Source organism: Streptomyces sp. NPDC104106 (assembly GCF_055584345.1).
In genome coordinates this window covers 57,672-115,342 of the sequence record NZ_JBVJMF010000008.1, presented here as the reverse complement: position 1 = coordinate 115,342, position 57,671 = coordinate 57,672, and the positions used below count along the sequence as shown (strand labels likewise).

Here is a 57,671-nt window from a genome sequence, read left to right as displayed (position 1 = left end):
GACCGGCACGTCCGCCACCGTCACGGGCCTGACGGCCGCGACGGCGTACAGCTTCCAGGTCAGCGCGGGCAACGACGCGGGGGAGTCCGCGAGGTCTGCGGCGGTGACCGCGACGACCACCGCGGCCGGCGGCGGTGGCGGCGGCTCGTCCGGCCTGCCGCCGCACGCCCTCGTCGGCTACCTCCACGCCGGCTTCGCCAACGGCTCCGGCTACACCCGCCTCGCCGACGTCCCCGACAGCTGGGACGTCATCGACCTGGCCTTCGGCGAGCCCACCTCGCCCACCTCCGGCGACATCCGCTTCCACCGCTGCCCGGTCACCGACTGCCCGAACGCCGAGTCCGACGCCGACTTCAAGGCGGCCGTCAAGGCCAAGCGGGCGGCCGGGAAGAAGGTGCTGATCTCGATCGGCGGCCAGAACGGCCAGGTCCGGCTGGCCACCACCGCGGCCCGCGACGCCTTCGTCTCCTCCGTCTCGGACATCATCGACACCTGGGGCCTGGACGGCCTGGACATCGACTTCGAGGGCCACTCGCTGTCCCTGGACACGAACGACACGGACTTCAAGAACCCCACGACCCCCGTGATCGTCAACCTGATCTCGGCCCTGAAGACCCTCAAGGCCAGGTACGGATCCCGGTTCGTCCTCACCATGGCGCCCGAGACATTCTTCGTGCAGAACGGCTACCAGTACTACGGCACCGGCAAGTGGGGCGGCCAGGACCCGCGCTGCGGGGCGTACCTGCCGGTCATCCACGCCCTGCGCGACGACCTCACCCTGCTGCACGTCCAGGACTACAACTCGGGCCCGATCATGGGCCTGGACAACCAGTACCACTCCATGGGCGGCGCCGACTTCCACATCGCCATGACCGACATGCTGCTCACCGGCTTCCCGGTGGCGGGCGACCCGGCCAACGTCTTCCCGCCGCTGCGCCCCGACCAGGTGGCGATCGGCATGCCGGCCTCGACGAACGCGGGCAACGGCTACGTACCGCCGTCCGAGGTCACGAAGACCCTGGACTGCCTGACGAAGAGGACGAACTGCGGCTCGTACCAGACCCACGGGACCTGGCCGGGGCTGCGGGGTCTGATGACGTGGTCGGTGAACTGGGACCGCTACGCGAACTGGGAGTTCCAGAAGAACTTCGACGCGTATTTCGGCTGAGGGCCGCGCCCCGGCCGGCACCGGGCACGAGGGACAGGGCCGTCAGCAGCACGGCGCACAGGCACCAGCTGGCCACCACGTCCAGCGGCCAGTGGTAGCCGTGGCGGACGAGGCCGTACGACACGCCGAGCACCAGGGCCGCGCAGACGGCGACCAGGGTGCGGCGGGCGGCCGCCGAGCGCAGCCAGGGCAGCAGGAGCAGGGTCGCGGAGCCGTACGCGACGGCGGCCGTCGCCGTGTGGCCGGACGGGAAGTAGCCGGTGCCCGGGGGCACCACGGGGGTCCCCGGCCGGGCGGTCCACTCCTTCAGGGGGACGACGATCGCCGGGACCAGCGCCATCAGCGCTGCGGCGGCGACGGGCGGCAGCCACCAGCGCTCCGGACCGGCGCGACGGCCCCGCCACAGGACGAGGACCAGGGCGAACACGAGGACCGGCACGGCGACCTGGACGTTGCCGAGGTCCGAGAGGACCTCGGCGAAGCCGTCCGGACGCACGAGCGCCCGGCTGACGCGGGCGTCCAGGCGCAACAGCGGACCGTGCGCCATGACCTGCCAGGTGAGCAGGACGAAGAGCACGGCCGGGAGGATCAGCAGCGGGGCACGGCGGCGGACGGTCGACACGGCGCCCAGCTTGACAGAGTCGGCACGCGGCGCGGAGAAGGAGGTCGGCCGCCCCGGAACAGGGGGGGTGGTTCCGAGGCGGCCGTCCGGATCGGAACGTCGCGCGCCCCGGGGGGTTTGGGGCGGCGACCGTCCGATCGGTGAGGAGATCCCGGAGCCGTCAGGCGCCGGTTGTGTGCGCGAGGGCACGGCCAGGCCGTAGCTGGGGAGGCCCCGGCCTGAGATCGCCCACAGTCCCCTGTGGGCGGGGTGTATCTCTCATCTGCGTAGAACCTACGGCAGGCGGACGTGCTTGGGCAGCCGGAACGGCGTCCCGCCATCCACCTCGCACACCTTCTTCACACGGCCTGCCGTACGTCCCGTCAGCGGGGAGCGACCCGTGGTTCAGATGCGCGCGAAGGCCTGCTCGATGATGTCGAGACCCTCGTTCAGCAGCTCCTCGCCGATGACCAGCGGGGGCAGGAAGCGCAGCACGTTGCCGTAGGTGCCGCAGGTCAGGACCAGCAGGCCCTCCGCGTGGCAGGCCTTGGCGAGCGCGGCCGTGGCCTGCGGGTCCGGCTCCTTGGTCGCCCGGTCCTTGACCAGCTCGATGGCGATCATGGCGCCGCGGCCGCGCACGTCACCGATGACGTCGAACTTCTCGGCCATGGCGGTGAGGCGGCCCTTCATGACCTCCTCGATGCGCCTGGCCTTGCCGCACAGGTCCTGCTCCTTCATGGTCTCGATGGCACCGAGCGCGGCGGCGCAGGCGACCGGGTTGCCGCCGTAGGTGCCACCGAGGCCGCCGGCGTGCGCGGCGTCCATGATCTCGGCGCGGCCGGTCACGGCGGCGAGCGGCAGACCGCCGGCGATGCCCTTGGCGGTCGTGATCAGGTCCGGGACGATCCCCTCGTCCTCGCACGCGAACCACTGACCGGTCCGGCAGAACCCGCTCTGGATCTCGTCGGCGACGAAGACGATCCCGTTGTCGGCGGCGAACTGGCGGATGGCCGGCAGGAAGCCCTTGGCCGGCTCGATGAAGCCGCCCTCGCCGAGGACCGGCTCGATGATGATCGCGGCGACGTTGTCCGCGCCGACCTGCTTGGCGATCTGGTCGATGGCCTGCTTGGCGGCCTCGGGACCGCAGTTCTCCGCCCCGGTCGGCCAGCGGTACGCGTAGGCCACCGGCACCCGGTACACCTCGGGCGCGAACGGGCCGAAGCCGTGCTTGTACGGCATGTTCTTGGCGGTCAGCGCCATGGTGAGGTTGGTGCGCCCGTGGTACCCGTGGTCGAAGACGACCACGGCCTGCCGCTTGGTGTACGCACGCGCGATCTTGACGGCGTTCTCGACGGCCTCGGCGCCGGAGTTGAACAGCGCGGACTTCTTGGCGTGGTCGCCGGGCGTCAGCTCGGCCAGCGCCTCCGCCACGGCCACGTACCCCTCGTACGGGGTCACCATGAAACAGGTGTGGGTGAAGTCCGCGAGCTGGGCGGAGGCCCGGCGTACGACGGCCTCGGCGGACGCGCCGACGCTGGTCACGGCGATGCCGGAGCCGAAGTCGATGAGGCTGTTGCCGTCCACGTCCTCGATGACGCCGCCGCCGGCGCGGGTGACGAAGACCGGCAGCGTGGAGCCCACGCCCTGCGCGACCGCGGCGGTACGGCGGGCCTGCAACTCCTGCGACTTCGGGCCGGGGATGGCGGTGACGACGCGGCGCTCCTGGGGCAGTGCGGTCATGAGGGGGCTCCTGACGATCTTGCGTACGGGCGGTCCGTCCGGCGTGTACCGGAGGCTTCCGGGGGGTCCCGGGCGGTGCGTTTTCGGCCGCTTACGTGTCTTTCTTCGCAGGCTAGGGCCGGGGGAAGGGGGTGGGCATGCTCCATGTGGGCGTTGTCGGCGCGGCCGGTTGTCCGCGGTGGACATAGCCGCCCGCCCGAACTCCACCCGCTCGCCCGGCGCCGTCGGCCCCGTAATCGCTGAACTCCCCGGGCGAGGGCGTTAGATTGGCTCGCTGACGGTGGACGGAACGGCTGGTCAGGGGGCAAGGGCGATGGACAGCGACGGCACACGGGACGCACGCGGCACACACGCCCACCCAGTCCCGCGCCCGGCTCCGCCATTGGAGGGAGGGGGGGTGCCGCCGCGGCCGTCCCGCGCGCCGGACGTGCCACCGCACCCGCCCGCGCACGCCCCCCACGGCGCGCCGTCCCGCTCGCCCGTCGCCGAGTGGCTCGACCAGCCCCGCCCGGCCGTCCGGCCCGGCATCTGGCGCTACGGCTACCGCCCGCCCAAGGACGCACGCCCGGCGCAGCGCCTCGCTCCCGTCACCATCGTCGGCTTCGTCGTCCCCCTGGCGGCGGGGCTGCTGCTGTGGTCACTGTGGCGGCACGGCAGCCTTCCCTACCAGTGGACCGTCCTCAAACTGCTCACGCCGGACGACTGGTGGTGGGGCGGTACGACGACACCCAAGAGCTTCAAGGGGGCCGAGGCCCTCACCGTCGCCGACGGCGTGGTCTTCGCGGTCCTCCTGTACGCCATGGCACGCCTGGGCAGCTGGGGCGACATCATCCGGCACCTCGTCAGCCGCAGGGAGCAGCCCGCCCGCGCCCTGGTCGCCGCCGTGGGAGCGCTGATCGCGCTGGCCTTCGTCTTCCCGAGCGCGTTCGGCCTCGGCTGGAACGCCCTGCCCGTCCAGGATCCGCTGTTCTCGCTGATCGTGCTGATCACCGGCGACTACAGCGTGTTCGCGTCGCAGTGGCTCACCGACGGGCTGTACGCGCTCGTCACCGCGCTGGTGCTGTGGCCGTTCGCCCGGATCGGTGGCTGGCGGCCCCTCGCGCAGGAGGCCCTCGCCGCACGCGGGCGGGCGAAGGCGGGGCAGAGCGCACAGCCGGCCGTGGACCGGCGGCCGTCGCAGTGGCCCGACCTCAGGGAGGCCGGTCAGCACCAGGCCGCGGACCTGCTCAGTGCCGAGGTGGACGCCGGCCGGATGAACGACGTGGACTGCGCGCGGGTCGGCCACATGTGGACGAGGGCCCGCGCCCTGGCCCGGGTCTCCTCCTTCTCCGACACGGTCCTGCGTGAGGGCGGAGCCGCCTGGACCCATCCGTCCGGCCACCGTGACCTGCCCGGCCGGACCGCGCGGCACGATCTGCTCGCCGGGCAGGTGCGTATCGGGCAGTGGGTGGCGGCAGAGCGCACCGCATCCGGATACGGCGGCGCGGGAGCCGCCCTCGCACCGGAGACCCTCGGCACCTCGCTGCTGGCCGTGGGACCGTCCGGCTCCGGCAAGACACGCCATCTGATCCAGCCCGTCGTGGAGTCGCTCGGTCTGCAGGCGCTGACCGGGCAGTGTGCCGTCGTCGCCGTCTGCGCGGCCGGCACCCCGCTCGGCCCGGACTCGGCCCACGACGTCGTCGTGCGCCTCGGCGACCCAGCCTCCGTCCACGACCTCGACCCCTACGCCGAGTCCGAGGACCCCGACGAGGCGGCCGCCTTCCTGGCCGAAGGGCTCGTCGGTGATCTGGACACGGTGAGCGGACAGCGGGCGGTCACCGCGCTCGCCCAGCTCCTCGGTCCCTACCGGGCGGCGCACGGACGCTTTCCGACCCTGCCCGCCCTGCGTGAACTTCTGGAAGGGGAGCCGTCGGCCCTGGCGGAGCTGCGCGCGGCCCTCGCGGGCGACGAGCACGGCTCGATGCGCCGCGAGCTGGAGGCGCGCGCCCGGCAGTCGGGCAGCGCGGGCGATCCCGGACCGGTGCTGGCCGACCGGCTCGCCGTGCTGGACCGCCCGGCGTTCGCCGGGTTCTTCGGCGCGGACGGCGCGGGGGCCCGGCCGTTCTCGCTGCGCGCCGTCGCCCACCATCCGCTGCGGGTCCGTATCGACCTGCCCGAGCGCGGACACGAGGAGGCGGCACGGATCGTCACCCGGCTGGTGCTGGCCCAGTTCGGGTCGGTCGCGACGGCGGGCGACCGTGACCACTTCCTCTGCCTCGTCCTGGACGACGCCACCGGCGCGGTGACGAGCGAGTCCCTGCGCCGCATCCCGCGGCTGCGCTCGCGCAACGCGGGGGTCGTACTCGCCCTGCGCACGGTCGGTGACGTCCCCGAGGCGCTGCACGGCCCGCTCTACGCCGCCGTCGGCTGCCGCATGGCGTTCTCCGGCGTCGCCACCTGGGACGGGGGCAGGTTCGCGGATGCCTGGGGCACCGAGTGGGTGGAGACCCGGGACGTGGCCCGGCACACCGTCTTCGCGAACCAGCCGATGACGCGCGCGATCCACGCCCTGCGCAAGCTGATCACCGGCAAGGCCGTGACGACGGAGGCCGTCACCGTCCGCCAAGTCGAACGTGAGCGGTGGTCCGCGTCCGAGTTGGCGCACGGGGTGCCCGCCGGGCACGCGGTGTTGTCGTTGACCACTGTGCGAGGGGAGCACGCGCCGCCGTCGCTCGTGGATCTGCGGGGCTGAAGGGGGCGGCGTGGGATCGTACGGTGAGGCAGAATCGGGATAGGCCGTTCATACGCGGCGGCCAAAAGATCACCATGATCAGCCGTCGGCGTGCGTGCGTGATCGGCGGATTCCCCTCATCGTGAAGGTCCCATGCCCCCCACCCTCGCCTCGCTCGTCCACCACTCCGCGCTCAAGCTGACCGTGCGCGCGGGCGAGGACCGGCTCGACGTGCCCGTCCGCTGGGCCCACGTCAGCGAGCTGGCCGACCCCGTGCCGTACATGGAGGGCGGCGAGCTGCTGCTGATCACCGCCCTCAAGCTGGACGCGGAGGACCGTGAGGCCATGCGGCGGTATGTGAAACGGCTGGTCGGGGCCGGTGTCGTAGGGCTCGGCTTCGCCGTCGGGGTCAATTACGAGGAGATCCCCGAGGCGCTGGTCGACGCCGCCCGGGAAGAGGGCCTGCCGCTGCTGGAGGTGCCGCGCCGCACCCCCTTCCTCGCCATCAGCAAGGCCGTCTCCGCCGCCATCGCCGCCGACCAGTACCGGGCCGTCACAGCGGGTTTCGCCGCCCAGCGGGAGCTGACCAAGCAGGCGCTGAACGCCGGCCCCGAGGGACTGCTCGGGGCGCTCGCCGCGCAGCTCGACGGCTGGGCCGCGCTGTACGACGCCTCGGGCGCCGTCGTCGCCGCCGCGCCCGAGTGGGCCGGCCGCCGCGCCGCCCGCCTCACCGCCGAGGTGGAACGGCTGCGGGAGCGGCCCGCGCCCGCCTCCTGCGTCGTCGGCGGGCCCGAGCACGAGGACCGGGTGGAGCTGCACTCCCTCGGCACGGGCCGCCGGCCGCGCGCCGCGCTCGCCGTCGGCACGGCCGCCGCCCTCGGCACCGCCGAGCGCTACGCCGTGCACTCCGCCATCGCCCTGCTCACCCTCACCACCGAACGCTCCCGCTCCCTGCACGCGGCGGAACAGCGCGTCGGCGCGGCGGTGCTGCGCATGCTCCTCGCCGGGGAGCCCGACCACGCCCGGGCCGTCGCCGGGGACCTGTACGGCGGGCTCCTGGACGCCCCGTTCCGGATGATCGTCGCCGAGTCCGTGCGGGGATCCGCCGCTCGCGCGCCGTCCGGGGGCGCCGTCCCGTCCGTCCCCGACGCCGGGGGCGACAGCCTGGGCGGGCTCGTCGAGAGCGTGGAGTCCGCCGCCGCCCGTTCCGGCGAGGCCGTCCTGGTCGTGCCCGAGGGGGAGCGGCTGGTGGTGCTGGCCGCCGACGGGGGAGCCGCCGTGGCCGCCTGCACCCGCTACGCGGCGGCGCTGGAGACGGCGCGGGCCGGGTCAGGGCCCGAGCAGGCCGGGGGCGAGGAGGAGCAGCTGGAAGTCGGGCTGTCCGCGCCGGCCGGACCGATCGCCGCGGCGGCGGCCTACAAACAGGCGGAGCAGGCGCTGTCGGTGGCGCGGCGACGCGGGCGGGTGCTGGTGGAGCACGAGCAGCTGGCCGCCGGCTCGATGCTGCCGCTGCTGGCCGACGACGCCGTCAAGGCGTTCGCCGACGGCCTGCTGCGGGCGCTGTACGAACACGACGCGACGGGCCGCGGGGACCTCGTCGCCTCGCTGCGCGCGTGGCTCTCGCGGCACGGCCAGTGGGACGCGGCCGCGGCGGACCTCGGCGTGCACCGGCACACGCTGCGGTACCGGATGCGCAGGGTCGAGGAGATCCTGGGGCGCTCGCTGGACGACCCGGACGTACGGATGGAGCTGTGGCTCGCCCTGAAGGCGACCGGCAGCGGCACGGAGTAAACCCGGCGGGTCGGCGGTCCAGCGGTCCAGTAGTCCAAACAGTAGTGCGCGGGACGTTCACTGCTACGACTCGGACAAACGACCGCCGTGCGCCCCCGCCCTACCGTTGAGCACGCAAGCCAAGCACACCTCCGACACGGAAGGGCCGGGACTCGACATATGACTTCCACCCACGCCTTCTGGCTCGCCGGCCGCCAGGTCACCGGCGAGGACACCTTCGACGTCACCTCCCCGTGGGACGGCCGGCTCGTCGGCACGGTCAGCGTGCCGACCGACGCCCAGGTCGAGGAGGCCGTGGCCGCGGCGTACGCGGTGCGGGACGAGTTCGCCGCCACCCCGGCGCACGTGCGGGCCGCCGCCCTCGACCACGTCAGCAAGCGGCTGGCCGAGCGGGCCGAGGAGATCGCCCAGCTGATCTCCGCCGAGAACGGCAAGCCCGTCAAGTGGGCCCGGGGCGAGGTCGGGCGTGCGGTCTCCGTGTTCCGGTTCGCGGCCGAGGAGGCCCGCCGGTTCAACGGCGGCGAGGCCCAGCGCCTCGACACGGACGCCGGCGGCCAGGGTCGCCTCGCCCTCACCCGCCGCTTCCCCAAGGGGGTCGTGCTCGGCATCGCGCCGTTCAACTTCCCGCTGAACCTGTGCGCCCACAAGCTCGCCCCGGCGATCGCGGCCGGCGCGCCGATCATCCTCAAGCCGGCCCCGGCCACCCCGCTGTCCGGGCTGATCCTCGGTGACCTCCTCGCCGAGACCGAGGGCCTGCCGGCCGGTTCGTGGTCGATCCTGCCGGTCACCAACGAGCGGATGCCCGCCCTCGTCCAGGACGAGCGCCTGCCGGTCATCTCCTTCACCGGCTCCGACAAGGTCGGCTACGCGATCATGGACTCGGTGCCGCGCAAGCACTGCACGCTGGAGCTGGGCGGAAACGGCGCCGCGGTCGTCCTCGGCGACTACGCCTCCGACGCCGACCTGGACTGGGCCGCGACCCGCATCGCGACCTTCTCCAACTACCAGGGCGGCCAGTCCTGCATCTCCGTGCAGCGGGTGATCGCCGACGCGTCGGTCTACGACCGGCTGCTGCCGCGCATCGTCGCCGCCGTCGAGGCCCAGGTCACCGGCGACCCGAGCGACGCCGCCACCGACGTCGGCCCGCTGGTCAGCGAGGACGCGGCCAAGCGTGTCGAGGCGTGGGTGAACGAGGCGGTCGACGCCGGCGCCCAGCTCCTGACCGGCGGCAAGCGCGACGGCGCCTCCTACGCGCCGACCGTGCTCACCGACCTCCCGGCCGACACCACCCTCGCCCGCGAGGAGGTCTTCGGACCCGTCCTCAGCGTGCAGAAGGCGGACGGCGAGGCGGCGGCGTTCGCCGCGGTCAACAGCTCCAAGTACGGCCTCCAGGCGGGCGTGTTCACCCACGACCTCCAGGCCGCCTTCCGCGCCCACCGCGCCCTGGAGGTCGGTGGCGTGGTGATCGGCGACGTCCCGTCCTACCGCGCCGACCAGATGCCGTACGGCGGCGCCAAGCAGTCCGGCGTGGGCCGCGAAGGCGTGCGGTTCGCGATGGAGGACTACACCTACGAGCGCGTACTGGTCCTGACCGGTCTCGCGCTCTGACCTGCCACGGACAGGTCAGGAACAGAACGGCCGAGCCCACTGTGCGGGGGCTCGGCCGTTCGTTGTCTCCGCGCCGCCGAAGAGGCCCGCCTCGAGCGCGGCGCGGCGTCGCGTCACCGGTCCGGCCGCACCGCAGTGACCCGAAGGATCGTTCGGCGGTTACCGCTTCGGCCAATGGACGAGGGAGGCGCACGTGGTCTACACGCGTAAGAACGTCACCGACCTGACCCGCGCCGAGCGGCGGCGGTTCGTCGAAGCTCTGCTCGAGGTCAAACGCCGGGGTGTGTACGACGAGTTCGTACGGATGCACATCGCGCACAACTCCGCGGACGGCGAACACGCCCTGCGTACTGCCCACATGACACCGTCCTTCCTGCCCTGGCACCGCAAGCTCCTGCTCGAGCTGGAGCGGGCGCTGCGCCGGGTGGACGCGTCGGTGACGGTGCCGTACTGGGACTGGACCCGGGACCGCACGGCACACTCCCTGCCGTGGACCGACGACCTGCTCGGCGGCAACGGACGGCACACGGACCGGCAGGTGATGACGGGCCCGTTCGCCTACCGAGGCGGCCACTGGAAGATCACCGAGAACGTGACCGACGTGCCCTACCTCACCCGCGACCTCGGCCGCGCCCGCGCCCCGATCCAGCTGCCGACCGGCCGTGACCTCGAACTGGCCCTGGCCGACCCGGAGTACGACACCTGGCCCTGGAACTCGGAGGTCACCCAGGGGTTCCGCAACAAGCTGGAGGGATGGGGGAGGGGCCGGGGCAGCGTCTCCTGGCAGAACCACAACCGGGTGCACCACTGGGTCGGCGGGGTGATGCGCAGCGCCGCCTCCCCCAACGACCCGGTCTTCTGGCTGCATCACTCCTTCGTCGACCTCCAGTGGACCCGCTGGCAGCGACGGCACCGCGATCACCGGTACCTCCCCGCCGAGCCTCCCGGCAGGCGCGACCCCCAGCACGGCCGGATCGTGGCTCGCTACGAGAGGCTGCCGCCGTGGGACGTCACGCCGGACGAACTGGAGGAAATGGGCGGCGTCTACCGCTACGCGTGAGGTGCGTCGCTTCTCCGTTCGAGGCGTCACACATCCCGCTGAAAAGCGGACGACACAGTGAACACCGCTCGTGTACGGCTTCCCCTTGATCAAGCTTGTGTCTTCTGCGAAGGAGACGCCACCGTGCGAATTTCTGACATCCAGCGCTGCCACATCCGGCCCGGACGGCTCGTCGAGTGGAGGTTCAGCCCGGCGACCATCGCGGCCGCGGCAGCGCTGCCACCGGATCCGCGGCCGCCGGCGTACATCCAGGAGTCGCATATCAGGACGGCCCGTTCGGTGCGCGAGGACGGACTGTTCGTACCGACCTGGCTCGGTACGGCGTTCGACCTGCCGGGCCGGGTGGACCTCGACGCGCTGGAACGGGCGCTGCGTGCCTGGACGCTGCGTCACGAGACGCTGCGCAGCGGCTTCAGGTGGGCCGGTGACGACATGCAGCGATTCACGCTCGACGAGAGCGACGTGTCGCTGCGCCGCGAGGTGGTCGGTGACTTCGCCGACCCGGAAGCGCTGACCCGTTACCTGCAGGACCGGTTCGACGCCGCGGCGGACGCGCTCGGCTGGCCGAACCTCATCTACGCGGCCGTCGTACGCGAGGACTCGACCAGTGTGTACATGGCCTTCGACCACACCAACGTCGACGCCTACTCCATCCAACGCATCCCCGGCGAGATCCACGGACTGTACACGGCGGGCGCCGCGGGGCTGCCCGTCATCGGCCCGTCGGTGGGAAGTTACGTGGACTTCTGCGAACAGGAGCGGGCGAACGCGGACGGTATCGACGACACCCACGCGATCGTCGCGCGCTGGCGGGAGTTCATCGCCCGGTGCGACGGCAGGCTTCCGGAACTGCCCATCGACCTCGGTCTGCGGGCAGGCGGCGCGCTGCCCGCCCAGAAGCTGGCGTGCGGCCCGCTGGTCGACGCGGACGCCGCCGCCGCGTTCGAGGCGTACTGCCGTCCCTACGGCGGCAGTCTGGTGGGCATCCTGGCCGCGACCAGTCTGATCGTCCACGAACTCGGCGGGCAGCCGGTCTACCGCACGGTGGTGCCGTTCCACACCCGCTCGAAGTCCGCGTGGTCGGACTCCGTGGGCTGGTACGTCGGCGGCGCGCCCATCGAGGTCCCCGCGGCACGGGACTTGACGGATGCGCTCGGCATGGTCCGCGCCGAACTCCGGGCCAACCGGTCGCTGGCGCGCATTCCGCTGGCCCGCGTGCTGCGGCTGCTCGGCACGGATTTCCGCCCGACCTCGCCCGACATGTACTCGATCATCTCGTATGTCGATGCCCGCCTCATTCCCGGATCGGCCGCCTGGACCCGGCAGAAGGCGTACGGGCTGATCCGGGTCTCCTACGGCGACCAGGTGTGCGCCTGGGTCAACCGGCTGCACGAGGGGCTGTGGTTCGCCTGCCGGTATCCGGACACCGACGTCGCGTACAAGAACGTGCGGCGGTATGAGGAGGCGCTGCGGGACCTGATCGTCTCCGTGCCCGCACGTGCTTGCTCGCGTCTCGCGGCGTCGGCGTTCTCCTGACGCAACTTTCGCCCGGTTCACCCGTGTTGTGGATGTCCGTGTGCAACGCCCCTGCTGTTACTGCTAGTGTTCGCGCAGTTACGGTCGGCAATCAGTTTCGCCGTATGAGCAAAGGACGAGAGTTCCATGCGCAAGATTCAGCAGGTCGTGATCGCAGCAGTGGCGGCCGCCGGCGGCCTGTCCGCCATCGGTGCCGTTCCCGCCATGGCCGACGCCTACGACAGCGGGCCGCAGGTGACCGATCTCTACCGTCCCTACCAGGAGTGCAGTCCGCAGACGGTGTCCCAGAACGACGTCCCGCTCAGCGTGCTCGGACTCTCCGACACCCTGGACACCAACTGCGGTCAGTTCAACAACGCTTTCACCCACTGAGTCCGGCGGGCATCCCTACGACGGAAAGCGCATCACATGTTCAGCAGGAAGAAGATCGCCGCTGTCTCGGGTCTCGTCGGCGGCATTGCCGTGACCTGCATCGGCCTCACTCCGGCGCATGCCGCAGGAGGTCCGGGGACCTGCACGCGCGATCTCCTGGGCAACCTCACCTGTACCCAGCGGATCAAGGGTGAGGTGCCCGAAGGCGGCACCCTCCCGCATCAGGAGACCTGCAAGCCGGTGCAGCCCGTGAGGCTGCCCGCCTTCCTGGGGCAGGGGGAGGAGCGGCTCGGGCCCACGGTGACCTGTTCCTCCGAGACGGTGGGAGTTCCGCCCGCGGAGAACGGTGGGCGGGAGGCGCCCGGCGGTGACGCCCCCGGCCTCATGGGCCGACTCCTTCCGGTCGGCGCCTCGTAGCGCCGGTACGGCGGACGGGGGCGACGCGCCACGTGTGGAGCGCAGATCCACGGTAACTACGGAGTGTGTGTATATGCTCACACTAAGTAGTCGAGCCGGGCGTTTTTCGCCTGGGCAAGAAAGGGTCAATCCATGCGTAAGTTTCAGCGCGCTGCGGTCGTAGCGGTGGCGGTTGCGGGGCTCTCCTTCGTCGGTGCCGGGGTCAGCTCCGCCGCCGGTGGCGAGGACGCGCCCCCGCAGATCACCGCCGTGGCCAACTCGTCCGCCAACGCGGTGGCCGTCGGCGGCGGTTACTACACCGTGCCGCAGCCCAAGTCGCAGGAGCACGGGGACCAGGGTCCCCAGCAGGGTGACCAGGGTCCCCAGCAGGGTGGCTACGACCAGCACCAGGGTGACGAGTAAAAGCGTACGTCGTACGACCTCGGCATCCCGGACCGGCGCCCCTTCGGTCCGGGATGCCGGTGCACTGAGTGACATCCATGGCGAAGGCAGCCCGGAAGCACCCCGACCCTGTCGGGGCCTGCGTCCGGGCTGCGGCGCTGTCCGGACTTGATCGGGCCGGGTGCGCGCCGATCAACGGCACGCGCCCCGGCCCCCATCGCAAAGGAAGACAACTCATGTTCGTTGCACGGAAGATCGCCACTGTCTCGGGTCTCGTCGGCGGTCTCGCCGCACTCTGCGTCGGCGCCGGACACGCGTACGCGGACAGCTCCCCGGGCGATTGCAGGACCACCGCTCAGGGCGGCACCGTCTGTGTCCACAAGAGTGAGACCCGCACCGACAAGAGCGGCGTGCACATCCTCAGGCAGGCGCAGGACTGCTCGACGACGGACCGTCCGCGCGTGGTGTTCCCGGACGACCGGCTGATGGGCGGCGGTTCCGCCACCGCCGGGGAGGTCGTCGACTGCTCCAACACCGCGAAGCTGCCCAAGGGCTTCAGGAAGCCGCACATCGAGCTCTGAGCGTCGGCCCACACGACGATCCCCGGTACCCCAACCGCTGGTCGGGATACCGGGGATCGTCGTTGACGGTCCTACTTGAACGAGTTGTTGCAGCCCATGGACGAGCCCAGCGACGACTGCTGCGCACCCGAGTTGCCCTCGCCGTTCAGCAGGTTGCCACCCAGGCCGTTGAGGATCCCGACCTCGCCGAGGACGTCGGCGTTGAGGTCGTGCGACCGACAGGTGCTGCTCTGCGAGATGTTGAATTCGTCGCCCCTGCCCCCGCCCTGGCCGGCGTGGGCGGTGCCGGCGCCCAGGAGTCCGAGGCTCCCGAACGCGGCGAGGAGAACGGCGGTGGTGCGGACCTTGCGCATGTGATCTCCGATGGAATGAGGAGGATGCGATCTGTGAGAGAAATCGCCATCTGTGCCATAAAGGCTGATACGAAATACTCGAAATGATCGAGCGGCGCGCCGAAGACGATTGATTTTCGTTGGAATCGGATACCCGTCGGCGCATATGAATGGTCCCGGCACCCGGCCTTCGGCCCGGTGTCGGGACCATTTACTGTCCGGCGCCCCGGCGCCGGACGATACGTCAGAACGCGCTGTTGTTGCAGCCCATCGTCGAGCCGAGGTTGGTCGCCTGGGCGCCCGGGTTGCCCTCACCGTTGAGGGCGTTGCCCAGCAGGCCGTTGAGGATCCCGACCTCGCCGAGGACGTCGAGGTTCAGGTCGTGCGACTTGCAGTGGGAGCTCTGCGTGATGTTGAACCTGTCGCCGTGGTCCTTGCCCTCGCCCTGGCCGCCGGCGTAGGCCGTGCCGCTCACGAGCCCGATGCTGCTGAGCGCGGCGACGAGGACGGCAGCGTTGCGAAGCTTGCGCATGTTCATCTCCGTGGAGTGAAGGGGTGCGATCTGGGGCAGATCGACTTTTTACAGTTACGGGAGATTAGTACGAAATACGACTTCGCCCGGCATCGACGCGCCGTTTTCTTGATCGCGCCGCAGAAACACCCGAAAGCCGTATCGCATGCGAACGGGCCCCACGGGAGCGATGCCCGAAAGGCCCGTGCCGGATGGCGACTTGTGGCCGTCAGCCCTGGTACTGCGCGCTGGCGAGGGAATTCGACTGGCTATTGGCCTGGGTGCAGTCGATGCCCCGCGTCTCGGCCGCCGCGAGGAGGGCGACCGGTACGTTCGCGCCGAGCAGGGACTGCGGGCTGCACTCCTGGGACGGACGGAAGAGGTTGGCCTGATGCACCGGGCCACCCTCTGCCGTCTGTGGGGCCGGCGAGGAGATCTGGGGGCTGATCTGCGGGTTCAGTTGGGGGTTGACCTGCGGAGCCACCTCGGTGCCCCGTGGCTGCTGAGGGGCCGGAGTGCCGTACGTCTGCGCGGTCGCCTGGGCCGAGGTGGCCGAGGCGGCCTGGGCGTCAGGCTGCGAAACGGGAGCCGGCCCCGGCCCGTTGTAGGTGGCGGGGACGGCGGAGCTCGGGCTGGCCCCGACGCCGGACAGACCGCCGGCTGCTGCGACGATGAGCGCGACCTGGCGAAGCTTGCGCATGGAATCCTCGGCCCTTCATTGACCTGTGTGCGGAAATGGTGAAACGACTGACGGGACAGCGCAGTTGTCGCTGTCACCGCTGTCCTGAGCGGTTGCCATGGACCATTGTTTTCGCCCCGTGGGGAACGAGGGTGTGCGGAGCGGGATACGGGCGCCGCGCCGTGGTCACCCATTTGCCGCAAGGCCGCGCAGGCGGCGGACCCCTCCTCCTTTCCAGGCAAATGGGTGACAGGCCTCGGGGGCCCGTGACCGCGGCCAGGAATTCCTCGTTCCAGCGGGGAGAAGGCAGCGGCCCTGGCCCCGAGCAGGGAGAGGCGAATCGCTGCCGACTCGACGCGAAGTCCGCGTGCTGCTCAGGTGTACCGCTGCTGATCTGCAGTGCGGTTACCGCACCGACCGCACGCGTGACCGCACGGCGTGCAATGGACTTCCCTAAATCAGGTATCGAAGGGCCGAGGGTTTCATGCGCAAGCTTCACAAGGCCGCGCTCGTTCTGGCAGCGGCCGGTGGTCTGTCCGCCATGGGCGCCGGCATCAGCCATGCCGACTCGCCTGTGGGATATGGCGGTGCCCCTCCGGTGCCGGCTCCGGACCAGGTTCCGCAGGGCGCCCCCCCGGCACCTGCTCCCCAGTCGGCCGGGTACGCCGCCGGGTCGACGCAGGGCTCAGCGCGGGCCACCGTTCCCCAGTACCCGCAACAGGCCGCTCCTGCGCCCCAGTACCCGCAGCAGGCCGCTCCTGCGCCGCAGTACCCCCAGCAGACCGGGTACGCCGCCGGGTCGACGCAGGGCTCAGCGCGGGCCACCGTTCCCCAGTACCCGCAACAGGCCGCTGCTGCGCCCCAGTACCCGCAGCAGGCCGCTCCTGCGCCGCAGTACCCCCAGCAGACCGGTTACGCCTCGGCCTCGGCCTCGTCGCAGGGCGCGGCGCAAGCCACTGCCTCGCCCTACCCGCAGCAGCAGATGGCCCCTGCGCCGCAGTACGCGCAGCCGCAGTACGCGCCGCAGCCCGCCCCCATGTACGCGCAGCCGCAGCCCGGCCCCCAGCCGGCGCAGGTCGTGCCGCAGGTCATGCCCCAGGTGATGCCGCAAGTAGCCCCGCAGGTGGCCATGCCGCAGGGCTTCACCCCGGAGACGCCGATGCGTGTCGCCCCGCAGGTGAACCCCCAGTTGAACCCTCAGGTGAACCCACTCGTCAACCCGATCGTCGGGCAGCCGAGCGTTCCGCAGCTGGCCCCGGTCGGCCTCGGACAGGTCGCGGCACCCCCCGTCGGCCAGCTCGGCCTTCCCCGACTCGGCTGATCTGCCCCGTAGGCACCAAAATCCTGACTCGTTCTGTTGCAGATCACATCTGCTCGACCCAACGGAGAATCCATGCGCACGTTCCAGAAGGCAGTCCTCGTGGGCGCCGCCGTCATTGGCAGTGTCTGCACCTTCGGAGGCAACACCGCCTTCGCCCACGGTGAGCCGGGCCATGACATCGACGTCACGCAGGGCACCGAGTGCCGTTCGCACGATATGAACATCGAGGTGCTCGGCAGTGTCGGCGCCCTCACCGGCCTGGCCGGCAACCTGCTGAACGGCGAAGGCAACCCGGGCGCGCAGCAGAGCCACCTTGGTTCGAACATGGGCTGCAACAACCAGGCGTTCTGACCGACGTGTCGAGGGCCCCAGGGGATCCGCCGTGACCTCCTGGGGCCCCGATCATGCGCCGACGCGCACGTGCCCAGGCCGGCATCGGGCCAAACGACTGAAAATCCATGACGTCTGCGTGGATCGCCTCTCCGGCCACGCCATCCAGCCCTCGGCCGACCTGCCCGTGCGTCTCAGTGACAACGGCGTGGACGCCTACGGCTCGGACGACCAGCCCGGCCGGCCCGCCCCGTCCACGCCGCGCGTGCGCCACCAGCGTCACCACTCGGGTCACAGCCCACCCGGCGCCGAGGCGGTCCAGCACCGGCGTGGTGGCGCAACGGACCGAGGCCACGCTCGCCCGCACCGGAGCAGGCGGCCCCTGGGTGCCGGCCGGAGGGGTGCTGCACCGGCGCTTCCGGCCGGGGCCGGTCAGCCGCGAGTGGTGATCGCGACCGGGGCCTTTCACGCCTGGCGTAGGTGCAACTGGCCGTAACCCCGGGCAGCGGACGGCGAGTTGGCCGGGGCGCCCGGTGCGCCGGTGACGAAGCGCCGGTCATGACCGACGCCGGCTATGAGCGACAGGATGCGCTCCGGCAGTAGCCCGATGGCGCAGGACCCGCTGCGCGGATCCGCGCCCGGGAGGCCGCGCGCGCAGGGCCCTGCCGACGGTATCGCGGGAGCGAGTGGGGCGCTGGGCGTCGGCCTCGGCCATGGCCTGGGAGTCGAACCGGAGCAGGACGCGGTGTCGGTACGCCCGGGTGATCTCCCGGGCCTTGGGGAGGCCGTCGAGGCCGGCGGCGGCCGGCTCCTCCTCGAACTGCACCAGGTGGCCGGGAAACCCCCAGGTGCCGAGAGCACTGCGCAGTCCGGCGAGCGTGCGCGTGGGCGGGGCGGACCGGTGCAACACAACTTCCGGAATCCGAACCGCCGTTGCGGCGGCGATACGCCTCGGCGTCCGGGCGCAGCTCATCGGGCGGGCGATCGCGGACATCGACGTGTCCGACCGCCCGCCGGTGCCCCGTGCCGCACGGCTTCGCCCCACCGACCCAACGATCGACGGGGCGAAACGGCCAGGGAACGACGGGGCGGGCGCGGGGCCTACGGCCCCGGCACCGAGACGCGGTGACGAGCGTCACGCGACGCGGCTGTCAGCCGCATTCGGAGCCGATTTCGGTACCCTGCGCACCCGGATTGCCCTCGCCGTTCAGCAGGTTTCCGGCCAGGCCGTTGAGGATGCCCACCTCGCCGAGGATGTCGAGGTTGAAGTCGTGGGACTTGCATCCGCCGCCGTGTCCTCCGGCGGGCAGCGCGGTGGCAGAGCCGACGCCCATCAGGCTGATGCCACTGACAAGGGCGGCCGCGACAGCGGCCTTGTGAAGCTTGCGCATGTCTCCTCCTTTCAGTAGAGCGCACCGTCAAAAGATCCACTAAGCGCTCATTTCGAAGGCTAGATCGACATATCGCACCGCGCTCTTCGGGCGAGCCATCCGGGGACGACGTCCCAGGCCCGCGGACGGCAGGGCTGCCCGTCGGGGGGCGCCCAGCCTCCCGCCGCGGGCGAAACGGCTTGACCTGCGGCGCGGAGTTCCCGACCGCGCGGGGGCGCGGAGGTGCGAAGGGCGGCAGCGGCTGCGCCTGCCCGGGCCGCGGCCGGTCGCGCCGTTCGCCGAATGATGTGTGCCGGTAAAGGATTCGGCATCCGCCGGTCAAGAATCTTGTTCTGTGCATGACTCGCTCGTGGGATTGAGTGTCGACTAGGGCGACCGCATACGTCCGACTTCGGACCACTCAGGGGAACACATGCACATAGCCCGTACCGGGCGCGGCCTCGCGGCCTCCGCCGCCACCGCCGCACTCGTCGCCGCAGGTCTGGCGACCGTCTCCTCGGCCGGCGCCACGAGCGCCGCGCCCGCCGGTGTGCCGCACACCTTCGCGCAGCCGGCCATCGCCGGGCACACGTTCGCTCGCGGCGTGGCCAGCCCGCTCCCCATCGCCCAGTGCCAGGCCAAATGGCACATCAACTGCTACAACCCGCTCCAGTACAGAACCGCGTACAACCTCAACGCGCTGTACAAGAAGGGCATCACGGGCAAGGGGCGCACGATCGTCATCGTGGACTCCTTCGGCTCGCCGACGATCCAGCACGACCTGGACGTCTACAGCAAGCAGTTCGGGCTGAAGAGCACCAAGGTCAATGTCGTGAAGTGGGGCAAGGTGCCCCCGTTCGACCCCAAGAACGCGGACATGACCGGCTGGGCCGGCGAGACCACGCTCGACGTCGAGATGGCGCACGCCGTCGCGCCGGACGCCAAGATCGTGCTGGTGGAGACGGCCGTCGCCGAGACCGAGGGCACCACCGGTCTGCCGGAGATGATGAGCGCCGAGAAGTACATGATCGACCACGGCGTCGGCGACGTCATCAGCCAGAGCTTCGGCGCCACGGAGAACACGTTCCCCGGTTTCGACAAGGGTGACTTCTCCAGCATCAAGAAGCTGCGCTACGCCTTCGAGGACGCGGCCCGCAAGCACGTGACGGTCCTCGCCTCCTCCGGTGACGGCGGCGCCACCGACAGCACCGCGGACGGCAAGGGCTACTACAAGTACCGCGTCAACTCCTGGCCGTCCTCCGACCCGTTGGTCACCTCCATCGGCGGTACGCAGCTCCACCTGAACGACAAGGGCGAGCGCGTCAAGCCCGACAGCGTCTACAACGACTACGGCGCGGGCGGCGGCGGCCAGTCCCACGTCTTCACCCGCCCGTCCTTCCAGAACCGGGTGAAGAACGTCGTCGGCACCCGCCGCGGCACCCCGGACATCTCGATGGCCGCCGCGGTCAACGGCGGTGCCTGGACGTACTCCAGCTACGACCCGACCGCCACCGGCTGGGGCGTCGTCGGCGGCACCAGCGAGGCCAGCCCCCTGTTCTCGGGCATCGTCGCCCTCGCCGACCAGGCGGGCGGCCACCGGGTGGGCGACATCAACCAGGCGCTGTACACGCTTCAGGGCCGCAAGGGCTCCGGCGTCGTCGACGTCAACGACGGCACGGACAACAGCTACCAGGGAGTCCAGGGCTACAAGGCCGTCAAGGGCTACGACATGGCCACCGGCGTGGGCACGCTCAACGCCCTGACCTTCGTCCCCGCCCTGGCGCGCGCGAGCCACGGCTGACGCTCCTCGAAGAGTCGCGTCCACGACGGCCCCGGATCCCCGATCCGGGGCCGTCCCCGTGCCGCCCGCACCCGCGGACGTCCGGGGGGAGGGGTCCGGCGCCGCTGCCTGCCGGTGCCGGACCCCTCTCCGTCGCCGGACCTCTCCGGACCCTCAACCGGAGAAGCCGACGTGCGCGAGCCGCAGGGGCCCGCGCAGTCCGATGCGGACGTCGTGCACGCCCTCGGCGACGAGGCCCGCGCCCAGCGTGGTGTAGGCGTACGGGCCGGCGGTCGGGATGTCCAGGCGCAGGGTCGCGAGCACCGGTCCGCCGTCCAGGGAGAGTTCCAGGACGCCCTCGCCCGCGAGCTGTGCGGTCACCTCGCGCACGCCCGGGCCGAAGTCGCAGGCGCGGTAGACCAGTTCGGCCGTACCACCCTGCGCCGCGGTCACCGCGTCGCCCGCCGTCCGCGTCCGGTCCACGATCGCGGCGCCCGACTGCTCGTCGAAGTCCGCGCCCGCGAGACCGCGCCGGGCCACCGGACGCGGAACCGGCGCGCTGCCCTCCACGCGGAGGGTGGTGCGCAGCCGGATGTCCTCGCTGGAGGCGCCGACCAGCAGCTCGTAGGGGCCCGTCTCCAGGCGCGGGCCGCCGACCGCCACGTCCCAGAACTCCAGCGCGGACAGCGGGACCTCGAAGCACACCTCGGCCCGCTCGCCGGGCGCCAGGCCGAGCCGGCGGTGGGCCAGCAGCTCCCGGCGCGGGCGGGGCACCGACGGCTCCACGGCCCGGCCGTAGAGCTGGACCACCTCGTCCGCCGCCCGGTCCCCGGTGTTCGTCACCGTGCACGCCACGCGCAGGGTGCCCTCGTCGATCCGCGCGGTGAGGCCGGCGTAGCCGAACGACGCGTACGACAGGCCGTGGCCGAAGGGGAACAGCGGGGTGCCCTCGAAGTAGAGGTAGGTCTGGCGGCCGCCGATGACGTCGTAGTCGAGCAGGTCGGGCAGGTCGGCGTCGGAGGCGTACCAGGTCTGCGGGAGCCGGCCCGCGGGGGAGACGTCGCCGGCCAGGACGCGGGCCAGGGCCGCGCCCGCCGCCTGCCCGCCGTGCGCGGTCCACAGGGCGGCCGGGAGCCGGGTCACGTCCACCGCGTACGGATAGGCCGAGGTCAGCACCAGCACCGTGCGCGGGTTCGCGGCGCGGGCCGCCCGCAGCAACCGCCGCTGGTGCCCGGGCAGTTCGAGGGTCGTACGGTCCTCGGTCTCGCGGCCGTTGATGTGCGGGTCGTTGCCCGCGACCACCACGACCACGTCCGCCTGAGCCGCGACCCGCGCCACGGCGTCCTCCCCCCGCTCGACCGTGATCACCTCGAAGACGTCACCGGCGTCCCCGGCCCCGGCAACCTTCACGCCGTCGGCGGCGACCTGCACATGACGACCCGTACCCAGAGCCCTGAGGAGGTGACCGTCGCGGTGCGGTTCGAGGCGGAAGGTCTCCTGGACCACCCAGCCGCCCGGCTGGTCGGCGGAGGCGCGGACGCGGCCGTCCTCGGCCACCGAGAGGTAGCGGCCGTCGGGCGCGCGCAGCGTCAGCACGCCCTCGCCCCAGTCGGCCAGCGCGAACTCGGTGCCGACCGGGTCCGTGGTGAGCGGCGGCAGATCGGTGCGGCCGGCGAGCAGGGCCGGGTCCAGCGCGCCCTCGGCGCCGCGCGCCTCGTCCGGCGCGTCCGTCGCCGGCACGTGCAGGAACGCTCCCGCCGCGGTGCGCAGCCGTACCCGGTCCACGCCCTCGGCGAACTCCACGCGCTCGGCGCCGAACCGCTCGTACAACCCCTCCAGGGGAGTGGAGCGGTGCAGCAGACTGCCGCTGTACCAGTCGAGCTTGCACTCGTCCGCGAGCAGGCCGACCACCGCGATCCGGGTGTCGGGGGCGAGCGGCAGCAGGTCCTCGTCGTTCTTCAGCAGCACGATCGCCTGCTCGGCCGCCTCCCGGGCGAGCGCCCGGTGGGCCGGGGTGTCGAACTCGCCGGTGCCGGCGTGCGGGTCGTAGTGCGGGTCGAACTCGCCGAGCCGGAAGCGGACGGAGAGCTGGCGGCGTACGGCGGTGTCGATGTCGGCCTCGGTCAGCAGGCCCTGCTCATAGGCCCGCCGGACGCGTCCGGTGATCTGCGAGCCGTCCGTGCCGTGGTCGGTGAAGCTGTCCACACCGGCCAGCAGGGCGGCCGCCGTGGCCTCCTCGTGGGTGTCGAAGTAGTGCTCCGCGTCGACCAGGTTGGAGGGCGCGCCCGCGTCCGAGCAGACCAGCAGGTCCTCCTCGGTCCAGGTGCGCAACGGGTCGCGCAGATAGGGCGAGACGTGGTTGGGGCGGCCGTTGACCAGGTTGTACGCGGGCATCACCCCGGCCACCGCGCCCGCCTCGACCGTCTCCCGGAAGGCGCGCAGATCGTACTCGTGCAGCACGCGCGGGCGCACGGAGGCGGAGCAGGTGGCCCGGTCCGTCTCGTTGTTGTGGGCCAGCCAGTGCTTCAGGACGGGCGCGGTGCGCCAGTACAGCGGATGGTCGCCGCGCAGACCGCGCGTGTACGCCGTGGCGATCGCCGAGGTCAGCTTCGGGTCCTCCGCGTAGCCCTCCTCGTTACGGCCCCACAGCGGATGGCGCAGCAGGTTCACCGTCGGGGACCAGACGCTGAGGCCGACCCGCTCGTCCCGGGCCCGCATCGCGCGGACCTCCCTGGACACCGCCTCGCCGACCCGCCGCACCAGCTCCGGGTTCCAGGTGGCGCCGAGCCCGAGGCCCTGCGGGAACACCGTCGCCGGGCCCATCCAGGCCACGCCGTGCAGCGCCTCCTGGCCGGTGCGGAAGGCGGCGATGCCGAGGCGCTCGACGGGGGGTGCGAACTGGTGCAGGAAGGAGATCTTCTCGTCCAGGGTGAGCCGGGCCAGCAGGTCGTCGATGCGCTTCGCGAAGGGCAGACGCGGATCGCGGAACGGCAGGGCGGACGGCGAGTCAACGGTCACGAGCGGTTCCCCTTGCGGATGGAGCGACGAGACGCTTTCGAAGCGCTTCGATGCTCGGTCGAGCACCACTGGAGTGTCAAGGTACCCGGCGTGAAGAAGGTGCACATCCGGCCGACATGCCAAGGGGTGCTGGCGTTGGCGCGACCGCCCGGCGCATCGCGGAAATCTTGGAAGCGACCCTTGTGCGCCCCCATGTGTTCACTTAACCTCGCAGCAACATCGAAGCGCTTCGACTGACCGATTTACACCGAAGCGCGCTTCGCAGCATGTTCCCGCTCAGCCAGATCCACTCGAGACACCGCAGCCGACGGCCACCGCCGGGTGTCCTGGTGCGCCATGAAGGGTTGACGCAATGACGCCGAACGCCGCCTCCGCCTCCTCCGCGCCCAGCCGGAGAAGCTCTCCCAGCCGGCGGAGCTTCCTCGCCTCCACCGCGGTCGCCGCCGCGGCGGTCACCGGGGGGATGCCGCTGCTCACCGCGTGCGGGGCGTCGGACAGCGGGTCCGGCGGCGGCTCCTCCGGCGGCAAGGGCGACAAGCAACTGCTGCCGTCCTACGTCGCCGGCAACGTGGTGGTGCCGGACATCCCCGCGAAGAACGGCTCGGCGATCGGCTTCACGGGCAAGCTCGACCTGGCGACCCTGAAGACCTCGGTGCCGAAGAAGCTCGGCAAGGGCGGCAAGGTGACCGTCATGTCGCCGTTCTGGGGCTCCCCGCCCAAGGGCGACAACGCCTACTACCGGGCGATGAACGACCTGATCGGCGTCGACGTCGTCTGGCAGAACCAGGACGGCAACACCTACGACCAGAAGCTCGGCGCCGTCCTCGCCTCCAGCGACGTCCCGGACGTCGTGGTCGTCCCCAGCTGGAACATGGGCGGCAAGATACCCACCGCCATCATCAACAAGTTCGCCGACCTCGGCCCCTACCTCTCCGGCGACAAGGTCAAGGACTACCCCAACCTCGCCGCGATCCCGACCGACGCCTGGCAGCGCTGCATCATCGGCGGCAAGCTGCGCGGCCTGCCGCAGCCCTCCCCGTACGTCACCGGGATCGTGCCGCTCTACCGCAAGGACATCTTCGACAAGCAGGGCTACCAGGTCCCGCGCTCGGCCGACGAGTTCACGGCCCTGTGCAAGGAGATCACCAACGCCAAGGCCAGGCGCTGGGCCTGCCTGGACATGAAGTGGACCGCCTGGCAGATGTTCGGCGTGCTCTCCGGCAGCGAGAAGCCGCTCGGCTGGAACCTCGTCGACGGCAAGCTGGTCAACCGCATCGAGACCCAGGAGTACCTCGAAGCGCTGGAGTGGACCCGCAAGCTCTTCGCCGCCGGATACGTCCACCCCGACGCCATGATGGGCAAGAACGCCCCCGACCCGGGACCCAAGTTCGCGGCCGGCGAGTTCCTGATCTACTCCAACAACATCAGCCAGTGGTGGGGCCGCACTGCCGAACAGGCCGTACAGAACCCGCAGTTCAAGATCTGGGGCATGGACGTCTACGGCCACGACGGCGGCGACCCGCACCTGTGGGCCGAACAGCCCGCCGGCATCTTCGCCTTCATCAACAAGAAGGCATCGGAGTCCGTGATCCGCGACGCGCTCGCCGTCGCCAACGTCACCGCCGCGCCGTACGGCACCAAGGAGTACATGCTCACCAACTACGGTGTGCAGGGCGCCGACTACACGGTCAAGAACGGCGTGCCGGTCAAGACCACCCAGGGCAACAACGAGGTCCTCAACGCCTACGTCATGGTCGCGAGCCCCGCCGCCACCATCGCCCACCCCGACTTCCCCGAGGTCGCCAAGGCGCAGGTCGAGTGGCAGCAGCGGATGGGTTCCTTCACCAAGAAGTCCAGCTTCTGGGGCCAGATGATCACCGAGCCCTCCCGCTACACCAACCTCGGCAACGACCTCGAGCAGCTGGAGGACGACATCACCCGCGGCCGCAAGAAGATCAGCGACATGCAGCAGGCCGTCTCCGACTGGAAGAGCGGCGGCGGGGACAAGCTGCGCGACTGGTACAAGAAGCTCCTCGACGAGAACGGCACGGCGGCCGGCTGAGGCGAGGCACGAGGCAAGGAGACGGCCGTGTCCCACAGCACGGCGCCTCGGAGCAGGGCCGGGGCGGACGACAGGGCGGGGAAGACCCCGCCGGCACCGGACGGCGCCGACGGGACCCGTAAGGACGGCAGGACGACGGAGGCCGGCAAGCCGAGCCTGCGCCGCAGATTCAGACGGGACCGCGTCCTGCTGCTGATGACGCTGCCCGCGGTCCTGCTGATCCTGGTGTTCAACTACGTGCCGATCCTCGGCAACATCGTCGCGTTCCAGGACTACGACCCCTACGTCAGCGACAACGGCATCGTCTCGATGCTGCACAGCGCCTGGGTCGGCCTGGACAACTTCCAGCGGATCTTCGCGGACTCGGCCTTCTGGAACGCCGTCCAGAACACCCTGGTCCTGTTCGTCCTGCAGCTCGTCCTCTACTTCCCGGTTCCGATCCTGCTCGCGCTGCTCATCAACAGCGTGGTCAGGCCAAGGGTCCGGGCGTTCGCCCAGGCGGTGCTCTACCTCCCCCACTTCTTCTCGTGGGTGCTGGTCATCGCCGTCTTCCAGCAGCTCTTCGGCGGCGCGGGCGTGCTGTCGCAACTGCTGCGCCGGCACGGGTACAACGGCCTGGACATCATGACCAACCCCTCCACCTTCAAGTTCCTCGTCACGGCGGAGGGGGTCTGGAAGGACGCGGGCTGGGGGATCATCATCTTCCTCGCCGCGCTGGCCTCGGTCAGCCCCGACCTGTACGAGGCGGCGGCGATGGACGGCGCGGGCCGCTGGCGCCGCATGTGGCACGTCACGCTGCCCGCGCTGCGCCCGGTGATCGCGCTGCTGCTGGTGCTGCGGGTCGGCGACGCCCTGACCGTCGGCTTCGAGCAGATCCTGCTCCAGCGCGACGCGGTCGGCCCCGGCGCGGCGGAGGTCCTCGACACCTTCGTCTGGTGGAACGGCGTGCGCAACCAGGACTTCGGCTACGCGGCCGCCGCCGGTCTGATCAAGGGCGTGGTCAGCGTCGGACTGGTCCTCGCCGCGAACAAGGTGGCCCATCTCATGGGCGAGCAGGGGGTGTACAAGAAGTGACCGCCGTCATCGACAAGCCGGCCGTCCGGGAGCGGCGGCCGTCCCGGTGGGCCGCCCCGCCCCGCCCGGTGTGGGAGGAGGAACCGAGCAGGGCCGGCCTGGCGGGCAAGGGCCTCGTCCTGACCCTGGCCTGCCTCGGCATCCTCTTCCCGCTGTGGATCGTGATCGTCACCAGCCTGTCGTCCCGGAAGACGATCGACGCGGCGGGCGGGCTGGTGATCATCCCGAAGGGGATCACGTTCGTCGCGTACCAGGAGTTGCTGAGCGGCGGCCAGGTCACCCGGGCCGCGGTCATCAGCATCCTGGTCACGCTGGTCGGCACGCTGTTCTCGATGGCGGTGTCGGTCCTGTGCGCGTACGGGCTGTCCCGCATCGGCTCGCTGGGCCACCGCTGGTTCCTCATGTTCCTGCTGGCCACGATGTTCTTCAGCGCGGGTCTGATCCCGACGTACCTTCTTGTCCAGTCCCTGGGCCTGATGGACAGCTACCTGGCGCTGATCCTGCCGAGCGCGGTGAGCGTGTTCAACATCCTCGTCCTGCGCGGGTTCTTCATGGGCATCTCGCAGGAGCTGATCGACAGCGCGCGCATCGACGGCGCAGGGGACTTCCGGATCCTGTGGCAGATCGTCATGCCGCTGTCGCGGGCCGTGCTGGCGGTCATCACCCTGTTCTACGCGGTGGGGTACTGGAGCGCCTGGTTCAACGCGTCGCTGTACCTCAACGACCAGGACAAGATGCCGCTGCAGAACGTCATGATCCAGCTGGTGCAGAAGCAGCAGGCCCCGGTGGGACTCTCGCAGGCCATCAAGACGGGGCAACTGTCGGGGCTGGCGGTGCAGATGGCGGTCATGGTGATGGCCCTGCTGCCGGTGGCGGTCCTGTCGCCGTTCGTCCAGAAGCACTTCAGGAAGGGGATGCTGACGGGGGCGGTGAAGGGATGACCGGGCGCCTGCCGACAGGGGCGGTTCCGCCTCGTCGGCGACCGCGGACGCGTCGCGGCCGGTCGCGCCCACGCGCCGGCAGCCGCGCCTCCGACACGGCCCCGCACCCCTTCGCGCGTGGTCTGCCGCGGTCAGCCGCACCGCCGGATCGGCGCTCACCCGGCTGCGGCCGTAGGCCTGGTCCGGCCATCGGTCTCCACCGGGCGCGGCTCGCTCGGCCGCGGTCAGTCGTGCCGGCGGGGCGGTGCCCGCCCGGCGGCTGCGGCCGTAGACCCCGTCCGGCCGTCGGCGCCCGCGCGGCACGGCTCGCGTAGCCGTGGGGGCGGCTCCCGGCCCGAGGCGAAGGCGGCAGCCGCACAGCGCCGGCAGGCGTCCCCACCCCCCGCCCACCAGTCCGCCCCCGCCCACCGAGGTGTCCCCATGCCCACCCCCACCCGCAGAACCGTCCTCGCCGGCACCGCGGCCACCGCGGCCGTGCTCGCCCTCCCCACCCAGGCAAGAGCAGCGGAGGAAACGGCCGGCGCCTCGCAGAGATACCGATGGCGCAACGCCGTCATCGGCGGCACCGGCTTCGTCACCGGAATCCTCTTCCACCCCACCGCCCCCGGCCTCGCCTACGCCCGCACGGACATCGGCGGCGCCTACCGCTGGGACGAGGACACCGCCCGCTGGACCCCCCTCACCGACCAACTCGGCTGGGACGACTGGAACCTCCTCGGTGTGGAGGCCCTCGCCGTGGATCCGGCCCACCCGGACCGGCTCTACCTCGCCCTCGGCACCTACGCCCAGTCCTGGGCCGGCAACGGAGCCGTCCTGCGGTCGCGGGACCGCGGCGCGACCTGGCAGCGCACCGATCTCACCGTGAAACTCGGCGCCAACGAGGACGGCCGCGGCACCGGCGAACGCCTCCTCGTCGACCCCCGGGACAGCGACACCCTCTGGCTCGGTACCCGCCACGACGGACTCCTCACGTCGACCGACCGGGGCGTCACCTGGGCCAAGGACACCGCCTTCCCGGTCACCCCGGCCGCCGGCGGCCAAGGCGTCACCCTCCTCCTCGCCGTCGGACGCACCGTCTACGCCGGCTGGGGCGACTCCGACGGCACCACCGCGAACCTCTTCCGCACCACCGCCGGCGGCACCGGCTGGGAACCCGTCCCCGGACAGCCCTCCGGCGCCACCGCCAAGGTCCCGATCCGCGCCGCCCACGACCCGCACACCCGCGCGCTGTACGTGACGTACGCGAACGCCCCCGGCCCGAACGGTCAGACCGACGGCAGCGTCCGCCGGCTGGACACCGCGACCGGCACCTGGACCGACGTCACCCCGGTCGCCCCCGGCGGCACCGACACCTTCGGGTACGGCGCAGTCGCCGTCACCGCCCACCGCCCCGGCACCGTCGTCGTCTCCACCAACAACCGCTGGTCCGCCGGCGACACCCTGTACCGCAGCACCGACGGCGGCCGCAGCTGGGTCTCGCTGAAGGACACCGCCGTCCTCGACGTCTCCGAGACGCCGTACCTGACGTGGGGCGAGGCCGCGCCCACGTTCGGGTGGTGGATCCAGGCCGTCGCCGTCGACCCGTACGACTGCCGGAACGTCCTCTACGGCACCGGCGCCACCATCTACGGCACCCGGGACCTGCGCCGTTTCGCCCCGCGGATCCGGGGGCTGGAGGAGACCTCGGTCCGGCAGCTCATCTCGCCGCCCACCGGCACCGCCCACCTGATCAGCGGCAACGGCGACATCGGCGTCCTCTACCACGAGCGCCTCACGGCCTCCCCGGCAAGCGGCATGGCCACCAACCCCGTCTTCGGGACGGCCACCGGGCTCGCGCAGGCCGCGGCGAAACCGTCGTACGTCGTGCGCACCGGCTGGGGCGACCACGGCAACGGAGCCTTCTCCGCCGACGGCGGGCAGACCTGGGCGCCCTTCCCCAGCCAGCCGTCTCTCGGCAAGGACGCCCCGGGACCGATCGCCGTCAGCGCCGACGGCGGCGTGCTGCTGTGGACCTTCGTGCACGGGGACGGCACCAAGTACCCCGCCCAGCGTTCGGCCGACGGGGGCGCGACCTGGGCCGAGGTGGCCAGGTACCCGAAGGGCGCCACCCCGCTCGCCGACCCCGCCGACCCCGCCGTCTTCTACGCCTACGACACCGACACGGGCACCCTGTGCGCCAGCACCGACAGCGGCCGTACCTTCGCCGCCCGCGCCACCGGACTGCCCTCCGGGGACAGCCAGTTCCAGCTCGCCATCGCCCCGCAGGGCGGCGGTGACCTGTGGCTCAGCACCAAGGGGAACGGGCTGTACCGGTCCACCGACGCAGGCAGGAGCTTCGCCAGGGTCGGCAGTGCCCGGGCCGCCCACACCCTCGGGTTCGGGATGGCCGCACCCGGCGCCGGCTACCCGGCGATCTACCTCGTCGGCAGCACGGACGGCTCCCTCACCGCCGTCCACCGCTCCGACGACCAGGCCGCGTCCTGGGTCCGCATCAACGACGACGCCCACCAGTGGGGCTGGACCGGGCAGGCGATCACCGGCGATCCGCGCCTGTACGGCCGCGTGTACCTCGCCACCAACGGACGCGGCGTCCAGTACGGGGAGCCCGCATGAGACCGACCCTCGCCGACGCCACCCGGGGCCGCATCCTCTTCGGCGGCGACTACAACCCCGAGCAGTGGCCCGAGGAGACCTGGCAGGACGACGTCCGGCTCATGAAGGAGGCCCGGGTCAACTCCGTGACCCTCGGTGTCTTCTCCTGGGCGAAGCTCGAACCCGAGCCGGGAGCACGGGAGTTCGGCTGGCTGGACCGGCTCATGGACCTCCTGCACGGCCACGGCGTCGGCGTCGTCCTCGCCACCCCGACCGCCTCCCCGCCGCCGTGGATGGGGCGGCTGCACCCGGACACCCTGCCCCGGGACGCCGACGGGCGGACCGAGTGGTGGGGCGGCCGGCAGCACTTCTCGCACTCCAGCGCCACCTACCGCCGCTACGCCGCCGCCATCACCGAGGACCTCGCCGCCCGCTACGGCACCCACCCGGCCCTCACGATGTGGCACATCAACAACGAGTACTGCACCTTCGACTACGGCGACGAGGCCGCCGCGGCCTTCCGCCGCTGGCTGCGGGAGAAGTACGGCACCCTGGACGCGCTCAACTCGGCCTGGGGCACCGCCTTCTGGAGCCAGGGCTACGACACGTGGGACGGCATCCTCCCGCCCCGGCACGCGCACTATCTGAAGAACCCCACTCAGGTGCTGGACTTCCGCCGCTTCACCTCCGACATGCTCCTGGAGTGCTTCACGGCCGAACGGGACATCGTCCGCCGGTACACCCCGCACATCCCCGTCACCAGCAACTTCATGCCGCTGTGGATCGGCCAGGACGCCTGGCGCTGGGCCGCGGAGGAGGACGTCGTCTCCGTCGACCTCTATCCCGACCCGCGCGATCCGCTCGGCGGGCAGCGCGGTGCGCTCGTGCACGACCTCACCCGCTCGCAGGCCCGCGGGCCGTGGATGCTCATGGAGCAGGCGGCCGGACCGGTCAACTGGCGCGGGGTCAACCACCCCAAGCCGCGCGGCCTCAACCGGCTGTGGACCCTGCAGGCCGTGGCCCGGGGCGCCGACGCCGTCTGCTACTTCCAGTGGCGCCAGTCCCGCCAGGGCGCCGAGAAGTTCCACTCCGGGATGGTCAGCCACGCGGGGGAGGACGGCCGCACCTACCAGGAGGTCCGGCGCATCGGGGCCGAACTCGCCGCGCTGGGCGAAGAGGCGACGGGCACGCGGACACCGGCCGAGGTCGCGGTCCTGCACGACTGGCACTCCTGGTGGGCCGGTGCGCACGAAGGACGGCTGTCGGGCGAGGTGGATCTGCCCCAGGTGCTGACCGCCTGGCACCGGGCACTCTGGGAAGCCCACCTGACCTGCGACTTCGCCCATCCGGAGCACGACCTGTCCGGCTACCGGCTCGTCGTCGTCCCGCAGCTCTACCTCCTCACCGACACCGCCGTCGAGAACCTGCTGGCCTACGTCCGGGGCGGTGGCACCCTCGTCTGCGGCTTCCTCACCGGTGTCGCCGACGAGGACGACCGGGTCAGGCCCGGCGGCATGGACGCCCGGCTGCGCGAGCTGTTCGGCATCCGCACCCTGCACGAGTGGTGGCCCCTGGAGGCCGGCGAGACGGTGGCGTGCGAGGGCTTCCGCGGGACGCTGTGGTCGGAGGAGATCGAGGCCGCGCCCGGGGTCGCCGAGGCCGTGCCGTACCGGGGCGGCGAGCTGGACGGCCTGCCCGCAGTCCTGCGCAACGGCCGCGCCTGGTACGTCTCCACGCTGCCCGAGCCGGACGCCCTGCGCGAGCTGCTCGCCTCCGTCGCCGCCGGGGCCGGGGTGCGCCCGGTGCTGGCGGGGCTGCCGGTCGGGGTCGAGGCGGTGCGCCGGGGCGAGCTGCTGTTCCTGCTCAACCACGGGCGGGAGCCGGCCACCGTCGAGGTGCCGGGCAGCCATCGCGAGCTGCTCGGCGGTGGGACGGTCACCGGGTCCCTCACCCTCGGCCGGTACGGAGCGGCGGTGCTGCGGTCATGAGCCACGCCCCGGCCCGCGGACCCGTTCACGGGACCTGGGAGCCGACGCCGGCGGCGCGCTGGGAGGACGCCTTCCTGAGCGGGAACGGCCACCACGGCGTCCTTGTGTTCGGTGACCCGGACGAGGAACGGGTCGTCGTCACCCAGCACACCCTGGTCCGGCCGAACGGCGGCGAGCACGCCCGGCCGCCCCGGCTCGCCGACCGGCTCACCGATCTCCAGGACCGGCTGCTCGCCGGGGAGCCGACCGCCGCCGAGGGCTTCACCGACGGCCGGCCGCTGCAGTGGGTGCAGCCCTTCCACCCCGCGTTCGAGATCCGGCTGCGCCGCACCGGCGGCGGTGGCTTGGCCGGCTACCGCCGGGCCGTCGACTTCCGCACCGGCGAAGTCACCACCGCCTGCGAGGACTTCGGTGCCCGCGTCTTCGTCTCCCGCGCGGACGACGTGATCGTGCACGAGATCACCGGGGCCGACCTCGACATCCGCCTCGACCACCGGCTGCCGGGCGCCCCTGCCGGGCTGCGGGTCGGCCACGGCGCGCTGCTCACCCCCGAGGGCGCCCTGCTGAGCCTGCGCGCCCGCTATCCCGGCAGCGACCGCGCCTACACCGGGGTGAGCCTCGTCGTCGCCGTCGGCGGCGGCGCCGAGCTGGCCCCGCCCGGCGTCCGCGTCACCGGCGCCCGCTCGGTGCTGCTGCTCACCCGCGTGCTGCGGCACACCGGCGAGGCCGACGTGGTCGCCGAGGGCCGGCTGCTGCGGCACCTGGCAGCCGCCCCCGAGCGGCCGTACGACGACCTCCTCGCCCGGCACCTGGCCCTGCACGGCACCGCCTACCGGCGGGTCGCACTGGACCTCGGGGCCGACCCCGCCGAGCGCGCGCTGCCCGGCTCGGAGCTGCTGGCGCGCCCGCACAGCCCCGCCCTGCTGGAACGCCTCTTCGCCGCCGGCCGCTACCACCTGCTCTCCAGCAGCGGTCTGCTGCCGCCCCGGCTCACCGGAGTGTGGACCGGCGACTGGGACACCGCCTGGTCCGGGGCGTTCACCGCCAACGCCAACCTCAACCTGCAGACCGCCGCCGCGGCCGCCGCCGCACTGCCCGAGGTCACCGAGGCGCTCGCCCGCCTCGTCGCCGGGCAACTGCCGCACTGGCGGGAGAACGCCCGCGCGCTCTTCGGCACCCGGGGTGTGGTCGCGCCCTCGCACACCGACGGAGAGTCCGGGCTGACGTACCACTTCAGCCGCGAGTACCCGCTGCACCTGTGGACGGCGGGCGCGGACTGGCTGCTCAAGCCGCTCGTCGACCACGACGAGACCCGAGGCGAGCGGGACCCGCGCACCGCCGCCGCCCTCGCCGAGACCGCCGTCTTCTACGAGGACTTCCTCAGCCGCACCGACGCGGACGGCCGGCTCGTCGTCGTGCCCTCCTACTCGCCCGAGAACCGGCCCGCGAACGCGAGCTGGGGCGCTCTCAACGCGGCCATGGACCTCTCCGCCGCCCGCCATGCCCTGCTCACCGCGGCCCGCTACCACCCCGAACGCGCCCGAAGCTGGCGGGAGTTGGCCGAACGGCTGCCGCCGCACCGGATCAACGCCGACGGCGCGCTCGCCGAGTGGGCCTGGCCGGGACTGGAGGACACCTACGACCACCGCCACCTCAGCCACCTGTACGGCGTCTGGCCGCTGGACGAGATCAACCCCTACGACACCCCCCGCCTGGCCGCCGCCGCGCACCGCGCCCTCGCCCTGCGCGGCGCGGAGAACCACTCGGCGCACGGCCATCTGCACCGCGCCCTGATCGCGGCACGGCTGCGGGACGCGGCGCTGGCCGCACACGCCCTGCGCCAGGTCCTCGACGGCGACTTCTTCCACGCCTCGCTGATGAGCGCCCACTACCCGCAGCGCGACGTCTACAACGCGGACGCCGCGCACACCCTGCCCGGCCTCCTGATCGAACTGCTCGTCCAGTCCACCCCCGGCCGGCTGGTCCTGCTGCCCGCCGTGCCGGACGCCTTCCCGTCCGGCCGACTGCGCGGCGTACGCACCCGGTTCGGCACCGTGATCGACCTGAGCTGGGGCCCGGACGGCGCCCGCGCCGTGCTCCGGCCGAGCCGCACCACCCGCGTCGAACTGCGGACTTCCTCCGGCGCCAGGCCGCTCGACCTGGTCGCCGGAGAAGACCGCGTCCTCACCCTGGGGACGTGGTGACTCCCCGCAACTCCCCCCACCCATGGAAAGGGACACCATGGCAACACGCACACTGAGCAGGATCGCGACGGCCCTCGTCGCCCCCGCCCTGGCCCTCGGCGCCTGCGTCGGCCTCGCCGCGGCCCCCGCCTCCGCCGCCGTCTGGTCCTCCTGCGGCCAGTGGGCCAGCACCACGCTGAACGGCTACACCCTCTACAACGACATCTGGGGCTCCGGCGCCGGCACCCAGTGCATCTGGGCCAACTCCGGCACCAACTGGGGCGTCAACGCCAACCACCCCAACACCGGCGGCATCAAGTCCTACCCCAACGCCACGAAGGCGATCAACAAGTCGGTCGGCTCGCTGTCCTCGCTCACCAGCAGCTACAACGTCACCGTCCCGTCGTCCGGCGCCTACGAGACGGCGTACGACATCTGGGACACGAGCCACAAGTACGAGATCATGCTGTGGGTCAACAAGACCGGCGCCGTCGGCCCGCTCGGCACTTCGCAGGGCACCGTCAGCCTCGGCGGCTCCACCTGGACCGTCTACAAGGGCAACAACGGCTCCAACGACGTGTTCTCCTTCGTCCGCGGCGCCAACTCCAGTTCCGGCACGGTCAACGTCCTGCCCATCCTGAAGTGGATCAAGGACACCAAGGGCTGGTTCGGCGACGTGACGATCGGTGACTTCCAGTTCGGCTTCGAGATCACCTCGTCCGCGGGCGGGCTGGGCTTCACCGTCAACAGCGAGAGCGTCAGCAGCAGCTGAGCCGCCCGCACCGCGCGAGAGGGGCCGGTCCCGGGCGGGACCGGCCCCTCCCCGCCTGTCGCCTACTCGGCGATCGGCAACTCGGCACCGTCCCGCAGGAACAGCGGGATCCGCTCCAGCGGTGCCGCCACCGTCACCGCCGTACCGCCCTCGTACACCGTGCCCGTCCAGGCGTCCGTCCAGCTCGCGCCCGCCGGGAGGTACGCCGTACGGGCCGTGGCCCCGGCCGTCAGCACCGGGGCGACCAGCAGGTCCCGGCCGAAGAGGTAGGCGTCGTCCACCGACCAGGCCGCCTGGTCGTCCGGGAACTCCAGGAACAGCGGGCGCATCACCGGCAGCCCCTCCTCGTGCGCCTGGCGCATGACGGTCATGACGTACGGCTTCAGGCGTTCGCGCAGACGCAGGTACTTCTCCAGGACCGCGCCCGCCTCCTCGCCGTAGGACCACACCTCGTTCGGGCCGCCGGTCATCTCCGGGCCGAGCGGCAGGCCCGGGTCACGGAAGCCGTGCAGCCGCATCAGCGGGGACAGCGCGCCGAACTGGAACCAGCGGACCATCACCTCGCGGTACGACGGGTCGTCCGGGTCGCCGCCGTGGAAGCCGCCGATGTCGGTGTTCCACCACGGGATGCCGGACAGCGCGGTGTTGAGGCCGGCCGCGATCTGCCGGCGCAGGGTCGCGAAGTCGGTGCCGATGTCACCGGACCACAGGGCCGCGCCATGGCGCTGGCTGCCCGCCCACGCCGAGCGGTTGAGCGAGACGACCTCCGTCTCCCCCGCCGCCAGCAGGCCCTCGTGCACCGTGCGGGCGTTCTCGCGCGGGTACAGGTTGCCGACCTCCAGGCCGGGGCCCGCCCAGTAGCGCAGGTTCTCGGCGAAGCCGGGCTTCAGCTCCGGCTCGCACGCGTCCATCCAGAAGGCCGTGATCCCGTACGGCACCAGGTAGTTGTCCCGCAGCCTCGACCACACGAAGTCGCGGGCCTCGGGGTTGGTGGCATCGTAGAACGCCACCTGGACGGTGGAGGCGACCTCTTTGTCCGGCCAGTCGGCGTGCGCCATCGGACCGTACTGGGTGCCGATGAACCAGCCGCGCTGCTCCATGAGCTGGTGGTTCTCGGAGAGCGGGGACACCGACGGCCACACGGACACGACCAGCTTGATGCCCAGCTCGTCCAGCTCGCGGACCATGGCCGCCGGGTCGGGCCACTCCTTCGGGTCGAACGTCCAGTCGCCGAGGTGCGTCCAGTGGAAGAAGTCGCACACGATCGCCGAGATCGGCAGGCCCCGGCGCTTGTACTCCCGGGCCACCGCGAGGAGTTCGTCCTGGGTGCGGTAGCGCAGCTTGCACTGCCAGAAGCCCGCCGCCCACTCCGGCAGCATCGGCGAACGGCCCGTCACCGCGCTGTAGTTGCGCTGGCCGTCGGCCGGGGAGCCCGCCGTGATCCAGTAGTCGATCTGCCGGGCCGAGTCCGCGACCCAGCGCGTGCCGTTGCCCGCCAGCTCCACGCGGCCGATCGCCGGGTTGTTCCACAGCAGCGTGTAGCCCCGGCTGGACACCAGCACCGGGACGCTCACCTCGCTGTTGCGCTGGACGAGGTCCAGCACCAGGCCCTTCTGGTCCAGCCGGCCGTGCTGGTGCTGGCCGAGGCCGTAGAGCCTCTCGTCCTCGTAGGCGGCGAAGCGCTGCTCCAGGCGGTGGTAGCCGTTGCCGACCGCCGTGTACAGGCGCGGGCCGGGCCACCAGAAGTGGGCCCGCTCCTCGGCGAGCAGCTCGCCGCCGTCGTCGGTGCGCAGGAAGCGGAGCATGCCCTCGGCGCTCACCGTGACGGTCAGCGCGCCGACCGTCAACTCGCCTTCCGCCTCAGTGGCGTTGACCGTCGCCTCGGCGGCGGGCGGAGCGTCGAGGAGTGCCCCCGGCAGCCCCTCCAGCACCGGGCCGCCGAGCCGGGCCCGCACCCGGACCGCGTCCGGACCCCACGGTTCGATCCGCACCGTCTCCTGACGGCCGCTCCACTCCAGCGCCCCGCCCCGCACCTGGACGCGGCCGACGGTGGGGGAGGACTGGGCGAGAGAGACCTTGGGCTGCGCGAGGGCAGGCTGAGTACCGGCGGACTGGTTCACGGCGGCTCCCGGGATGAGGAGTGCGGACAGGGACGCAGGCAGGGGGTGCGCCCGGGCAGGGGCACGGTCGGTGAAGCTCGGAGGAAGGTCAGGACACGGCCGGTGCCGGTCCCGTACTCGCCCGCACGGTCAGCTCGGGCGCCAGCAGCGCGACCCCGTCGCCGCCCCGCCCGTCCAGCTTGGCCACCAGGTGCTCCACGGCGCGGCGGCCCATCTCCTGCGCGGGGATGGCGACCGAGGTCAGCCGCACCGAGGCCTGGACGGCGACCTGGTCCGGGCAGATCGCGACCACGGAGACGTCCTCGGGCACGGCACGGCCCTGCTGGCGCAACAGCGCGAGCAGCGGCTCGACCGCCGACTCGTTCTGGACCACGAACCCGGACGTGCCCGGCCGCTCGTCGAAGATCCGGGCCAGGGTGAGGGCCATCGCGTCGTACCCGCCCTCGCACGGCCGGTGCAGCACCCGCGCGCCCGCCTCGCGGGCCCGGGAGCGCAGTCCGTCGAGGGTGCGCTCGGCGAAGCCGGTGTGCCGCTCGTAGACGGCCGGGGCCTCGCCGATGACAGCGATGTCACGGTGACCGAGGCCCGCCAGGTGCTCCACGCACAGCGCGCCGGTCGCCGTCCAGTCCAGATCCACGCAGGTCAGCCCGGTCGTGTCGGCGGGCAGCCCGATCAGGACCGAGGGCTGGTCGGTCCCCCGCAGCAGTGGCAGCCGCTCGTCCTCCAGCTCGACGTCCATCAGGATCATCGCGTCGGCGAGACCGCTGCCGGTGACACGGCGCACCGCGTCCGGCCCCTCCTCGCCGGTGAGCAGCAGGACGTCGTAGCCGTGCGTCCGGGCCGTGGTGGCCACCGCGATGGCGATCTCCATCATCACCGGCACGTACATGTCGGTGCGCAGCGGGATCATCAGCGCGATGATGTTCGACCGGTTGCTCGCGAGCGCCCGGGCGCCGGCGTTCGGGTGGTAGCCCAGTTCCCGGATGCTCTGTTCGACCCGCTGCCGGGTGGTCGCGGAGATGGACCGCTTGCCGCTGAGGACGTAGCTCACCGTGCTCGCCGAGACTCCGGCGTGCTGGGCGACCTCGGCAAGGGTGACCATCCGGCTCTCCAGGCTATGTGAAGCGCTTCGACGGAGCGCGTGACCGACTAAGGCGAGTGAGGGTGAGATTGACACTAGCTTCAGCGGGGGTGGGGTGTCCATAGGCTGTCGAAGCGCTTCGACAGCGATTCCGGCGTTTTCCGGAAACCGAGGCTACGGCAGCCCTTCGGCGGGCGGTGACCGCAAGGGGGCGGTACCCGCAGCGTCCCGCTTCCGGTCGATATCGGCTGAACGGACGCGCGAGGGGTGGTGGGGTCGCCCCGTTTCGGGTACCAACGATCCAGTAGCACTGGTCGGTAGCGAACGGTCCGCAGTCATCCCTCTTCGCGGCGAGGTGAGCCTCATGTCCGCCCCCACCACCCCCCGAACCACCGTCACCGAGCGGGAAGCCCGCCGGGTGGCGGAGGCCGCCCGGGAACAGGACTGGCGCAAGCCCAGCTTCGCCAAGGAACTGTTCCTCGGGAGGTTCCGGCTCGACCTCATCCATCCGCATCCGCTCCCGGACGAGGAGTCGGTCCGGCGCGGCGAGCAGTTCCTCGCCGAACTGCGCGCCTTCTGCGAGGCGACGATCGACTCGGCCCGCATCGAGCGCGAGGCCCGCATCCCCGACGAGGTCGTGGCGGGCCTGAAGGAACTCGGCGCCCTCGGCATGAAGATCGACCCCAAGTACGGCGGTCTCGGCCTGAGCCAGCTCTACTACAACAAGGCCCTCGCCCTGGTCGGCTCCGCGAGCCCCGCCGTCGGCGCGCTGCTCTCCGCCCACCAGTCGATCGGCGTGCCCCAGCCGCTGAAGCTGTTCGGCACCCAGGAGCAGAAGGACGCCTTCCTGCCCCGCTGCGCCCGCACCGACATCTCCGCCTTCCTGCTCACCGAGCCGGACGTGGGCTCCGACCCGGCCCGCCTCGCCACCACGGCCGTACCCGACGGGGACGACACGTACGTCCTCGACGGAGTGAAACTGTGGACCACCAACGGGGTGGTCGCCGACCTGCTCGTCGTCATGGCGCGGGTGCCGGCGTCGGAGGGGCACAAGGGCGGTATCACCGCGTTCGTGGTGGAGGCCACCTCGGAGGGCGTCACCGTCGAGAACCGCAACGCCTTCATGGGGCTGCGCGGCATCGAGAACGGCGTCACCCGCTTCCACCAGGTCCGCGTCCCGGCGGCCCACCGGATCGGCCCCGAGGGCGCGGGCCTGAAGATCGCGCTCACCACCCTGAACACCGGCAGGCTGTCGCTGCCCGCGATGTGCGCCGGCGCCGGGAAGTGGTGTCTGAAGATCGCGCGCGAGTGGTCGGCGGAGCGCGAGCAGTGGGGCAAGCCGGTGGCGCTGCACGAGGCCGTCGGCTCCAAGATCAGCTTCATCGCGGCGACGACGTTCGCCCTGGAGGCCCTTCTCGACCTGTCCTCCCAGATGGCCGACGAGGACCGCAACGACATCCGCATCGAGGCCGCGCTCGCCAAGCTCTACGGCTCCGAGATGGCCTGGCGGATGGCCGACGAACTGGTCCAGATCCGCGGCGGCCGGGGCTACGAGACGGCCGAGTCGCTGCGGGCCCGCGGCGAACGGGCGGTCCCGGCCGAGCAGATGCTGCGCGACCTGCGCATCAACCGCATCTTCGAGGGCTCGACGGAGATCATGCACCTGCTGATCGCCCGCGAGGCCGTCGACGCCCACCTCTCGGTCGCCGGTGACCTCATCGACCCCGACAAGCCCCTGTCGGACAAGGCGAGGGCGGGCGCGAACGCGGGCGTGTTCTACGCCAAATGGCTGCCGAAGCTGATCGCGGGGCCGGGACAACTGCCCATGGCGTACGGCGAGTTCAAGAACGGCATCGACCTGTCCGGGCATCTGCGCTACGTCGAGCGCACCGCCCGCAAGCTGGCCCGCTCCACCTTCTACGCCATGTCCCGCTGGCAGGGCCGGATGGAGACCAAGCAGGGCTTCCTCGGGCGGGTCGTGGACATCGGCGCCGAGCTGTTCGCGATGAGCGCGGCCTGTGTCCGCGCCGAGCGGCTGCGGGGCGAGGGCGAGCACGGCCGAGAGGCCTACCAGCTGGCCGACGCCTTCTGCCGGCAGGCCCGCGTCCGGGTCGAGGAACTCTTCGGCCGGCTGTGGACCAACACGGACGACCTCGACCGCAAGGTGGTCAAGGCCGTCCTGGCCGGGTCCTACACCTGGCTGGAAGAAGGGGTCGTCGACCCGTCCGGGGACGGCCCGTGGATCGCGGACGCGACCCCCGGACCGGCCACACGGGAGAGTGAACGCCGCCCCTTCGGCGGCTGAGCCGGTCCGCCGGCCGGCGGGTGCCTGGGGTCAGCGGCCCCAGGTGCCCTGGTTCACGGCGCAGTTCCAGCCCGAGCCGTGCAGGGTGAACTTCACCGCGTAGGAGCGGGTGCTGAGCAGATGCGCGGGGATCCGCATGCCGAGGCTCGCCCTGCCCTTGAAGGTCCCCGTGGCGACGGTCACCGACGTCGAGGAGTTGTGGGTGATCCGGCCGCCGGTCGCCCGGGCCGTGCCGAAGCGGAGGTTCCTGACGTCGGTGACGTTGAAGGTGACGTTCCGGAAGCTCTTGGTCGTCCCGCTCTTGATCCCGAAGTACAGGCCCCCGTTCGTGACCCAGTTGTGGGAGTCGATGTAGAAGCGGCTGGGGTAGACGATGTCGATCGGGCAGCCGGTGGCCTCCGGCGTCCGCGTGGCGGCGGCCGCGCCGCCCGCGAGCCCGAGCTGGGCGGCGGCCAGGAGGCCGGTCGTGGCCAGGACGGCCGTGGTCGTACGCATGCGGTTCATGAGGGTGACTCCTCCCCGTTTCGCCCTACTTGACGGGCGCCACGGGAAGGATGCCATCAACCGCGCCCCGGCGTGCGGGTTTTCGCGGTACGTCAGCAGCACCGGTGACCGGCACCGCCGGCATCCCGCCCGATCATCGCATGATCTTCACCGGCATTTCACAAGGGGAATATCACTCCATCCAGTCACGAAACCTGTCAACGCACCCGCCCGGGGGACGCCCTGTCCGGAGCGCGGCCCGATGCGGCAACAATGGAGAGATGACCGACAGCCCCGCCCATCCGGCACCCCTCGCCGACCCGCACCGCGTCTACGACCCCCTCGCGGGCGACGGCCCCAAGGACGTGGTGATCCTCGGCTCCACGGGATCCGTCGGCACGCAGGCCATCGACCTCGTGCTGCGCAACCCCGGCCGCTTCCGGGTCACCGCCCTGTCCGCGAACGGCGGCCGCACCGCCCTCCTCGCCGAGCAGGCCCGCCGGCTGCGGGTGCACACCGTGGCGGTCGCCCGCGAGGACGCCGTACCGGCCCTGCGTGAGGCGCTCGCCGCCGAGTACGGTGCCGGGGAGCCGCTGCCCGAGATCCTCGCCGGACCGGACGCGGCCAGCCGGCTCGCCGCCTCCGACTGCCACACGGTCCTGAACGGCATCACCGGCTCCATCGGGCTCGCCCCGACCCTCGCCGCCCTGGAGGCGGGCCGCACCCTCGCCCTCGCCAACAAGGAGTCGCTGATCGTCGGCGGCCCGCTGGTCAAGGCGCTCGCCGAGCCCGGCCAGATCATCCCGGTCGACTCCGAGCACGCCGCCCTCTTCCAGGCGCTGGCGTCGGGGACGCGGGCGGACGTCCGCAAGCTGGTGGTGACGGCGTCCGGCGGCCCCTTCCGCGGCCGCAGCAGGGACGACCTCGCCCAGGTGACCGTCGAGGACGCCCTCGCACACCCCACCTGGGCGATGGGCCCGGTGATCACGATCAACTCCGCGACCCTCGTCAACAAGGGTCTGGAGGTCATCGAGGCACACCTCCTCTACGACATTCCCTTCGACCGCATTGAGGTGGTCGTGCATCCCCAGTCGTATGTCCACTCGATGGTCGAGTTCACCGACGGATCCACGATCGCCCAGGCGACGCCCCCCGACATGCGCGGGCCCATCGCCATCGGTCTGGGCTGGCCCGAGCGCGTCCCCGACGCGGCGCCCGCCTTCGACTGGAGCAAGGCCTCCACCTGGGAGTTCTTCCCGCTGGACAACGAGGCCTTCCCGTCGGTGAGCCTCGCCCGGCACGTGGGGCGGCTCGCGGGCACGGCCCCGGCGGTGTTCAATGCGGCCAACGAGGAGTGCGTCGAGGCCTTCCTGGGCGGCGCACTGCCCTTCAACGGGATCATGGAGACCGTCACCCGGGTCGTCGAGGAGCACGGCACCCCGGCCACGGGAACCTCGCTCACCGTGTCGGACGTCCTCGAAGCGGAGACCTGGGCCCGCGCCCGGGCCCGCGAACTCACAGCCACGACGGCGAGCGCGGAGGCGCGTGCATGACGACCTTGATGTTCATCCTCGGCATAGCGGTCTTCGCGGTGGGCCTGCTCGTCTCGATCGCGTGGCACGAGCTGGGGCACCTGTCCACGGCCAAGCTCTTCGGCATCCGTGTGCCGCAGTACATGGTGGGCTTCGGCCCGACCGTCTGGTCGCGGAAGAAGGGCGACACCGAGTACGGCGTCAAGGCGATCCCGCTCGGCGGCTACATCCGCATGATCGGCATGTTCCCGCCCGACGACGAGGGCCGGGTCTCCGCCCGCTCCACCTCGCCGTGGCGCGGCATGATCGAGGACGCCCGCTCGGCCGCCTACGAGGAGCTGCAGCCCGGCGACGAGACGCGCATGTTCTACACGCGCAAGCCGTGGAAGCGCGTGATCGTGATGTTCGCGGGCCCCTTCATGAACCTGGTCCTCGCGGTCGCCCTCTTCTTCACGGTCCTGATGGGCTTCGGCATCCAGCAGCAGACCACCACCGTCGCCTCCGTCTCGCCCTGCGTCATCGCCCAGAGCGAGAACCGCGACAGCTGCAGGAAGTCCGACCCCGCGTCCCCGGCCCAGGCCGCCGGCATGCAGAAGCGCGACAAGATCGTCTCCTTCGACGGCAAGCGGACCAAGGACTGGAACACGCTGTCGGACCTGATCCGCGACAGCGCCGGCAAGACGGTCCCGATCGTCGTGGACCGAGGCGGCAGGCAGGTCACCCTGCACGCCACCATCGCCACGAACCTGGTCGCCAAGAAGGACTCCAGCGGCCAGTACGTCCGGGGCAAGTACGTCAAGGCCGGCTTCCTCGGCTTCAGCTCCGCCACCGGCGTCGTGAAGATGGGCTTCGGCGGCTCGGTGACCTGGATGACCGACCGCGTCGGCGACGCCGTCGACTCCCTGGCCGCCCTGCCCGCCAAGATCCCGGCGCTGTGGAACGCGGCCTTCGGCAACGGCCCGCGCGAACCCGACTCCCCGGTCGGCATCGTCGGCGCCGCCCGCATCACCGGCGACATCGCCACCCTCGACATCCCCGCCTCCCAGCAGGTGGCGATGTTCGTGATGCTGCTCGCCGGCTTCAACCTCTCCCTGTTCCTGTTCAACATGCTCCCGCTGCTCCCGCTCGACGGCGGGCACATCGCGGGCGCCCTGTGGGAGGCGCTGCGGCGGAACCTGGCCCGGGTGCTGCGCCGCCCGGACCCAGGCCCCTTCGACGTGGCCAAGCTGATGCCGGTGGCGTACGTCGTGGCGGGGATCTTCGTCTGCTTCACCGTCCTGGTGCTCATCGCGGACGTGGTTAACCCGGTGAAAATCTCCTAGCCACCGCGTGTTCGAAGCGGCCCGGAAAGGTATCTGAACGATGCCTCCCGGGCCGCCTTCCATCGGGTGGGTTTGCCGGGTGGGGTGTGCTGGCGCGGGGGCCGGTGCCGTAATCTCGAAGCCTGGAGCCCGCCGTTCACGGGACCGGATCTTGATCCACGACTTGGGGTTGCACAGCAGATGACTGCGATTTCTCTCGGCATGCCGTCCGTTCCGACCAAGCTCGCCGAGCGCCGCAAGAGCCGGCAGATCCAGGTCGGAAGCGTGGCGGTCGGCGGAGACGCACCCGTCTCGGTCCAGTCGATGACCACGACCCGTACGTCGGACATCGGCGCCACCCTCCAGCAGATCGCCGAGCTGACCGCGTCCGGCTGCCAGATCGTCCGCGTGGCCTGCCCCACCCAGGACGACGCCGACGCCCTCGCGACCATCGCCCGCAAGTCCCAGATCCCGGTGATCGCGGACATCCACTTCCAGCCGAAGTACGTCTTCGCGGCGATCGAGGCGGGCTGCGCGGCCGTCCGCGTCAACCCCGGCAACATCAAGCAGTTCGACGACAAGGTCAGGGAGATCGCCCAGGCCGCCAAGGACCACGGCACGCCGATCCGCATCGGCGTCAACGCCGGCTCCCTGGACCGGCGCCTGCTCCAGAAGTACGGCAAGGCGACCCCGGAGGCGCTGGTCGAGTCGGCGCTGTGGGAGGCGTCCCTCTTCGAGGAGCACGACTTCCGGGACATCAAGATCTCGGTGAAGCACAACGACCCGGTCGTGATGATCGAGGCCTACCGCCAGCTGGCCGAGCAGTGCGACTACCCGCTCCACCTCGGTGTGACCGAGGCCGGCCCGGCGTTCCAGGGCACGATCAAGTCGGCGGTGGCCTTCGGCGCGCTGCTGTCCCAGGGCATCGGCGACACCATCCGGGTCTCCCTGTCGGCTCCGCCGGCGGAGGAGGTCAAGGTCGGCCTCCAGATCCTCCAGTCGCTCGGCCTGCGCCAGCGCGGCCTGGAGATCGTCTCCTGCCCCTCCTGCGGCCGCGCCCAGGTCGACGTCTACAAGCTCGCCGAAGAGGTCACCGCGGGCCTCACGGGCATGGAGGTCCCCCTCCGCGTGGCCGTCATGGGCTGCGTCGTGAACGGCCCCGGCGAGGCCCGCGAGGCCGACCTCGGTGTCGCCTCCGGCAACGGCAAGGGCCAGATCTTCGTCAAGGGCGAGGTCATCAAGACCGTCCCCGAGTCCAAGATCGTCGAGACCCTCATCGAGGAGGCCATGAAGCTGGCCGAGCAGATGGAGCAGGACGGCGTGGAGTCGGGCGAGCCGTCGGTGTCGGTCGCGGGCTGACCCCGCGCTCGTCCCGAGTCCCGGCACCGCTGGTGGCGGGACTCGGGAGGGGAGCGGCCCGGCTCACGAGTCGAGGCGGATCCTCACCCTCCGGTTCTGCCGGCCCTTGCTCTCCACCTTGGTCACCGTGAGGCGGCCGATCTGCCGGGTGGAGGCCACGTGCGTGCCCCCGTCGGCCTGCACGTCCAGGCCGACGACGTCGACCACGCGGACCTCCGGGAGGTCGGGCGGGGCGACGAACTGGGTGCGGACGAGATCGGGGATCGCCTGGGCCTCGTCCTTGGGGAGCACCCGTACGACGATCTGGCGGTCGGCCTCGATCTCCGCGTTGACCGCGTCCTCCAGGCTCTGTTTGAAACCGGGCGGCACCTCGGGCAGGTTGAAGTCCATGCGGGCTTCGCCGGGGGTCATGTTGCCGCCCGTCACCAGCGCGCCGAAGTCCCGGAACACCGTGCCGCACAGCACGTGCAGTCCGGAGTGGGTGCGCATCAGGGAGGACCTGCGCTCGTCGTCGAGCGCGCCGGTGACCCTGGTACCCGCCCGCGGGACGGGGTCTCCCGGAGCGGGCAGCAGAAAAAGGTCGTCGCCCTTGCGGGTCCCCACGATGCGGGTCCGCACGCCCTCCCAGATCAGGACACCCTCGTCCGGCGGCTGCCCGCCGCCGCCGGGGTAGAACGCGGAGCGGTCCAGGACGACGCCGGCCTCCGGATCGGCGGGATCCGACCACAGGACGGTGCAGTCCCATTCCCGGAGCGTGGCGTCTTCCCAGTCCAGGCGGTGTGTACGGCCGTGATGACTCATTCCCATCAGCGGTTGGAGGTACGAGGCCCAGCGGAGCCCGTTCCCCGACTCCTCTCTCGATCCCGTTGTCCGTGCGTACTGCTTACCGAGCGGTCCGGTGCCAGGTTACGGTCCGCTCACCACCACAGGCGGGCGATCGCGGCGGTTGCCGCCCCCACCGCCACCACCAGAAGGAAGGGCGCGCGCAGCAGCGCGGCGACGAGGGCGACGCCGAACCCGAGGGCGCGGGCGTCCAGCGTCAGCCGGTGACCGGTGGTGAAGGTCTGGACCCCCACCAGCGCGGCGAGCAGGGCCACGGGGAGCAGCGCCGAGATCTCCCGCACCTCCCGCCGCTCCAGCACCTTCGCCGGTATGCAGAGCCCGGCGAGCTTCAGGAGGTACACCCCGGCCGTGCCGAGGACGATCGCGGTCCACATCAGTCCTCCGTACGTTGTCGTGTGGCCGGATCCCGCCGCCCCGCGCCCCGCCCGCCGTCGCCTGCCCCGCGGCGCGCCGTGAAGCCGACGGCGCAGGCGACCAGCCCCGCGACGAGCACCGGGAGACCGGTGGGCAGGACCAGGGAGGTCACGAGGGCGGTCACCGCGGCCCCCACGGCCACCGCCCAGAGCCGCGGCCCGCGCAGCCGCGGCATCAGCAGCGCGACGAACGCCGCGGGCGAGGCCACGTCCAGTCCCAGGGCGGACGGGTCCGGCAGCGCCTTCGCGCCGATCGCGCCGGCGAGCGTGGCCAGGTTCCAGCACACGAGCACCGCGGTGCCGGTCGCCCAGAACGCCAGCCGTGCCGCCCGCCGCGCCGACTGGCCCATGGCCATGCCCGAGCTCTCGTCGAGCACGAGGTGCGCGGCGAGGACGCGGCGGGCTCCCCGGACCCGGAGCAGCCGGGACAGCGCCAGCCCGTACAGGCTGTTGCGCACGCCGAGCAGCGCCGCCGTGGCGGCGCCGGTGAGCGCGCTTCCCCCGGCGCCCATGACGCCGATCACGGCGAACTGCGACGCACCCGAGAACATCAGCAGGGACAGGACGCAGGACTGCGCCACGGTGAACCCCGCCAGCACGGCCAGCGCTCCGAAGGACAGCCCCAGAGCGCCGACCGCCAGCCCGACACCGACCGAGTCGCGCAGCACCGCGGCCCTGCGCCGGGGCCAGTCCGCGGCCGTGTCCGTGTCGGCCTCCGGGACGACACGCGGTTCGGTGTCGGGCGTGAGGTCGCCTCCGTTCGTCACGTGCCCTTCTCCCGCGCGCCGTCCGGGTCTTCGAGTACGACGTTCAGCTGGGCGTGCGCCTTGACGCAGGCGGCGGCGGCCTCCTCGGCCGACCCGGCCCGTGCGATCACGAACCCCAGGCGGTGGTAGGCGTTGCGCGCGGGCCGCACCCGCTGTCCCGGCGCGGCGGTCACGACGACCTGCTCGACCCCGTCGACCGCGCGCGCCGCCTCGACGCCCTCCACCCGGGCGAGGGTCCCGGCCCGGTCCGCGAGCAGGAACTGGATCACCGCGGCGCCGTCGCAGGCCGGGACCGCGTGCGGCTCCAGACCGAGCGCGAGGCGCAACTGCTGCTCCTGCATCCTCAGTCCGGTCGTCAGCCGGACCAGTTCGGGGATCATGCCGCCGGCCGGACGCGCGTTGATCTCGATCACCACGGGACCCCGTGCGGTGAGCCTGACCTCGGTGTGCGCGGCGCCGTCGGTGAAGCCGACGGCGGCGAGGGCGTCGCGCACCGTGCCGGTCAGCCGGTCCGCGGCGGCCCCGGGGAGCGCGGCGGGGAAGACGTGGCGGTGCTCGACGAAGTACGGGGCGCCGGTGACGTGCTTCTCCACGATGCCCAGGCACCGTGACTCGCCGCGCCGGCTGATGGTCTCGACGCTGTACTCCGGCCCGTCGAGGTACTCCTCGACCAGTACGGCACCGGCGGTGGACTGGCCGCGGACGTTGGTCTCCTCGCCCAGGACCAGCCGGACCTGGGCGAGTGCCTGCTCGGGTGTCGTGCACAGCAGCACGTGGTTCGATCCGCTGTCGTCCACGGGCTTGACGACACACGGCAGCCCGGCGCGGGCCACGGCCGCCGCCGTGGCCGCCGCCGGCCGGTCGCCGGCGGTCACGACGGCGAACCGGGGCTGGGGGAGCCCGGCCGCGGTGAGCGCCCGGCGGGTGCGGGACTTGTCCCGGCAGCGGGCGATCGCGTCGACGGGACTGCCGGGCAGGCCGAGCCAGGCGGTCAGCTCCGCGGTCTGGGACAGGTAGAAGTCGCTGGTGGTGGTGGCGCCGGCGATCTGCTCCCGGCGGAACTCCCGCAGCACCGTGCCCCGCAGCTGCGTCAGGGAGTTGGTGTCGCAGGTGACCACGTCGGCGCCCGTCTGCGCCAGACCCCGGTACCGTCCGGGGTCGTTGGTGAGCAGGACCGGGCGCAGGCCCAGCTCCCGGCTCAGGCCGAGGGCGAGCATGCCGGTGCCGGTGGTGTTCGACTCCACGAACAGCAGGCGCTGCCCGTCCTGCGAGCGCTCGATGTCCTCGGCCCGGGACCAGCTCTCGGCGACCTGCCCGGCACGGGCCGAGATGGTGGCGGGCGCGGGGGAGAGGGGCTGGGTGTCCAGGGCCTCCGTGGCCCAGTAGGCGTCGTCGTAGACGGTGTCGACGTAGCGGTCTCCGCGGTCGGGGAGGATGCCCACGAGACGGGTTCCCGGTGCCGCTCCCGCCGCGAGGTGCTTGACGATGCGGTAGACGGACCCCGAGGTGTTGCCCGCGAAGATCTGCTGTTCGCGGGCGAGTTCACGGGTGGCGCAGAGGGCCTCCCGGTCGTTGAGCCAGTGGACCTCGTGGATGAGGCGGCGGTCGAGGTTGCCCGGCAGCAGGCTGTTGCCCAGCCCGCTCTGCCTGCGCCCCGGCCGGTCGGGCTGTCCGAACAGGACGCTTCCGACACTGTCCACGCCGATCACCCGCAGACCGGGCAGGGACGGCCGCAGCGCGCGTGAGGTGCCGCAGAGCGACCCGCCGCTGCCCACCGACCCCACCAGCACGTCGAACCGGGGTAAGTCCTCGGTGAGTTCGGCGGCCAGCGTCCGGTAGGCGGCGGGGTTGTCCGGGTTCTCGTACTGGTCCGGCCAGAACGCCCCGGGCAGGTCGGCGCGCAGCCGGTGCAGCAGTTCGAGCCGGGCGCTCTGCCAGCCCTTTCCGGTCATCGCCCGCACGATGTGCACCTCGCAGCCGAGGGCGCGGAGCTTGGCCAGGGTGATGCGGTCGATACGGGGATCGGTGACGATGTGGACGTGGTGGCCCAGGGACGCGCCGACCAGGGCGACGCCCAGGGCCATGGTGCCGGAGGAGCTCTCGATGATCGGGGCGCCGTCGGCGAGGACGCCGCGTCTGCGTGCCTCCAGGATGATGCTCCGGGCGACGCGGTCCTTCATCCCGTAGAGGTTCTGGAACTCCAGCTTGAGGTAGACCTCCACGCCGTCCGCCGCCTCCATCGGGGCGCGGACCAGAGGGGTGTGGCCTATCGCGGCTGTGACGCTCTCAAAAAGCATGGTCGCCTCCGGCGGGGCCTGCTGGGCGGGGAGCGGATGAGGGACTGCCGAGCGCGCCCGTCCCCAGCGAGCGGAGGACGGTGACGGTGCCGGGCAGTTCGGCACACCGGGCGCGTGCCCGCTCGACACGCTCCGAGGGGCTGTCGGGGGCGCTGTGCTCGTCGATCAGGATGCCGAGGCAGGTGCCGCTGTGGGCGATCACCAGACCGAGGCCGCCGACCTCCTGGCAGATCTTCCGCATCCGTTCGAAGCGCAGGCCGGGGACCGGACCCAGGTGCAGCTCGGCACTGCGGGTGGCGATCCGTCCCACCGCGGGGAGGTCAGCGGTACGGACCGCCGCGGAGATCGCGTCGAGCAGTGCCGCGTACTCGCCGCGCGTACGCCGGGCCGGCGTCGGCGCGGTGTGGTTGAAGCCGACGGTGTCCACCATGCCGCCCGCGTCATGGGCGACCACGGTCAGCGGCGGGAGGAAGCCCAGCCGCTCGCGCAACCGCACCTCGCGGTGGTGGTAGCTCACGATCCCGGCGTACATGACCCCGTCGGACGGCTCGATGCCGCGCAGGAAGTCCTCGGTGGTCTCCTCGCCCAGGGGCACGCCGAGGGCGTCGGCCACGGCGCGGGCCGTGGCGACCAGGTCCGCCGACGAACTCGCGAGGCCCTTGCCCTCCGGAATGCCGCCGCTCAGTTCGAGGACGCCGCCGCCTTGGTGGCCGTAGGCGTCCAGCATGCGGGTGGCCAGGAGTCTCGACTTGGTCTTGCCCGCCGGGCGTACCAGGACGGCGCCGTCGCCGCCGGCCGGCCGGAACGTGGCCGTCGCCCAGGCGTCGACGGGAAACGTCACGAGAAAGCGCTGTCCGTCCGGCAGCATCCCCTGGAGCAGTTCCCCGAAGGTTCCGTTGGCGGTTCCGAAACCCGCGTGTGTTGCCACGGCTGTGCCACTCCCCGTCGGTTGTGGGACTCACGCGATGCCCAGCAGGCGGTCGGTCCGCGTCATGGCGGCGCGTACACGCTCTCGTCTCGCCTCCCAGGCCGCGGCCGCCTCCTTCAGCGCGTCCGCCTGTGCCGTGAGCAGCCGGCGCACCTCGGCCGGGCGGGTCGAGCCGGCGGAGAGCTTGCGCTCGACACCGCCGTGGACGTCGAACGCCTCGGCGAGGGCCTCCTCGGGTGCCGCGAGGTCGTGGCCGTGCTTCGCGGCGGCCCGGCGCAGCATGTCCGGCCGCGGATCCCGGGGGGCCACGCCCTCCTCCAGCGCCGCGAGGATGTACGCGCCCGCCACCACCTGCGCGGTGCGCCAGGGCAGGCCCTCGGCGAGGGTGAGCCGGTTGGCCAGGGTGAAGCCGCCGAAGTACTCGCGCGTGCAGGCCTCGGCCATCCGCTCGGTACGGAAGCGCAGTCGCTCCAGGACGGCGGTGGCCAGGGCGAGGACGGAGCGCGCCGTCCGGAAGGCCGACAGGACGTGGGTCCCCGCCTCCTTGGAGACCTCGACCGAGTTCGAGTAGGCGGTGTTCCGCTGGCCCGCCAGGGCGTCGACGTGGAACGCGGTCAGGTGCGCGGTCCTGCCCCGGACACGCTCCAGCAGCGGGAAGTTCTTCTTCTGCGGCATGGCGGACGATATCCCCGCGTACGCGTCGGGCAGGTCGATGAAACCGTACTCGCTGCCGCCCCAGGTGATCAGGTCGGTGGTGAAGCGGCTCAGCACCGTACCGAACAGGGACAGCTCCCCGGTGATCCGCAGCGCCCAGCCGCGCGAGGCCACCGCCATGAGCGCGTGCCGCCGCGGCCCGCGGAAGCCGAGCAGCCGGGCCGCGCGCTCCCGGTCCCACTCCAGTTCCTGGCCGGCCATGGCGCCGGCCCCCAGCGGGCACTGGTCGATCTCGTCGTACGTGCCGAGAAGGCGCCCGGCGGCCTCCACCACCTCTTCGGACAACGCCGCCAGGTAGTAGCCGGCGGTGATGATCTGCGCCGCCTGACCGTGGGTGTAGCCGGGCATCACCGTCTCGGTGTGCCGGGCCGCCGTCCGCCGGACCGCCTCGCCGAAGGTCAGCAACGAGTCCGCCGTGAGGGCCAGTTGACGGCGGGCGAACATCAGCTGCGCGCAGGCCTGGAGGTCGTTGCGGCTGCGGTCGACGTGCCAGGAGACGACCGGGGAGGCGAGCCGGGACTCCACCTCGCGTTCGATGGCGAAGGCGATGTCCGACATGTTGCGTTCGGGGGCGGCGGTGAGCGTGCCGGTGGTGATCCCGTGCAGCGCCGCGCCGATCCGCCGGGCCTGGTCGGCGCTGAGCAGCCCCATCCGCCGGTATTCCAGGGCGAGGACCTTCTCGATGGCCAGGTACCCCGACAGGAGGTGCTCGGCCTCGAAGGCGAACTGCGGTGCCAGGACCTCGTCGTGGAGTAATCGGTCCGGTCCGGCGGAGATCCGTCCGGTGAGCGGGGTGTCCAAGAGCTACCGTCCCTTCTTGCGGAGGGTGAACGCGAGGCTCTCGTGCTCGTGGAAGTAGGGCCGGTACGCGGCGTGCGGGGGCTCCGTCCAGCGCAGCAGCACGATCGTGGCGACCTCGTCGGCCAGAGCGCACTGCGCGAGATAGGAGTCCAGGTCGGGACGGTCGTAGAACCTGCAGTAGAAGCCGGCGTGGTCCCGGTACTCCTTGGGCCCGACGGCCACCATGCCGGGGTCCGCCACCTGGCAGTCCCGCATGGTCCACATGTTGGCCACGACGTGGCCGCCCGGCCGGCAGATCCGGTGCAGCTCCTTCAGCGCCTTGACCGGTTCGGTGAGGTGCCCCAGCAGGTCCCAGCAGAAGATCCCGTCGACGGAGTCGTCCGGCAGGCCCGTGGCGAAGACGTCGGTCTCCTGGAACACCACGTTGTCGGCACCGGCCCTGGCGACCACCGTACGGGCGATGCCCATCGCGTTCCTGGAGGTGTCACCGCCGACCACGACCTTCGCGGCCTGCGCCAGCGCAGGCAGGTTCCGGCCGTCGCCGCACGGCAGGTCGAGGACGACGAAGGCCTCGTGGTCGGCGAAGAGCTTGGCGGCGTTCACCGCGTACGGGACCGGCGGATCGCCCCACAGGTTGGCGTGGCCGTCGAGCCGGTAGGCGTCGTTCCACTGCCCCTTGGCCAGCTCGTCCGGTGTGGTCTCGGCAGTCACGGGCAGGACCTCTCCTTCGGTGTGGGCGGCACGGGCCGCGCGGTGTGCCCCGCGCGGCGCTCGCGGCTCTCGCCGCCGTCCTGGGCGAACTGTTCGTACATCTCGGTCACGCAGCGGTGGGCGTCGACGAAGGCGCGTGAGTAACCCGGCGTCGGGATCAGGTGGTTGTAGAACGTCGCCCCTTCGCAGAGCGGGCCGATCAGCCAGAGCCTGCGGTCGCCGGTCCCGTCCGGCCCGACGGGGTGCAGCGAGGGATCGACGTCGGCCGCCGCGACGTTGCCACCGCCCGGCACGTGCGGGGTCAGGACCCGGCGCCGGCGCAGCGAGCGCACCAGCGGGCTCGCCGAGGTGGCCAGGGCCGGCCAGGGCGCGTTGCCCGCGCACAGCCAGTCCACGTGCTCGCGGTGCGCGACCTCCAGCCGGGTCGACGACACCGTCCAGCCCCCGGAGCCGTGCCCCGGCCCCGACCGCTCGGCAGCGATGCGGGGAGCCGCCCCGAAGGGAAAGCGGACGATTCCGGCGTCGGCCAGGGCGAGCAGCTCGGCGTACCGTTCCTTCTGGGGTCCGACCACCGCGCGGTTCATCAGCGGCACCGTGCGGCCCATGAACCCGTCGAGCGAGGCCGGGGTCAGACCGCGGAAGTTCACGGCGTCGCGGAGGATGTCACGGACCTCCCGGACGGCCTCCAGGGCCGCCTTGACGGGGCTGCCGGTGACCCCCTTCCCGGCCTGAGCGAGATCGGCCCGCACCGTCGCGGTCAGCCAGCGCTGGTAGGACGGGCCGTCCCGCAGGTCCATGCCCGCCGACGGATCGAACAGGGCGGCCGGATCGAAGGCGCCGCCGACCTCGTCGAGTCGGTCGAGCGCGGCGGTCAGCTCGCCCGCGCGGGCGGCCTCGGCGAGGCCCGCCGCCAGTTCCTCCTCGGCGGCGCTCCCCTCGGCGACCAGGGTCCGGCACCGGTGGTAGGCGATCCGCATCTCGCTCAGCAGCAGGGGCATGAGCTGTTCGTCGAAATCCAGCGGCCCGGCCGACCGCAGCGCCGCCACGACCTCGCGGGTGAGGGCCAGCGGCTGGAACCGGCTCGTCAGTTCCTCGCGCCTCGGCCGGACCCGGAAAGGCATTCCGGAGCGGGAGTACAGCAGAATCCGGGGTTCCGCTCCGCTGGGCAGATAACGGAGTTCTGCCTGTTCTCCACCCCCTCCGGATTCCTGGCTCGGCTCGGAATCCCGGCCCGCTGCGGAATCTCGGGCGGCCCGTACGAACCGGCCCCCGCGCCCGGTCGTCAGTGCGGCGACCACATCCATGGCGGAAAGGCCGAAACCACCCACGGCCACCGAAGAACCGGCCTCGACGGCCGCGACACTTTCCGGCAGAGGATAGGGATCGGCGACGGCGCGTGCGGTGCCCCGGGCATCCGCCCGCCGTTCATTTCCGACGTGCCCGATCGTGAGGAAGGCATAGTCGGTGGTGAGCAGTGTCCCGTCGGCCAGGGTGATCCGAACCCCGTTCTTCTCGTCCGATTCGAGGTCGACGGCCGCGCAGCGGTGTACGCGTATCCGCATCCCCGCCGGGGCCCGGCGGCACGTCTCCTCGAAGAACCAGCGCAGATACGCGCCGAGGATCCGCCGGGGCAGGAAGTCGTCGGGTGCGACGGCCCGGCCCCCGGTCCGGGTCACCGTGTGACCGTCCGCGGCCAGCCGCAGCCCGCGCTCGGTGACCCAGGCGAGCAGGCCGGGGCCGTCCTGTGCCGTGTCGGCCCCCACGGATTCCGGTCCCGGGAACATGGATATCTCGCCGCAGAGGGTATTGAGGAGCAGGTAATCCGGTTGATCGACCGAGTGCAGTCCCTGGCCGGTCGGGACGGGGTCGATGATGTCGACCCGCACGGAAAGCGCGGCCTCCGATTTCCGGGCCAGGGCGATGATCCGCTCCAGAATGCTGCACCCTCGGGAACCCAGCCCGACAATTCCCACCCGTAATTCGGAAGGCACTCCGAGACTCCCGTAGCAGGCATGTGTGCGAACGCGCTCCATCGTAGCCTCTCTCACCCTCATTACCATGGGGCCGCCGATATTGGCGCATTCCCTGTGATGGTGTGACACCGACCGTCGCCGAATGCCCTGCGCTACTCGTCGATAAGGAGCCGTGAGCAGCGCATATGCCGGTCGGCCCGCTCGCCGCCGGTGTCCGGAACCGGCCATGCCATTCCGATCGCGCCCGCGGGCCGGCCCGCCCGTCCGAGGCGTCCGGCGGACGTGACATCACCACGGGGCGCGTCACAAACGCACGGGGTACAGTGCCGGGACCAGCGGAATCCCCAGGGTGAGGCCCCCTACGTGTTGACCCAGACCACCTCACGGGTGCTCGATCCGAGCGACCTCGACGCCGCACTCGCCGTCCTCGACCGCGAGCCTGTCGCGAACGCCTTCGTGACCTCGCGCGTCCAGGTGGCCGGGCTCGACCCGTGGCGGCTGGGCGGGGAGATGTGGGGCTGGTACGAGGACGGCATGCTCACGTCCCTGTGCTACGCGGGCGCCAACCTGGTCCCCATCTGCGCCACCCCGCGCGCCGTGCGCGCCTTCGCCGACCGCGCCCGCAGGGCCGGGCGCCGCTGCTCCTCCATCGTCGGCCCCGCCGACGCCACCGCCGGGCTGTGGCGCCTGCTGGAGCCCCACTGGGGCCCCGCCCGCGAAGTCCGCTCCCACCAGCCCCTGATGGTCACCGACCGGATGCCCGCCGACATCGCCCCGGACCCCTACGTCCGCCGCGTCCGCAAGGACGAGATGGAGACGATCATGCCGGCGTGCGTGGCGATGTTCACCGAGGAGGTCGGCGTATCGCCGCTCGCGGGGGACGGCGGGCTGCTGTACCAGGCCCGGGTCGCCGAACTCGTCGGCTCCGGCCGCTCCTTCGCCCGCGTCGACGAGCACGGCAGGGTCGTCTTCAAGGCCGAGATCGGCGCCGCGACCGGCCAGGCCTGCCAGATCCAGGGCGTCTGGGTGGCCCCCGAGTACCGGGGCAGGGGTGTCGCGGCACCGGGCATGGCGGCCGTCCTGCGCTACGCGCTGGCCGACGTGGCCCCCGTGGTGAGCCTGTACGTGAACGACTTCAACACGGCGGCGCGACGGACGTACCGCAGGGTCGGCTTCCGGGAGGTCGGCGCCTTCATGAGTGTGCTGTTCTGAGCCCCCTGTACCCTCCCCGCATGGACCTCGTGATCGGCCCCCTGGACCTCGCAGCCCATGTCGACGAGGCCCTCGCCGTCCAAGCGGTGGCGTTCGGGCTCGGGCCCGACGAGGTCGCCGTACGCCGGCAGATCGTCCAGCGCCACATGCGGTACCGGGGCGCGCGGGCGCTCGGCGCGACCGTCGCGGGGCGGCTCGTCGGATTCGTCTACGGCATGCCCAACAGCCGCACCCACTGGTGGTCCACCATCGTGGAGCCCTACCTGCGCGCCCGGGACAACGACTTCTGGCTGGACGACTCCTTCGTCATCACCGAGCTGCACGTCCACCCCGACCACCAGAACCGGGGCATCGGCCGGCGGCTGATCACCACCATCACCGACAGCGCCGCCGAGCCCCGCTCGATCCTCTCCGCGATCGACACCGACAGCCCCGCGCGCGGCCTGTACTTCTCCCTCGGCTACGTCGACCTCGCCCGCCAGGTGCACTTCCCGAGCGCGCCGCGGCCCTACGCCGTGATGGGCGCTCCCCTGCCGCTGCGCAGGCGATGACCGATTTCCGCCCGCACAGGCGGCCCGGCTAACCTCCTAGCCATCACCCTTACCCCCAGGAGTACGAGAGCCATGGCGAAAGCACCGGTCCAGCGCATGTCCCAGTTGATGGCGAAGACCCTGCGCGACGACCCGGCGGACGCCGAGGTCCTCAGCCACAAGCTCCTCGTCCGCGCCGGCTACGTCCGCCGGACCGCCGCCGGCATCTGGAGCTGGCTGCCCCTCGGCAAGAAGGTCCTCGCCAACGTCGAGCGGATCGTCCGCGAGGAGATGGACGCCATCGGCGCCCAGGAGGTCACCCTCCCCGCGCTGCTGCCCAAGGAGCCGTACGAGGCGACCGGCCGCTGGGACGAGTACGGCCAGGAGCTGTTCCGGCTCAAGGACCGCAAGGGCGGCGACTACCTCCTCGGCCCCACCCACGAGGAGATCTTCACCCTCCTGGTCAAGGACCAGTGCACGTCCTACAAGGACCTGCCGGTGATCCTCTACCAGATCCAGACCAAGTTCCGCGACGAGGCCCGCCCCCGCGCCGGCATCCTGCGCGGCCGCGAGTTCCTGATGAAGGACTCGTACTCCTTCGACACCGAGGACGAGGGCCTGGCGAAGTCCTACGCCCTGCACCGCGAGGCCTACCAGCGCGTCTTCAAGCGCCTCGGCCTGGACTACCGCATCTGCGCCGCCACCGCCGGCGCCATGGGCGGCTCCAAGTCCGAGGAGTTCCTCGCCCCGGCCGAGGCCGGCGAGGACACCTTCGCCGACTGCCCGAACTGCGACTTCGCCGCCAACACCGAGGCGATCACCTACGCCCTCAAGCCCGTCGACGCCTCCGCCGTGCCCGCGGCGCAGGAGATCCCCACCCCGGACACCCCCACCATCGAGACCCTGGCCGCCTCCCTCGGCGTCCCCGCCTCCGCCACTTTGAAGAACCTGCTGGTCAAGGTGGACGGCGAGATCGTCGCCGTGGGCGTCCCCGGCGACCGCGAGGTCGACATGGACAAGGTGGAGGCGCACTTCGCCCCGGCGGTCGTCGAGATGGTCACCGAGGCCGACTTCGCCGGCCGCCCCGACCTGGTGCGCGGCTACGTCGGCCCGCAGGGCCTGGGCGAGAAGGTGAAGTACATCGCCGACCCGCGCGTGGCCCCCGGCACCGCCTGGATCACCGGCGCCAACAAGGAGCACACGCACGCGAAGAACGTCGTCGCCGGCCGCGACTTCGAGGTCGGCGAGTACGTCGACGTCGTCGTGGTCCAGGACGGCGACCCCTGCCCGCAGTGCGGCACCGGCCTGAAGCTGGACCGCGCCATCGAGATCGGCCACATCTTCCAGCTGGGCCGCAAGTACGCCGACGCCCTCAAGCTCGAC

44 protein-coding genes and 1 pseudogene (2 of these 45 cut by a window edge) are annotated in these 57,671 nt (G+C 71.8%); 27 read left to right on the top strand and 18 right to left on the bottom strand.

The window, feature by feature from the left end; genetic code table 11:
- A protein-coding gene (locus tag ACZ60X_RS20500) for a chitinase (RefSeq protein WP_469600254.1) crosses the window boundary here: on the top strand, window positions 1-1,168 show its 3' portion. It extends 647 nt beyond the left edge of the window; the window shows 1,168 of its 1,815 coding nt (coding positions 648-1,815); its start codon lies beyond the left edge, outside the window; its stop codon occupies window positions 1,166-1,168.
- On the opposite strand, the pseudogene ACZ60X_RS20495 reads toward ACZ60X_RS20500, so the two are convergent.
- Window positions 1,110-1,715, bottom strand: a pseudogene (locus tag ACZ60X_RS20495) (phosphatase PAP2 family protein); the annotation flags it as partial. The gene ACZ60X_RS20500 and the pseudogene ACZ60X_RS20495 sit on opposite strands and share 59 nt — an antisense overlap.
- 459 nt (window positions 1,716-2,174) lie before the next feature.
- Complete coding sequence (gene gabT / locus ACZ60X_RS20490; protein WP_469600251.1) at window positions 2,175-3,509, bottom strand: 4-aminobutyrate--2-oxoglutarate transaminase; 1,335 nt, start codon at window positions 3,507-3,509, stop codon at window positions 2,175-2,177.
- 313 nt (window positions 3,510-3,822) lie between these two features.
- Here gabT and ACZ60X_RS20485 point away from each other — a divergent pair, with 313 nt between their 5' ends.
- The 9 genes from ACZ60X_RS20485 (at window position 3,823) to ACZ60X_RS20445 (ending at window position 13,965) form a co-directional block, all read left to right on the top strand.
- Window positions 3,823-6,240 carry a type IV secretory system conjugative DNA transfer family protein gene (locus ACZ60X_RS20485; protein WP_469600249.1) on the top strand — a complete coding sequence of 806 codons (2,418 nt, stop codon included), beginning with the start codon at window positions 3,823-3,825 and terminating at the stop codon, window positions 6,238-6,240.
- Between the two features lie 132 nt (window positions 6,241-6,372).
- On the top strand, window positions 6,373-8,010 hold the full coding sequence (locus tag ACZ60X_RS20480; RefSeq protein ID WP_469600247.1) for a PucR family transcriptional regulator: 1,638 nt from the start codon (window positions 6,373-6,375) through the stop codon (window positions 8,008-8,010).
- A gap of 159 nt (window positions 8,011-8,169) precedes the next feature.
- Window positions 8,170-9,618: an aldehyde dehydrogenase family protein gene (locus tag ACZ60X_RS20475; RefSeq protein WP_469600245.1), complete on the top strand. Its 1,449-nt coding sequence runs from the start codon at window positions 8,170-8,172 to the stop codon at window positions 9,616-9,618.
- Between the two features lie 193 nt (window positions 9,619-9,811).
- A complete protein-coding gene (locus tag ACZ60X_RS20470; RefSeq protein ID WP_469600243.1) occupies window positions 9,812-10,678 on the top strand; it encodes a tyrosinase family protein in 867 nt (288 codons plus the stop codon).
- Window positions 10,679-10,801: 123 nt separating this feature from the next.
- Window positions 10,802-12,214 (top strand): condensation domain-containing protein, encoded by a 1,413-nt coding sequence (locus ACZ60X_RS20465; RefSeq protein WP_469600240.1) that lies wholly within the window; start codon window positions 10,802-10,804, stop codon window positions 12,212-12,214.
- A gap of 126 nt (window positions 12,215-12,340) precedes the next feature.
- The gene (locus tag ACZ60X_RS20460) at window positions 12,341-12,586 is read left to right on the top strand and encodes a hypothetical protein (RefSeq protein WP_469600238.1); all 246 of its coding nucleotides are present in this window, start codon (window positions 12,341-12,343) and stop codon (window positions 12,584-12,586) included.
- Window positions 12,587-12,622: 36 nt separating this feature from the next.
- Entirely contained in the window at window positions 12,623-13,003 is a 381-nt protein-coding gene (locus tag ACZ60X_RS20455) for a hypothetical protein (RefSeq protein WP_469600236.1), read from the top strand.
- Between the two features lie 132 nt (window positions 13,004-13,135).
- Entirely contained in the window at window positions 13,136-13,405 is a 270-nt protein-coding gene (locus ACZ60X_RS20450; protein ID WP_469600234.1) for a hypothetical protein, read from the top strand.
- A gap of 215 nt (window positions 13,406-13,620) precedes the next feature.
- On the top strand, window positions 13,621-13,965 hold the full coding sequence (locus tag ACZ60X_RS20445) for a hypothetical protein (RefSeq protein ID WP_469600232.1): 345 nt from the start codon (window positions 13,621-13,623) through the stop codon (window positions 13,963-13,965).
- Window positions 13,966-14,036: 71 nt separating this feature from the next.
- Here ACZ60X_RS20445 and ACZ60X_RS20440 read toward each other — a convergent pair whose 3' ends face one another.
- The 3 genes from ACZ60X_RS20440 to ACZ60X_RS20430 form a co-directional block, all read right to left on the bottom strand.
- Entirely contained in the window at window positions 14,037-14,318 is a 282-nt protein-coding gene (locus ACZ60X_RS20440) for a hypothetical protein (protein WP_469600230.1), read from the bottom strand.
- Window positions 14,319-14,541: 223 nt separating this feature from the next.
- Window positions 14,542-14,829 (bottom strand): hypothetical protein, encoded by a 288-nt coding sequence (locus ACZ60X_RS20435; RefSeq protein ID WP_469600228.1) that lies wholly within the window; start codon window positions 14,827-14,829, stop codon window positions 14,542-14,544.
- Window positions 14,830-15,037: 208 nt separating this feature from the next.
- On the bottom strand, window positions 15,038-15,508 hold the full coding sequence (locus ACZ60X_RS20430) for a hypothetical protein (protein ID WP_469600226.1): 471 nt from the start codon (window positions 15,506-15,508) through the stop codon (window positions 15,038-15,040).
- Window positions 15,509-15,971: 463 nt separating this feature from the next.
- Here ACZ60X_RS20430 and ACZ60X_RS20425 point away from each other — a divergent pair, with 463 nt between their 5' ends.
- Together ACZ60X_RS20425 and ACZ60X_RS20420 are read left to right on the top strand one after the other, a co-directional pair.
- On the top strand, window positions 15,972-16,808 hold the full coding sequence (locus tag ACZ60X_RS20425; RefSeq protein WP_469600224.1) for a hypothetical protein: 837 nt from the start codon (window positions 15,972-15,974) through the stop codon (window positions 16,806-16,808).
- Window positions 16,809-16,880: 72 nt separating this feature from the next.
- Complete coding sequence (locus ACZ60X_RS20420; protein WP_469600222.1) at window positions 16,881-17,159, top strand: hypothetical protein; 279 nt, start codon at window positions 16,881-16,883, stop codon at window positions 17,157-17,159.
- Between the two features lie 1,130 nt (window positions 17,160-18,289).
- On the opposite strand, the gene ACZ60X_RS20415 is transcribed toward ACZ60X_RS20420, so the two are convergent.
- The gene (locus ACZ60X_RS20415) at window positions 18,290-18,529 is read right to left on the bottom strand and encodes a hypothetical protein (RefSeq protein ID WP_469600220.1); all 240 of its coding nucleotides are present in this window, start codon (window positions 18,527-18,529) and stop codon (window positions 18,290-18,292) included.
- 412 nt (window positions 18,530-18,941) lie between these two features.
- Between ACZ60X_RS20415 and ACZ60X_RS20410 the strand changes: the two genes are divergently transcribed.
- Window positions 18,942-20,309, top strand: a complete 1,368-nt coding sequence (locus ACZ60X_RS20410) for a S53 family peptidase (RefSeq protein WP_469600217.1) — start codon at window positions 18,942-18,944, stop codon at window positions 20,307-20,309.
- 153 nt (window positions 20,310-20,462) lie between these two features.
- Here ACZ60X_RS20410 and ACZ60X_RS20405 read toward each other — a convergent pair whose 3' ends face one another.
- The gene (locus ACZ60X_RS20405; protein ID WP_469600215.1) at window positions 20,463-23,306 is read right to left on the bottom strand and encodes a glycoside hydrolase family 3 C-terminal domain-containing protein; all 2,844 of its coding nucleotides are present in this window, start codon (window positions 23,304-23,306) and stop codon (window positions 20,463-20,465) included.
- Between the two features lie 352 nt (window positions 23,307-23,658).
- Between ACZ60X_RS20405 and ACZ60X_RS20400 the strand changes: the two genes are divergently transcribed.
- The 7 genes from ACZ60X_RS20400 to ACZ60X_RS20370 all read left to right on the top strand — a co-directional run bounded on the left by ACZ60X_RS20400 (window position 23,659) and on the right by ACZ60X_RS20370 (window position 34,918).
- Window positions 23,659-25,368 (top strand): extracellular solute-binding protein, encoded by a 1,710-nt coding sequence (locus ACZ60X_RS20400; protein WP_469600213.1) that lies wholly within the window; start codon window positions 23,659-23,661, stop codon window positions 25,366-25,368.
- Window positions 25,369-25,395: 27 nt separating this feature from the next.
- Entirely contained in the window at window positions 25,396-26,442 is a 1,047-nt protein-coding gene (locus ACZ60X_RS20395) for an ABC transporter permease (protein ID WP_469600211.1), read from the top strand.
- On the top strand, window positions 26,439-27,383 hold the full coding sequence (locus ACZ60X_RS20390) for a carbohydrate ABC transporter permease (protein WP_469600209.1): 945 nt from the start codon (window positions 26,439-26,441) through the stop codon (window positions 27,381-27,383). The genes ACZ60X_RS20395 and ACZ60X_RS20390 overlap by 4 nt, the downstream gene beginning before the upstream one ends.
- Window positions 27,384-27,803: 420 nt before the next feature.
- The gene (locus ACZ60X_RS20385) at window positions 27,804-29,996 is read left to right on the top strand and encodes a 1,4-beta-glucanase (RefSeq protein WP_469600207.1); all 2,193 of its coding nucleotides are present in this window, start codon (window positions 27,804-27,806) and stop codon (window positions 29,994-29,996) included.
- The gene (locus tag ACZ60X_RS20380; RefSeq protein WP_469600205.1) at window positions 29,993-31,963 is read left to right on the top strand and encodes a beta-galactosidase; all 1,971 of its coding nucleotides are present in this window, start codon (window positions 29,993-29,995) and stop codon (window positions 31,961-31,963) included. The genes ACZ60X_RS20385 and ACZ60X_RS20380 overlap by 4 nt, the downstream gene beginning before the upstream one ends.
- Window positions 31,960-34,167, top strand: coding sequence for a glycosyl hydrolase family 95 catalytic domain-containing protein (locus ACZ60X_RS20375; RefSeq protein ID WP_469600203.1), 2,208 nt, complete (start codon window positions 31,960-31,962; stop codon window positions 34,165-34,167). Before ACZ60X_RS20380 ends, ACZ60X_RS20375 begins: the two co-directional genes overlap by 4 nt.
- A 37-nt stretch (window positions 34,168-34,204) precedes the next feature.
- Window positions 34,205-34,918 (top strand): glycoside hydrolase family 12 protein, encoded by a 714-nt coding sequence (locus ACZ60X_RS20370; RefSeq protein WP_469600200.1) that lies wholly within the window; start codon window positions 34,205-34,207, stop codon window positions 34,916-34,918.
- Between the two features lie 62 nt (window positions 34,919-34,980).
- Here ACZ60X_RS20370 and ACZ60X_RS20365 read toward each other — a convergent pair whose 3' ends face one another.
- Together ACZ60X_RS20365 and ACZ60X_RS20360 are read right to left on the bottom strand one after the other, a co-directional pair.
- Window positions 34,981-37,038: a glycoside hydrolase family 31 protein gene (locus tag ACZ60X_RS20365; RefSeq protein ID WP_469600198.1), complete on the bottom strand. Its 2,058-nt coding sequence runs from the start codon at window positions 37,036-37,038 to the stop codon at window positions 34,981-34,983.
- Between the two features lie 88 nt (window positions 37,039-37,126).
- Window positions 37,127-38,140: a LacI family DNA-binding transcriptional regulator gene (locus ACZ60X_RS20360; protein WP_469600196.1), complete on the bottom strand. Its 1,014-nt coding sequence runs from the start codon at window positions 38,138-38,140 to the stop codon at window positions 37,127-37,129.
- Window positions 38,141-38,483: 343 nt separating this feature from the next.
- Here ACZ60X_RS20360 and ACZ60X_RS20355 point away from each other — a divergent pair, with 343 nt between their 5' ends.
- The gene (locus tag ACZ60X_RS20355) at window positions 38,484-40,424 is read left to right on the top strand and encodes an acyl-CoA dehydrogenase family protein (protein ID WP_469600194.1); all 1,941 of its coding nucleotides are present in this window, start codon (window positions 38,484-38,486) and stop codon (window positions 40,422-40,424) included.
- Window positions 40,425-40,454: 30 nt separating this feature from the next.
- Here the strand turns inward: ACZ60X_RS20355 and ACZ60X_RS20350 are convergent, their stop codons facing one another.
- Window positions 40,455-40,928: a hypothetical protein gene (locus tag ACZ60X_RS20350; RefSeq protein WP_469600192.1), complete on the bottom strand. Its 474-nt coding sequence runs from the start codon at window positions 40,926-40,928 to the stop codon at window positions 40,455-40,457.
- A gap of 260 nt (window positions 40,929-41,188) precedes the next feature.
- On the opposite strand from ACZ60X_RS20350, the gene dxr reads away from it, so the two are divergent.
- The 3 genes from dxr (at window position 41,189) to ispG (ending at window position 45,099) form a co-directional block, all read left to right on the top strand.
- On the top strand, window positions 41,189-42,460 hold the full coding sequence (gene dxr, locus ACZ60X_RS20345) for a 1-deoxy-D-xylulose-5-phosphate reductoisomerase (RefSeq protein ID WP_469600190.1): 1,272 nt from the start codon (window positions 41,189-41,191) through the stop codon (window positions 42,458-42,460).
- A gap of 8 nt (window positions 42,461-42,468) precedes the next feature.
- On the top strand, window positions 42,469-43,761 hold the full coding sequence (locus ACZ60X_RS20340; RefSeq protein WP_469600738.1) for a M50 family metallopeptidase: 1,293 nt from the start codon (window positions 42,469-42,471) through the stop codon (window positions 43,759-43,761).
- A gap of 180 nt (window positions 43,762-43,941) precedes the next feature.
- A complete protein-coding gene (ispG, locus tag ACZ60X_RS20335) occupies window positions 43,942-45,099 on the top strand; it encodes a flavodoxin-dependent (E)-4-hydroxy-3-methylbut-2-enyl-diphosphate synthase (protein ID WP_469600188.1) in 1,158 nt (385 codons plus the stop codon).
- A 63-nt stretch (window positions 45,100-45,162) separates the two neighbouring features.
- Here the strand turns inward: ispG and ACZ60X_RS20330 are convergent, their stop codons facing one another.
- From ACZ60X_RS20330 to ACZ60X_RS20295, 8 genes are all read right to left on the bottom strand, one after another.
- On the bottom strand, window positions 45,163-45,900 hold the full coding sequence (locus ACZ60X_RS20330) for an alanyl-tRNA editing protein (protein ID WP_469600186.1): 738 nt from the start codon (window positions 45,898-45,900) through the stop codon (window positions 45,163-45,165).
- Window positions 45,901-46,016: 116 nt separating this feature from the next.
- Window positions 46,017-46,316, bottom strand: coding sequence for an AzlD domain-containing protein (locus tag ACZ60X_RS20325; RefSeq protein ID WP_469600184.1), 300 nt, complete (start codon window positions 46,314-46,316; stop codon window positions 46,017-46,019).
- Window positions 46,316-47,122, bottom strand: a complete 807-nt coding sequence (locus ACZ60X_RS20320) for an AzlC family ABC transporter permease (protein ID WP_469600182.1) — start codon at window positions 47,120-47,122, stop codon at window positions 46,316-46,318. Before ACZ60X_RS20320 ends, ACZ60X_RS20325 begins: the two co-directional genes overlap by 1 nt.
- Window positions 47,119-49,419 carry a pyridoxal-phosphate dependent enzyme gene (locus ACZ60X_RS20315; RefSeq protein ID WP_469600180.1) on the bottom strand — a complete coding sequence of 767 codons (2,301 nt, stop codon included), beginning with the start codon at window positions 49,417-49,419 and terminating at the stop codon, window positions 47,119-47,121. The genes ACZ60X_RS20320 and ACZ60X_RS20315 overlap by 4 nt, the downstream gene beginning before the upstream one ends.
- Window positions 49,409-50,347, bottom strand: a complete 939-nt coding sequence (locus ACZ60X_RS20310) for a GHMP family kinase ATP-binding protein (RefSeq protein ID WP_469600178.1) — start codon at window positions 50,345-50,347, stop codon at window positions 49,409-49,411. The genes ACZ60X_RS20315 and ACZ60X_RS20310 overlap by 11 nt, the downstream gene beginning before the upstream one ends.
- A 30-nt stretch (window positions 50,348-50,377) precedes the next feature.
- Window positions 50,378-51,862, bottom strand: coding sequence for a lyase family protein (locus ACZ60X_RS20305; protein WP_469600176.1), 1,485 nt, complete (start codon window positions 51,860-51,862; stop codon window positions 50,378-50,380).
- Between the two features lie 3 nt (window positions 51,863-51,865).
- Window positions 51,866-52,573: a class I SAM-dependent methyltransferase gene (locus tag ACZ60X_RS20300; protein ID WP_469600174.1), complete on the bottom strand. Its 708-nt coding sequence runs from the start codon at window positions 52,571-52,573 to the stop codon at window positions 51,866-51,868.
- Window positions 52,570-54,546, bottom strand: coding sequence for an FAD/NAD(P)-binding protein (locus ACZ60X_RS20295; protein ID WP_469600172.1), 1,977 nt, complete (start codon window positions 54,544-54,546; stop codon window positions 52,570-52,572). The genes ACZ60X_RS20300 and ACZ60X_RS20295 overlap by 4 nt, the downstream gene beginning before the upstream one ends.
- A 363-nt stretch (window positions 54,547-54,909) precedes the next feature.
- Between ACZ60X_RS20295 and ACZ60X_RS20290 the strand changes: the two genes are divergently transcribed.
- The 3 genes from ACZ60X_RS20290 to ACZ60X_RS20280 form a co-directional block, all read left to right on the top strand.
- The gene (locus ACZ60X_RS20290; RefSeq protein WP_469600170.1) at window positions 54,910-55,758 is read left to right on the top strand and encodes a GNAT family N-acetyltransferase; all 849 of its coding nucleotides are present in this window, start codon (window positions 54,910-54,912) and stop codon (window positions 55,756-55,758) included.
- 20 nt (window positions 55,759-55,778) lie between these two features.
- A complete protein-coding gene (locus ACZ60X_RS20285; RefSeq protein WP_469600168.1) occupies window positions 55,779-56,309 on the top strand; it encodes a GNAT family N-acetyltransferase in 531 nt (176 codons plus the stop codon).
- A 72-nt stretch (window positions 56,310-56,381) separates the two neighbouring features.
- Window positions 56,382-57,671, top strand: the 5' portion of a protein-coding gene (locus ACZ60X_RS20280; protein WP_469600166.1) for a proline--tRNA ligase. 414 nt of this gene lie beyond the right edge of the window; 1,290 of the gene's 1,704 nt are visible here — the first part of the coding sequence; its start codon is at window positions 56,382-56,384; its stop codon lies beyond the right edge, outside the window.

Excerpts from the sequence above, each read along its gene's own strand:
- ACZ60X_RS20375 (WP_469600203.1), top strand. The coding sequence starts at position 31,960 with ATGAGCCACGCCCCGGCCCGCGGACCCGTTCACGGGACCTGGGAGCCG.
- ACZ60X_RS20485 (WP_469600249.1), top strand. The coding sequence starts at position 3,823 with ATGGACAGCGACGGCACACGGGACGCACGCGGCACACACGCCCACCCA.
- gabT (WP_469600251.1), bottom strand. The coding sequence starts at position 3,509 with ATGACCGCACTGCCCCAGGAGCGCCGCGTCGTCACCGCCATCCCCGGC.
- ACZ60X_RS20340 (WP_469600738.1), top strand. The coding sequence starts at position 42,469 with ATGTTCATCCTCGGCATAGCGGTCTTCGCGGTGGGCCTGCTCGTCTCG.
- dxr (WP_469600190.1), top strand. The coding sequence starts at position 41,189 with ATGACCGACAGCCCCGCCCATCCGGCACCCCTCGCCGACCCGCACCGC.
- ACZ60X_RS20475 (WP_469600245.1), top strand. The coding sequence starts at position 8,170 with ATGACTTCCACCCACGCCTTCTGGCTCGCCGGCCGCCAGGTCACCGGC.
- ACZ60X_RS20370 (WP_469600200.1), top strand. The coding sequence starts at position 34,205 with ATGGCAACACGCACACTGAGCAGGATCGCGACGGCCCTCGTCGCCCCC.
- ACZ60X_RS20425 (WP_469600224.1), top strand. The coding sequence starts at position 15,972 with ATGCGCAAGCTTCACAAGGCCGCGCTCGTTCTGGCAGCGGCCGGTGGT.
- ACZ60X_RS20450 (WP_469600234.1), top strand. The coding sequence starts at position 13,136 with ATGCGTAAGTTTCAGCGCGCTGCGGTCGTAGCGGTGGCGGTTGCGGGG.
- ACZ60X_RS20430 (WP_469600226.1), bottom strand. The coding sequence starts at position 15,508 with ATGCGCAAGCTTCGCCAGGTCGCGCTCATCGTCGCAGCAGCCGGCGGT.
- ACZ60X_RS20415 (WP_469600220.1), bottom strand. The coding sequence starts at position 18,529 with ATGCGCAAGCTTCACAAGGCCGCTGTCGCGGCCGCCCTTGTCAGTGGC.
- ACZ60X_RS20325 (WP_469600184.1), bottom strand. The coding sequence starts at position 46,316 with ATGTGGACCGCGATCGTCCTCGGCACGGCCGGGGTGTACCTCCTGAAG.
- ACZ60X_RS20410 (WP_469600217.1), top strand. The coding sequence starts at position 18,942 with ATGCACATAGCCCGTACCGGGCGCGGCCTCGCGGCCTCCGCCGCCACC.
- ACZ60X_RS20400 (WP_469600213.1), top strand. The coding sequence starts at position 23,659 with ATGACGCCGAACGCCGCCTCCGCCTCCTCCGCGCCCAGCCGGAGAAGC.
- ACZ60X_RS20435 (WP_469600228.1), bottom strand. The coding sequence starts at position 14,829 with ATGCGCAAGCTTCGCAACGCTGCCGTCCTCGTCGCCGCGCTCAGCAGC.
- ACZ60X_RS20355 (WP_469600194.1), top strand. The coding sequence starts at position 38,484 with ATGTCCGCCCCCACCACCCCCCGAACCACCGTCACCGAGCGGGAAGCC.
- ispG (WP_469600188.1), top strand. The coding sequence starts at position 43,942 with ATGACTGCGATTTCTCTCGGCATGCCGTCCGTTCCGACCAAGCTCGCC.
- ACZ60X_RS20330 (WP_469600186.1), bottom strand. The coding sequence starts at position 45,900 with ATGAGTCATCACGGCCGTACACACCGCCTGGACTGGGAAGACGCCACG.
- ACZ60X_RS20380 (WP_469600205.1), top strand. The coding sequence starts at position 29,993 with ATGAGACCGACCCTCGCCGACGCCACCCGGGGCCGCATCCTCTTCGGC.
- ACZ60X_RS20480 (WP_469600247.1), top strand. The coding sequence starts at position 6,373 with ATGCCCCCCACCCTCGCCTCGCTCGTCCACCACTCCGCGCTCAAGCTG.
- ACZ60X_RS20455 (WP_469600236.1), top strand. The coding sequence starts at position 12,623 with ATGTTCAGCAGGAAGAAGATCGCCGCTGTCTCGGGTCTCGTCGGCGGC.
- ACZ60X_RS20350 (WP_469600192.1), bottom strand. The coding sequence starts at position 40,928 with ATGAACCGCATGCGTACGACCACGGCCGTCCTGGCCACGACCGGCCTC.
- ACZ60X_RS20420 (WP_469600222.1), top strand. The coding sequence starts at position 16,881 with ATGCGCACGTTCCAGAAGGCAGTCCTCGTGGGCGCCGCCGTCATTGGC.
- ACZ60X_RS20440 (WP_469600230.1), bottom strand. The coding sequence starts at position 14,318 with ATGCGCAAGGTCCGCACCACCGCCGTTCTCCTCGCCGCGTTCGGGAGC.
- ACZ60X_RS20360 (WP_469600196.1), bottom strand. The coding sequence starts at position 38,140 with ATGGTCACCCTTGCCGAGGTCGCCCAGCACGCCGGAGTCTCGGCGAGC.
- ACZ60X_RS20285 (WP_469600168.1), top strand. The coding sequence starts at position 55,779 with ATGGACCTCGTGATCGGCCCCCTGGACCTCGCAGCCCATGTCGACGAG.
- ACZ60X_RS20385 (WP_469600207.1), top strand. The coding sequence starts at position 27,804 with ATGCCCACCCCCACCCGCAGAACCGTCCTCGCCGGCACCGCGGCCACC.
- ACZ60X_RS20445 (WP_469600232.1), top strand. The coding sequence starts at position 13,621 with ATGTTCGTTGCACGGAAGATCGCCACTGTCTCGGGTCTCGTCGGCGGT.
- ACZ60X_RS20460 (WP_469600238.1), top strand. The coding sequence starts at position 12,341 with ATGCGCAAGATTCAGCAGGTCGTGATCGCAGCAGTGGCGGCCGCCGGC.
- ACZ60X_RS20315 (WP_469600180.1), bottom strand. The coding sequence starts at position 49,419 with ATGCTTTTTGAGAGCGTCACAGCCGCGATAGGCCACACCCCTCTGGTC.